Origin of the sequence: Rathayibacter sp. VKM Ac-2927 (genome assembly GCF_022815525.1) — a bacterium.
Classification (GTDB): domain Bacteria; phylum Actinomycetota; class Actinomycetes; order Actinomycetales; family Microbacteriaceae; genus Rathayibacter; species Rathayibacter festucae.
Genome location: NZ_JALGRT010000003.1, coordinates 56,190 through 113,860, shown reverse-complemented (window position 1 = coordinate 113,860; position 57,671 = coordinate 56,190). Strand labels below are relative to the sequence as shown.

Sequence of the window (57,671 nt, the reverse complement as noted above, 5' to 3'; positions counted from 1 at the left end):
CGCAGACCTCTCCGCCGCCGGCGTCAGCATCTGGCTCGACGACCTGTCGCGCTCGCGCATCTCGAGCGGCGGGCTGCAGAAGCTCATCGACGAGAAGAACGTCGTCGGAGTCACGACCAACCCCACGATCTTCGCCGCGGCCCTCGCCAAGGGCGAGTCCTACGACGAGCAGGTCGAGGAGCTCGCCGCCGCCGACACCTCGGTGACCGACGCGGTCTTCGCGATCACCACCGACGACGTCGCCGCCGCCTCCGACGTCTTCCGCCCGATCTACGACGCGACCAACGGCTACGACGGCCGCGTCTCGATCGAGGTCGAGCCGGGCCTCGCGCACGACGCGCAGGGCACCATCGAGCAGGCCAAGGCCCTCTGGGCCAAGGTCGACCGCCCGAACGCGATGATCAAGATCCCCGCGACCGTCGAGGGCCTCGAGGCCATCACCGAGGCCATCGGCTCCGGCATCTCGGTCAACGTCACGCTGATCTTCTCGCTCGCCCGCTACCGCGCCGTCATCAACGCGTACCTCGCCGGCCTCGAGAAGGCCAAGGACGCCGGCATCGACCTGTCGACGATCCACTCCGTCGCCTCGTTCTTCGTGTCGCGCGTCGACACCGAGATCGACAAGCGCCTCGAGGCCGTCGGCACCGACGAGGCCCTCGCGCTGAAGAGCAAGGCCGGCGTCGCCAACGCGCAGCTCGCCTACGAGGTCTTCGTCGAGGCGTTCGCCACCGAGCGCGCGCTGCTCCTGCAGGAGTCCGGCGCCAACCGCCAGCGGCCGCTGTGGGCCTCGACCGGCGTCAAGTCGACCGATCTGCCCGACACCCTCTACGTGACCGAGCTGGTCGCCGCGGGCGTCGTCAACACCATGCCCGAGAAGACCCTCGAGGCGACCTTCGACCACGGCGTCATCGCCGGCGACACGGTGACCGGCTCCTACGCCGACGCCAACGCCGTCCTCGACGCCGTCGCCGCGCAGGGCGTCTCCTACGCCGAGGTCACCGAGCTGCTCGAGAAGGAGGGCGTCGAGAAGTTCGTCGTCTCCTGGAACGAGCTGCTCGACACCGTCACCGCCGCGCTCGAGGGCGCGAAGGCGAAGGCCTGATCATGGCGATCCAGATCCACCTCAGCGGTGACGCCGAGAAGGCCGCCGACCGCGTCGTGCCCGAGCTCGTCGCCGACGAGGTCGCCTCGGGCATCACCGCCCAGGTCCCCACCCTCTGGGGTGCGGCGGCCGAGGAGGAGTCCGCGAAGCGCCTCGGCTGGACCGAGTCGACCACGGTCTCCCGCCCGCTGATCCCCGAGATCCTGGCGCTCCGCGAGGAGTTCCAGGCCAAGGGCATCGATCACATCGTGCTCGGCGGCATGGGCGGCTCCTCGCTCGCGCCCGAGGTCATCACCCGGACCGCCGGCGTCGAGCTCACCGTGCTCGACTCCACCGCGCCCGGGCAGGTCCTCGCCGCCCTGAACGACCGCCTCGCGTCGACCGCGGTCGTCATCTCGTCCAAGTCCGGCTCGACGGTCGAGACCGCCAGCCAGAAGAAGGCCTACGAGAAGGCGTTCACCGAGGCGGGCATCGACCCGCTCGACCGCATCGTCATCGTGACCGACCCCGGCTCGCCGCTCGACTCGTCCTCGCGCGAGGCCGGCTACCGGGTCTTCAACGCCGACCCGAACATCGGCGGCCGCTTCTCGGCGCTCTCCGCGTTCGGCCTCGTGCCGTCCGGACTCGCCGGCGCCGACATCGAGGCCCTCCTCGACGAGGCGGCGGAGGCCTCCCTCGGCCTGGCCGTGGACACCCCGGAGAACCCGGGTCTGCTCCTCGGCGCCGCGATCGCCGCCACCAGCCCCCGTCGCGACAAGCTCGCGATCGTGGCCGACGGCACGCACATCGTGGGCTTCGCCGACTGGGCCGAGCAGCTCATCGCCGAGTCCACCGGCAAGGACGGCACGGGCATCCTCCCCGTCGTCCTCGGCACCCTCGCCCCCGAGCTGTCGGAGGACCTCGCCGACGTGCAGGTCGTCCGCCTGGTCGAGGACGCGAGCGCGCTGCACCTGTTCCCGCGCGACCGGCACGAGGGCGAGATCCTCCTGTCCGGCTCGCTCGGCGCGCAGATGCTGACCTGGGAGTACGCGGTCGCGGTCGCCGGGCGCCTGCTCGGGATCAACCCGTTCGACCAGCCCGATGTCGAGTCGGCGAAGGTCGCGACCCGGGCCCTGCTCGAGAAGCGTCCCGAGCCCGCCGCACCGGCGTTCACCGACGCGGGCATCGAGGTCACCGGCACGTCGGAGGTGACCGAGGGCGTCTCGACCGTCGCGGCCGCCGTCGACCGCCTCCTCGCCCAGCTGGGCGAGGGCGGCTACGTGTCGATCCAGGCCTACGTCGACCGCCTCGCGCTGCCGCAGCTGGAGGGCGTCCGCGACCTCCTCGCCGCGCAGTCGAAGCGTCCGGTGACCTTCGGCTGGGGCCCGCGCTTCCTGCACTCGACCGGTCAGTACCACAAGGGCGGAGCGCCGACCGGCGTCTTCCTCCAGATCGCCGAGCGCGCGAGCACGGATCTCGAGATCCCCGAGAGCCCGTTCACCTTCGGCCAGCTGATCCAGGCCCAGGCCGCGGGCGACGCGAGCGTGCTCGCCGAGCACGGCCGCCCGGTCCTGACGCTGACGCTGACGGACCCCGAGGCCGACCTCGAGGCCCTCTTCGAGGCGCTCAACACCTGATCCGCCGGGCGCGGCGTCCCGTCCTCCTCGCGGAGGCGGGGCGCCGCGCCCGCGGTCGTCCGCGCGGTCCGCCCCGGCCGCGCTCGCAAGCCCTCAGCGGAGCGGGCAGGCGTCACCACTCCCCCTCCGTCACCGATAGCAGTGCGCCGAGGCGCCGGCTCCGCCGGCCCGCGGCACACAGAAGGACACTGCACATGTCTGTGGACATCACTCCCGAGTTCAATCCGCTGCGGTTGAGCTTCGACCGCCGGCTGAACCGGATCGCGGGGCCGAGCGGCCTCGTCATCTTCGGCGTCACCGGCGATCTCTCCCGCAAGAAGCTCATGCCGGCGGTCTACGACCTCGCCAACCGCGGCCTGCTTCCTCCCGGCTTCGCGCTCGTCGGCTTCGCCCGCCGCGACTGGGACGACCAGGACTTCGAGAAGGTCGTGCACGACTCGGTCAAGAAGCACGCCCGCACCGAGTTCCACGAGGAGGTCTGGACGCAGCTCGCGCAGGGCATCCGCTTCGTGCAGGGCGAGTTCGACGACCCCGAGGCCTTCAGCCGCCTGAAGACGACCGTCGACGAGCTCGACCGCGAGCGCGGCACGAACGGCAACTTCGCCTTCTACCTCTCGATCCCGCCGAAGTCCTTCCCCCAGGTCACCGAGCAGCTCCGCAACTCGGGCCTCGCGGAGCAGAAGGACGGCCAGTGGCGCCGCGTCGTCATCGAGAAGCCCTTCGGCAGCGACCTGAAGACCGCCCGCGAGCTCAACGCCGTCGTCGAGTCGGTCTTCCCGCCGGACTCCGTCTTCCGCATCGACCACTACCTCGGCAAGGAGACGGTCCAGAACATCCTGGCGCTGCGCTTCGCCAACATGATGTACGAGCCCCTCTGGAACTCGAACTACGTCGACCACGTGCAGATCACCATGGCCGAGGACATCGGAGTGGGCGGCCGGGCCGGCTACTACGACGGCATCGGCGCCGCGCGCGACGTCATCCAGAACCACCTGCTCCAGCTGCTCGCCCTCACGGCGATGGAGGAGCCGATCTCGTTCGACGCCGCGGACCTCCGCGCCGAGAAGGAGAAGGTCCTCGCGGCCGTCCGCCTGCCGAAGGACCTGTCGACCGTCACCGCCCGCGGGCAGTACTCCGGCGGCTGGCAGGGCGGCGAGAAGGTGCTCGGCTTCCTCGAGGAGGACGGCATGAGCCCCACCTCGACGACCGAGACCTTCGCCGCGATGCGCCTGGACATCGGCACCCGCCGCTGGGCCGGAGTGCCGTTCTACCTGCGCGCGGGCAAGCGCCTGGGCCGCCGCGTCACCGAGATCGCCGTGGTCTTCAAGCGCGCGCCGCAGCAGCTCTTCGCCGAGAGCCAGACCACCTCGCTCGGCCAGAACGCCCTGGTCATCCGCGTCCAGCCCGACGAGGGCGTCACCATGCGCTTCGGCTCGAAGGTCCCCGGCGCGGGGATGCAGGTCCGCGACGTCACGATGGACTTCGGCTACGGCCACGCCTTCACCGAGGCGAGCCCCGAGGCCTACGAGCGCCTCATCCTCGACGTCCTCCTCGGCGAGCCGCCGCTCTTCCCGCGGCACGAGGAGGTCGAGCTGTCCTGGAAGATCCTCGACCCGATCGAGGAGTACTGGGCCACGCAGGGCCAGCCCGAGCAGTACCGCCCCGGAACCTGGGGCCCCGATTCCGCCGACGAGCTCCTCGCTCGCGACGGCCGCACCTGGAGGCGCCCGTGATCGTCGATCTGCCCGACACCACGACGAGCGAGGTCTCGAAGACCCTCGTCAAGATCCGCGAGGAGGGCGGCGCCGTCGCCCTCGGCCGCGTGCTCACCCTCATCATCGCGACCTCGCGAGGCCAGGAGGAGGAGGCGATCGACGCTGCCAACGACGCCTCCCGCGAGCACCCGATGCGCGTCATCGTCGTCTCGAAGGACGACGGGCTGACCACGGTCCCCGTCGACGCCACCCCGCGCGTCGACGCGCAGATCCGCGTGGGCGGCGACGCCGGCGCGAGCGAGGTCGTCGTGCTGCGCCCGTTCGGCGACGCGGCGACCGACGAGGAGAGCCTGGTCACCGGGCTCCTGCTCCCGGATGCCCCCGTGGTCGCCTGGTGGCCGAACAGCGCGCCGGACAGCGCCTCGAAGTCGCCGATCGGCCGCATCGCCACGCGCCGGATCACCGACGCCTCCGCGCAGTCCAACCCGGCCGAGGCTCTGCACCATCTCGCCTCGACCTACGCCCCCGGCGACACCGACTTCGCCTGGACCCGCCTCACTCTCTGGCGCGCCCAGCTCGCCGCGGTGCTCGACCAGCCGCCGTACGAGCCGATCACGGCCGTCGAGGTCTCCGGCGCGCCGGACTCCCCCTCGACGATCCTGCTCGCGGCCTGGCTGCAGCTCGAGCTCGACATCCCCGTCGACCACGAGCTCACCATCAGCGCGACCGGGTCCAGCGGGATCCACGGGGTGCGCCTCTTCCGCGAGTCCGGCGTGATCGAGCTCGAGCGCTCGATCCCGAACGTCGCGACGCTGACGCAGCCGGACCAGCCCGTCCACGACATCTCCCTGCCGCGCCGGAGCCTCCGCGACTGCCTGGCGGAGGAGCTGCGCAGGCTCGACCCGGATGACCTGTACGGTGAAGTCATCTCGCGCGGTGTGGACATGCTCACCGAGAAGAACGACGCTCGCAGCGCGTCCTGACACCGCCGCACTCCCCGGCCACCGCACCCTGCACGCCAGGCGCGGCGGCCGGGGAGACGGCCATCCGCCGATGGCGACCGACCCGAAGGAGACCCCGATGACCACTGACCGCCGTGTGCTCGTCCACCGAGACAAGCAGACCCTCGCAGGCTCGGTCGCCGCGCGCTTCCTGACGAAGACGATCGACATCCTCGACGACCTGGGCACGGCGAACGTGGTCCTCACCGGCGGGACGATGGGGGCGGCGACTCTCAAGGAGATCGGCGGCTCCTCCGCCGCGGGCAACGTCGACTGGACCCGCGTGCACTTCTGGTGGGGCGACGAGCGCTGGGTGCCCCGCGGCCACGAGGACCGCAACGACGTGCAGGCGGGCGATCTCTTCGAGCGCCTCGAGGTGCCGGCCGAGAACGTGCACTCCTACCCCGCGTCCGACGAGGGCCTCGACCTCGACGGCGCGGCCGCCGCCTACGACGCGGAGCTCCGCGCGCACGCCACCGAGGGGCGCGACTACCCGCGCTTCGACATCACCTTCCTCGGTGTCGGGCCCGACGGCCACATCGCCTCCCTCTTCCCGGAGCGCTCGGCCATCCGCCACCCGCAGCCGGGCGTGCTGGCGGTCCGCAACTCCCCCAAGCCGCCGCCCGAGCGCCTCACGCTCACCCTGCCGCTGATCAACCAGTCCGACCGGATCTGGATGGTCCTCGCCGGCGCCGACAAGGCGTCCGCACTCGGGCTGGCCCTCGCGGGCGCGAGCACGAACGAGGTGCCGGCAGCCGGCGCGTTCGGCCGCAAGCGCACCGTGTTCTTCGTCGACCAGGAGGCCGCGGCCGAGGTGCCGGAGTCGCTGATCGCACCGAGCTACTGAGCTCTCCCCCGGCTCGTCCGGGAACGACGAAGGGCCCGCCTCCTCGGGAGGACGGGCCCTTCGTCGTTGCACCGGCCCTGCGGCCGGCGATGCTCAGGAGGGGGTCGCGGTCCCCCGGCGGGCGCGCAGCTGCTGCAGCGCCTCCTCGAGGAGCTGAGCGGCTTCGGCCTCGGTGCGGCGCTCCTTCACGTACGCGAGGTGCGTCTTGTAGGGCTCCGACTTCGCGACCTGCGGCGGGTTCGCCCGGTCGCGTCCCGCGGGGAGACCGGACTGCGGGGAGTCGATCACCTCGGGGATCTCGTCCTCGGGGAGGGCCGCCGAGAAGTGGCGCACCGTCTCGTTGCCGAGGGCGTCCCAATACGAGACCGCGACGCGCTCGGCGTGGTAGCCCCGGTCCTGCTCGCCCATGGGTCCCGCGCCGACGCGCGAACCGCGGATTGCACTGCCGCCTGATGCCATTCCGTTTACCCCTATGCTCCGGTGTCGAACTTGGTGATGAGACCGAGCACCACGATGCAGGCCAGCCAGACGAGGCCGAGGATCACGGTGATGCGGTTCAGGTTGCGCTCTGCGACGCCCGAGGCACCGAGGTTCGAGGTGACTCCACCGCCGAACATGTCGGACAGTCCGCCGCCGCGCCCCTTGTGGAGCAGGATCAGCATGGTGAGCAGGAGGCTCGTGATGCCCAGGACGACCTGGAGCACGACCTGGAGGATGTCCACGCGGTACCTTTCGAAGTTCTGGCGCGTTGCACGCCTCGACGAGTATAACGGCGCCTGCGAACCCCCGGGGAATCGCGTCGCCCTGTGTTCTGTCCGCTGTATACGCAGGGGCCTCGACTTCTGGTGAGGGGCGGAGGGGATGGCCTCGTCGCGGCGCCTTCCCGCGCCCTTCGGGCGCCCGCCAGACCCGAGCCGGTCGCCGCGACGAGGCCATCCCCTCCGCCCGCGCCGGCGCGAGGCTCCCCACCAGCAGGCGAGTGGGGCACGCTCCGCCAGTGCACGGTGAGCAGAATGGCGAGACGCGGAAACACTGAAGGGGTGGGCCCGTGTGGACCCACCCCTTCAGAGACTCAGAGCGTCAGACTCCGACGTGGTTCCGGAACCTTGCGATGGCAGCGAATTCCTCGACCTGGAGGCTGGCGCCTCCGACGAGGGCGCCGTCGACGTCGGGCTCGCGCATGAAGCCGGCGATGTTGCCGGACTTGACGGAGCCGCCGTAGAGGATGCGCGTCTTCGCCGCGGTGTCGGCGCCGAGGATGTCGGCGACGACGTCGCGGAGGGCCTTGCAGACCTGCTGGGCCTGCTCGGGCGTGGCGGCCTGGCCGGAGCCGATGGCCCAGACCGGCTCGTACGCGACGACGAGGTCGGCGTCCGCGGGGAGGCCGGTGAGGGCCTCCTTCAGCTGCGCGACCGGCACCGCGGACGGGCCGTGCTTCTCGAGGTCCTCGGCGGTCTCGCCGACGCAGACGATCGGCGGGACACCGTGCTTGACGGCCGCGGCCGTCTTCGCAGCGATGTCCGCGTCGGTCTCGCCGTGGAGCGTGCGACGCTCCGAGTGGCCAACGATGACGTAGTCGCAGTCGAGCTGCTTGAGGAACTGGCCGGAGATCTCACCGGTGTAGGCCCCGCTGTCGAACTTCGACAGGTCCTGCGCGCCGTACTTGAGCGGCAGCTTGTCGGAGTCGACGAGGATCTGCACGGGACGCAGATCGGTGAACGGCGGGAACACCGCGACCTCGACGCCGTCGAAGTCGTGATCGGCGTCCTTGAGGCTCCACGCGAGCTTCTGGACGAAGGCGATGGCCTGGAGGTGGTCCAGGTTCATCTTCCAGTTGCCGGCGATGAGCGGGGTGCGGGATGTCACTGCCATCCGAGGACCTCCAGTCCGGGGAGGCGCTTCCCCTCGAGGAATTCGAGGCTGGCTCCGCCTCCCGTCGAGATGTGGCCGAACTGCCCGTCCTCGAAGCCGAGGGCGCGCACCGCGGCGGCCGAGTCTCCGCCGCCGACGACGCTGAGTCCGTCGACCTCGGTGAGGGCCTGGGCGACGGCCTTCGTGCCGGCCGCGAACGGCTCGAGCTCGAAGACGCCCATCGGGCCGTTCCAGAACACGGTCTTCGAGGCCGCGACGACCTCGGCGAACCGCTTCGCGGTGTCGGGCCCGATGTCGAGACCGAGGCCGTCCGCCCCGAAGGCGGTGTCCTCGATCGCGTCGGCGGGGGCCGTCACGTACTCGGCGTCGGCTCCGAACTTCGAGGCGACGACGACGTCCGTGGGGACGACGATCTCCACCCCGAGCTCCTTCGCCTTCGCGAGGTAGCCGAGGACGGTGTCGATCTGGTCGGCCTCGAGCAGGCTCTTGCCGACCTCGTGGCCCTGGGCCTTGAGGAAGGTGAAGAGCATGCCGCCGCCGATGAGGATCGAGTCGACCCGCGGCAGCAGGTGGTCGATCACGCCGAGCTTGTCCGAGACCTTCGAGCCGCCGAGGACGACCGTGTAGGGGCGCTCCGGCTTCTCGGTCAGGCGGTCCAGGACCTCGAGCTCGGCGGCGATCAGTGCTCCGGCGGCGCTGGGCAGCAGCTGGGCGAGCTCGTAGACGCTCGCCTGCTTGCGGTGCACGACGCCGAAGCCGTCGGAGACGAACGCGTCGCCGAAGGCGGCGAGCTTCTCGGCGAAGGCACGGCGCTCGTCCGCGTCCTTGCTGGTCTCCCCCGGGTTGAAGCGGAGGTTCTCGAGCACGACGACCTGGCCGTCCTCGAGGGCGTCCACCGCGGCGGAGGCCGCATCGCCGACAGTGTCCTCGGCGAACGAGACGGGGGCGTCCAGGAGCTCGCCGAGGCGCTTCGCGACGGGCGCGAGGCTGTACTTCGAGTCGGGGGCGCCGTCGGGGCGGCCGAGGTGGCTCACGACCACGACTCGGGCGCCCTCGGCGACGAGCCGCTGGAGCGTGGGCACCGACGCGCGCACGCGGCCGTCGTCCGTGATCGTTCCGTCCTTCAGGGGGACGTTCAGATCGCAGCGGACGACGACGCGCGTGCCGGCGAGGGAGCCCAGTGAGTCCAGAGTGCGGAGCGTCACGGTGTCACTCGTCACGGAGTCGTGACTCAGAGCTTGCCGGCGACGAGCTCGGCGACGTCGACGAGGCGGTTGGAGTAGCCCCACTCGTTGTCGTACCAGGAGGCGACCTTGACCTGGTTGCCGATGACCTTGGTCAGGCCGGCGTCGAAGATCGAGGAGTGCGGGTCGGTGACGATGTCGCTGGAGACGATCGGGTCCTCGGTGTACTTGAGGATGCCCTTGAGGTCGCCCTCGGCGGCGGCCTTGTAGGCCGCGTTGATCTCCTCGACCGTGGCCGACTTCGACAGCTCGACCGTGAGGTCGGTGATCGAGCCGGTCGGGACCGGGACGCGCAGCGCGTAGCCGTCGAGCTTGCCGACGAGCTCGGGGATGACGAGGCCGAGGGCCTTCGCGGCACCGGTCGACGTCGGGATGATGTTGACCGCGGCGGCGCGCGCGCGACGGAGGTCGCTGTGCGGGCCGTCCTGCAGGTTCTGGTCGGCGGTGTAGGCGTGGACCGTGGTCATCAGACCGCGCTCGATGCCGAAGTTGTCGAGCAGGACCTTGGCGAGGGGCGCGAGGCAGTTCGTGGTGCACGACGCGTTCGACACGATGTCGTGGACCTGGGGGTCGTAGGTGCCCTCGTTGACGCCGAGGACGATGGTCGCGACGTCGTCGCCGGTGGCGGGAGCCGAGACGATGACCTTCTTGGCGCCGGCGGTGATGTGCTTGCGCGCGTCCTCCGACTTGGTGAAGCGGCCGGTCGACTCGATGACGACGTCGACGCCCAGCTCGCCCCAGGGGAGGTTCGCGGGGTCGCGCTCCTCGAGCACGATGATCGGCTTGCCGTTGACGACGATCTTGTCGCCGTCCAGCTCCACGGTCGCGTCGAGGCGACCGGTGATGGAGTCGTACTTCAGGAGGTGCGCGAGCGCCTTGTTGTCGGTGAGGTCGTTGACCGCGACGATCTCGAGGTCGCTGCCCTTGGCGAGGGCCGCACGGAGGAAGTTACGGCCGATACGGCCGAAGCCGTTGATGCCGATCTTGACGGACACAGATATCTCCTGGAGAGGAAGGGCACCTCGACGGTGCAGTGGAGGGTGTGGATCGCTGCGAGAGCGGCGTCCCGGATCGGGACCCGGGACGCCGGAATCGCTACGACAGTAGCAGGAGGCCGGAAGTGTTCTGGCGGGCCTTCTCGAAGCGCGCGGACACGTCCGCCCAGTTCACGATGTTCCAGAACGCCTTGACGTAGTCGGCCTTCACGTTGACGTAGTCGAGGTAGAAGGCGTGCTCCCACATGTCCAGCAGCAGGACCGGCACGGTCGCGGCGGCGTGGTTGCTCTGGTGGTCGTAGAGCTGCTCGATGAGCAGCTTCTGGCCGAGGGAGTCCCAGGCCAGGATCGACCAGCCGGAGCCCTGGATGCCGAGGGCCGAGGCGGTGAAGTGCGCCTTGAACTTGTCGAACGAGCCGAAGTTCTCGTCGATCGCCGCGGCGAGCTCGCCGGTCGGCTTGTCTCCGCCGTCGGGCGAGAGGTTGTTCCAGAACACGGTGTGGTTCACGTGACCGGCGAGGTTGAACGCCAGGTCCTTCTGGAGCTTGTTGACGTTCGCGAGGTTCTCGCTGTCGCGAGCCTCCTGCAGCGCGGCGAGGGCGGTGTTCGCCCCGGTCACGTACGTCGCGTGGTGCTTGTCGTGGTGGAGCTCCATGATCCGTCCACTGATGTGCGGCTCGAGAGCCGAGTAGTCGTAGGGCAGTTCGGCGAGCGTGTAGTCAGCCATGTGCGATCTCCTGTTCGTGGTCGTCGACCTCAGTGATCCGCCGGGTCTCACGGCCCCTCACCGCTGAGCGGGAGGGTGTGCCGGGGTGTCCTGAGCGACCTTTCCAGTCTAGTGAGAGCCGCCCTCCGCACTCGGAGCGTTTCCTCCGTTCAACCAGGAGACACTCAGCGTTCGTGCGTTCGCGCGTCCGACGGCCCTTCGGCTCGCACGGGGCTCAGAGGTCCTGGAGCTCGGCGGGGAGGTTCGCGTCGGTGCCGGGGATGTCGAGGTCGGTGGCGCGCTTGTCGGCCATCGCGAGCAGGCGGCGGATGCGGCCGGCGACCGCGTCCTTCGTCATCGGCGGGTCGGCGTGGTGGCCGAGCTCGTCGAGGCTGGCGTCGCGGTGGGCGAGCCGGAGCCGGCCGGCGTAGCGGAGGTGCTCGGGGATGTCCTCGCCGAGGATCTCCATCGCGCGCTCGACGCGGGAGCATGCGGCGACGGCGGCCTGCGCGGAGCGGCGGAGGTTCGCGTCGTCGAAGTTGACCAGGCGGTTGGCGGTGGCCCGCACCTCGCGGCGCTGGCGCAGCTCCTCCCAGCTCGCGACCGTGGAGGTCGCGCCCATCAGGGTGAGCATCGCGCTGATGCTCTCGCCGTCGCGGACGACCACGCGGTGCACGCCGCGCACCTCGCGCGACTTGGCCTGGACGCCGAGGCGCCCGGCCGCACCGACGATCGCCATCGCCGCCTCGTTGCCGGGGCAGATCACCTCGAGCGCGGCCGAACGGCCGGGATCGGTGAGCGAGCCCTGCGCGAGGAAGGCGCCGCGCCAGACGGCGGCGAGCTCCTCGCGGGTGCCGGTGGTCAGCCGGTTCGGCAGTCCGCGGACGGGACGGCCGCGCTGATCGAGCAGGCCGGTCTGGCGGGCGAGGGTGTCGCCGCCCTCGACGACCCGGACGAGCCAGCTGGTGGTGCGGCGCGAGCCGCCGGCCGACACGATGCTGCCCTCGCTGCGAACGCCGTAGAGCTCGGCGAGGTCGCGGCGGACGCGGGTGGCCAGGGGGGCGGAGTCGAGCTCGACCTCGACCGCGAGGCGGTTCGAGATGATGTGCAGTCCTCCGGAGAAGCGGAGGATGGTCGCCAGTTCAGCGGCACGGACGGTGTTCTTGCGCGAGACGATCGCGACCAGTTCGCCCTTGACATCTGCAGTGAGGGCCACGGAGTCTTCTTTCCTTACGTCGGGAGCGCGGCGGAGCGCGCGGGGATCATTCTCGGCCGAGGTCGCGGTGCGCCACGTTGACGGCGACACCCGGCAGCTCGGCCAGTCGGGCCGCGACGCGGCCGGCGACGGCGACCGAGCGGTGCTTGCCGCCGGTGCAGCCGATGGCGATGGTCGCGTGGCGCTTGTTCTCGCGCTGGTAGCCGTCGAGCACCGGCCGGAGGGCACGCGAGTAGGAGTCGATGAACTCCTCCGCGCCCTGCTGGGCCAGCACGTAGTCTCTCACCTCTTCGTCGAGACCGGTGTGCGGGCGGAGCTCCGGGATCCAGTACGGGTTGGGCAGGAAGCGCGCATCCGCGACCATGTCGGCGTCGGTCGGCAGGCCGTACTTGAAGCCGAAGCTCATCACGGTGATCTGCAGCCCCGCGCGGCCGGCTTCGGCGAAGCGCGTGGTGATCGTGGTCGCGAGCTGGTGCGGGTTGAGGTCGGAGGTGTCGATCACGATGTCTGCCGACTCGCGCAGCTGCGCCAGGCGGGTCCGCTCGGCGGAGATGCCGTCGAGGAGCGTGCCGCGCCCCTGCAGCGGGTGCGGGCGGCGGACCTGCTCGAAGCGGCGGACGAGAGCGGCGTCGGCGGCCTCGAGGAAGACGACGCGCAGATCGACGCCGACGCGCAGCTCGCGCACGATCTCGCCGAGGTCGGCGAAGAAGTCCCGCCCGCGGACGTCGACGACAGCCGCGACCTTGGGCACGGTGTCCCCCGCGCGCTGGGCGAGGTCCACCAGCGGGCGCAGCATCTGCGGCGGGAGGTTGTCGACCACGTACCAGCCGAGGTCCTCCAGCGCGTTGGCGGCGGTGGATCGTCCGGCTCCGGACATCCCGGTGACGATCAGCACGTTCTGCTGCTCGCTCTCGGTGCTCATGGGGTCTCCGTGCTCGTGTGGGGTGGTCGCGGACCCTCCTTCGGGGAGGGCGGGCCTCCAGCCTAGGGTGTGGCCCTGAGCGGAGCACCCGGCGGAGGGGGGATCTCGATGCGCCCGCTGCGCGGGCTGCTCGATCAGCATGGAGCGGCCGCGTGCCCTCCACGCGAGCACCCCTGCCGGTCGAGCGAGCACTTCATACTGGTCGAGTAGGCCCGCAGGGCCGTATCGAGACCCGCCCACCGCAGGACCGTGGTGCCTCAGGGATGCAGGTGCCCGTGGATCGCGGCGGCGAGCGTCGGCCCGATGCCCTTGACCTCCGCGATCTCGGCGTCGCTCGCCTCGCGCAGCCTGGTGACCGAGCCGAAGTGCTTCAGCAGATCGCGCACCCGCGTCCCGCCCAGCCCCGGGATCTCCGCCAGCTGCGACGAGATGTCGCGCTTGCGCCGCTGACGCTGGTGGGTGATCGCGAAGCGGTGCGCCTCGTCACGGATCCGCTGGAACAGGAAGAGCGCGTCGCTGTTGCGCGGCAGGATCACCGGGAAGTCGGAGTCGGGCAGCCAGATCTCCTCCAGCCGCTTGGCGATCCCGCAGAGCGTGATCCCGGTGACGCCGGACTCGTCCAGCGCGCGCTGGGCCGCGGCGACCTGCGGCTGCCCGCCGTCGACGATCAGCAGGTTCGGCGGGTAGGAGAACTTGCGCCGCTTGGCCTCCCCCGTCTCGGGATCGACCTCGGCGGGCTCGGTCGGCTCCTTGAGGTAGGCGAGGCGCCGGGTGAGCACCTGGTGGAGGGACTCGGTGTCGTCCGTGGACTCCGCGATGCTGAAGCGTCGGTACTGGTCCTTGCGCACCAGGCCGTCCTCGAAGACGACCATCGACGCGACGATGTTCGTGCCGCTGAGGTGCGAGACGTCGTAGCACTCCATCCGCAGCGGGGCCTCGGCCATGCCGAGCGCGTCGCGGATGTCCTCCAGGGCCTGCGTGCGGGCGGTGAAGTCGGCGGAGCGCCGGGTCTTGTAGAGCATCAGCGAGTGCTTGGCGTTCTGCGTCGCGGTCTCGAGGAGGGCCGCCTTGTCGCCCCGCTGCGCGGCGCGCAGACGGACGTTGGCACCGCGGAGGGAGCCCAGCCACTCCTCGAGCGCCTCGGAGTCGTCGGGCAGCTCGGGCACGACGACCTCGCGCGGCGGGATGTCGCCGCCCTCGTAGGCCGCCTGCAGGGCCGTGTCGACGAGCTCGGCGGTGCTCATGTCGAGCTCCTTGTCGACGACCCAGCCGCGCTCACCGCGGATCCGGCCGCCGCGCACGCGGAACTGCTGCACCGAGGCGGCCAGCTCGTCGTGCACGATCGCGTACAGGTCGACGTCGACGTTGTCCTTCAGCACGACCGCGCTCTTGGCGAGCACGGCGTCGAGCGCCGCGGCCTGGTCGCGCAGCTTGCCGGCGCGCTCGTACTGCATCGCCTCGGCGGCCTCGCGCATCTCGCGCTCGAGCTCGCCGATCATCTTGCGGTCGTGGCTGCCCATGAACGCGACGAAGCGGTCGACGATCGCCCGGTGCTCCGCGAAGGTGACCCGGTGCGAGCACGGACCGCCGCAGCGGCCGATCTGCGAGGCGAAGCAGGGCTTCCCGCTCTGCATCGCCCGCTTGTAGTTGGAGTCGTTGCAGGTCCTGATCGGGAACGCCTTGATCATCAGGTCGATCGTCTCGTGGATCGCCCAGATCTTCGGGTACGGGCCGAAGTACCGCGCCCCGCGGATCTTCGAATTGCGGGTCACCATCACCCGCGGCGCCTCGTCGCCGAGGGTCACCGCCATGTACGGGTACGACTTGTCGTCGCGGAACTTGACGTTGAAGGGGGGATCGAACTCGTTGATCCAGGTGAACTCGAGCTGCAGCGCCTCGACGTCGGTGCCGACCACGGTCCACTCGACGCCGGACGCCGAGGTGACCATCCGTCGGGTGCGCTCGTGCAGGCTCGGCAGCGGAGCGAAGTAGTTGCTGAGCCGGGCGCGGAGGTTCTTCGCCTTGCCCACGTAGAGGACCCGGCCCCGAGCGTCCTTGAAGCGGTAGACGCCCGGGAGGGTCGGGATCTCGCCCGGCTTCGGCCGGAAGTCGACGGTCTGCGTCATGCCCGCGCCCCCGCTCCCCCGGCCCTCCGGGGACGACCGGCGAGGCGGAGCCGCGTCACGGCAGGATCTCGGCGAGGAAGGTGCCGGTGTGGCTCTCCTTGACCTTCGCGACGTGCTCGGGGGTGCCGATGGCGACGACCTGGCCGCCGCCCGCGCCGCCCTCGGGACCCATGTCGATCAGCCAGTCGGCCGACTTGATGACGTCGAGGTTGTGCTCGATCGTGATGACGGTGTTGCCCTTGTCGACGAGGCCGTTGAGCACCAGCAGGAGCTTGCGGACGTCCTCGAAGTGCAGACCGGTGGTCGGCTCGTCGAGCACGTAGACGCTGCGCCCGTTCGAGCGGCGCTGCAGCTCGGTGGCGAGCTTCACGCGCTGCGCCTCGCCGCCGGAGAGCGTGGTCGCGCTCTGCCCGAGCCGGACGTAGCCGAGGCCGACCTCGACCAGGGTCTTGAGGAACCGGTGGATCGAGGTGATCGGCTCGAAGAACTCGGCCGCCTCGGCGATCGGCATGTCGAGCACCTCGGCGATGTTCTTGCCCTTGTAGTGCACGGTCAGGGTGTCGCGGTTGTAGCGCGCTCCCCCGCAGACCTCGCACGCGACGTAGACGTCGGGCAGGAAGTTCATCTCGATCTTGATCGTGCCGTCGCCCGAGCAGGCCTCGCAGCGCCCGCCCTTGACGTTGAAGCTGAACCGGCCGGGCAGGTAGCCGCGGGCCTTCGCCTCGGTGGTCTCGGCGAAGAGGTTGCGGATGCGGTCGAACACGCCGGTGTAGGTCGCCGGGTTGGAGCGCGGGGTGCGCCCGATCGGGTTCTGGTCGACGTGCACGACCTTGTCGAGGTTCTCGAGTCCGGTGACGCGGGTGTGCTTGCCCGGCACCTTGCGGGCGCCGTTGAGCTGGTTGGCGAGCACCCGGTAGAGGATGTCGTTCACGAGCGTCGACTTGCCCGAGCCGGAGACTCCGGTGACCGCGACGAAGGTGCCGAGCGGGAACTCGACGTCGACCTTCTGCAGGTTGTTCGCGTTGGCTCCGACGACCTTGATCACACGCTTGCGGTCGATCTTGCGGCGCTTCTTCGGCAGCTCGATCGAGCGGCGGCCGGCGATGTAGTCGCCGGTGAGCGAGTGGGTGTTCTCGAGCAGGGACTCGTAGGAGCCGGAGTGCACGACCCGGCCGCCGTTGACGCCGGCGCCGGGGCCGATGTCGACGATCCAGTCGGCGGTGCGGATGGTGTCCTCGTCGTGCTCGACGACGATCAGGGTGTTGCCGAGGTCGCGCAGCTTGATCAGGGTGTCGATCAGCCGGCGGTTGTCGCGCTGGTGCAGACCGATGCTCGGCTCGTCGAGGACGTAGAGCACGCCGGTGAGACCGGAGCCGATCTGGGTCGCGAGCCGGATGCGCTGGGCCTCGCCGCCGGAGAGCGAGCCGGCCGCACGGGAGAGGTTGAGGTAGTTGAGCCCGACCTCGATCAGGAAGTCGAGGCGCGCGCGGATCTCGCGGAGCACCTGCGCGGCGATGGTGGCCTCGCGCGGGGTGAGCTGCAGCTCGCTCATGAACGACTGGGCGTCGCCGAGGCTGAGGTCGGCGACGTCGGCGATGCTCGCGCCGTGCACGAGCACGGCGAGCACCTCGGGCTTGAGGCGCGAGCCCTTGCAGACGGGGCAGGCGACCTCGCGGAGGAACTCGGCCCAGCGCGAGCGCTGCACGTCGGTCTCGGCCTGCACGTACTGCCGCTCGATGTAGGGCACGACGCCCTCGAAGCCGGAGGTGTAGCTCATCTCCCGGCCGTAGCGGTTCTTCCACTTGACCTTGACCTCGAAGTTGTCGCCGTGCAGCACGGCCTGCTGCACCTCCGAGCTGAGGCGCTTCCAGGGGGTGGTCAGCTTGAAGCCGAGGTCGCGGGAGAGGCCGTCGAGCAGCTTCTCGTAGTACTGGAAGAGGCCCTTGCCCTGGGTGGTCCACGGGATGATGACGCCCTCGGCGATGCTGAGGTCGGGGTCGCCGAGCAGCAGCTCGTCGTCGACCGACATCCGCGTGCCGAGGCCGGAGCACTCGGGGCAGGCGCCGAAAGGGGCGTTGAAGGAGAAGGTGCGCGGCTCGATCTCGGTGAGCGAGATCGGGTGGTTGTTGGGGCAGGACAGCTTCTCGGAGTACGTCGTCCACGCGCCGTCGCCCTCGCCGTCGACGAAGTTGATCTGCACGATGCCGTCGGTGAGGCGCAGCGCCGTCTCGAGCGAGTCGGTCAGGCGGCCGAGGATGTCCGGGCCGGCGACGAGGCGGTCGACGACGACGGAGATGTCGTGCTTGTACTGCTTCTTCAGCACCGGCGGCTCGCTCAGCTGGATGAGCTTGCCGTCGACCATGGCGCGGGAGTAGCCGCCCGCGGTCAGCTCCTTGAAGAGGTCGACGAACTCGCCCTTCTTCTGCGAGACGACCGGGCTGAGGATCTGGTAGCGGGTGCCCTCCTCCAGCTCCATCAGCTGATCGGCGATCTGCTGCACTGTCTGCGCCGAGATCGGCTCGCTGCAGACGGGGCAGTGCGGGATCCCGATGCGGGCCCAGAGCAGGCGCATGTAGTCGAAGATCTCGGTGATCGTGCCGACGGTGGAGCGCGGGTTGCGGTTGGTCGACTTCTGGTCGATCGACACCGCCGGGCTGAGGCCCTCGATGAAGTCGACGTCCGGCCGGTCGACCTGGCCGAGGAACTGCCGCGCGTAGGCGGAGAGCGACTCGACGTAGCGGCGCTGGCCCTCGGCGAAGATCGTGTCGAAGGCGAGCGACGACTTGCCCGACCCGGACAGTCCGGTGAAGACGACCATCGAGTCACGGGGGATCTCGAGGTCGACATCGCGCAGGTTGTGCACTCTGGCCCCGCTCACCACCAGCTTCGACACCGATTCGTCCAGCGAGGAGACGAAGCGGTGGAAGGAGGGTGAGGGGGTGGTGGAAGGGTCCGTAACGGCGTTCAGGATCGACACCTCGAAAGTGTATGCGGAGCCACCGACATCGCCCGGGGCGTTCGCTGGCCGCTGATCCCGCAGCCCGCGACTTGCGCTCGTCGACGCCGCCCGCACCGGTGGGCCGGCCCGCGTGGGCCGGCCCGGATCGGTCAGGACAGGTGCCCGGCCTTCTCCATCTGCCGCAGCTCGCGCTTGAGCTCGGAGACCTCGTCGCGCAGGCGCGCGGCGAGCTCGAACTTCAGCTCGCCGGCGGCCTGCAGCATCTGGCCGTTGAGGTCGGCGATGATCGCCTCGAGGTCGTTGCCGCCGTTCGCGGCGAGACCCTGGCGGCGCAGGTTCGGCGTCGGGCTCTTCTTCTTGGCGTCGCGGCCGGCCAGGAGCTTCGCGGTGTCGGCTCCCTCGCGGGCGAGCGCGTCGGTGATGTCGGCGATCTTCTTGCGCAGCGGCGTCGGGTCGATGCCGTGGTCGAGGTTGTAGGCGACCTGCTTCTCGCGCCGGCGGTCGGTCTCGTCGATCGCGAGCTTCATCGAGTCGGTCATCTTGTCCGCGTACATGTGCACCTCGCCCGAGACGTTGCGCGCGGCGCGGCCGATGGTCTGGATGAGCGAGGTCGACGAGCGGAGGAAGCCCTCCTTGTCGGCGTCGAGGATCGCGACGAGCGACACCTCGGGCAGGTCGAGGCCCTCGCGGAGGAGGTTGATGCCGACGAGGACGTCGTAGACGCCCGCGCGCAGCTCGGAGAGCAGCTCGACCCGTCGCAGCGTGTCGACGTCGGAGTGCAGGTAGCGCACCCGGACTCCGGCCTCGGTGAGGAAGTCCGTGAGCTCCTCCGCCATCCGCTTCGTGAGGGTGGTGACCAGCACGCGCTCGTCGCGCTCGGTGCGGAGCTTGATCTCCTCGAGCAGGTCGTCGATCTGGCCCTTGGTCGGCTTGACGACGATCTCGGGGTCGATCAGGCCGGTCGGGCGGATGATCTGCTCGACGATGCCGTCGGCGATCCCCATCTCGTAGCGGCCGGGGGTCGCCGAGAGGTAGACGGTCTGGCCGACGCGGCCCTTGAACTCCTCCCACTTCAGCGGGCGGTTGTCCATCGCCGAGGGCAGCCGGAAGCCGTGCTCGACCAGGGTGCGCTTGCGCGAGGCGTCGCCCTCGTACATCGCGCCGATCTGCGGCACGGTGACGTGCGACTCGTCGATGACGACGAGGAAGTCGTCGGGGAAGTAGTCGAGCAGGCAATGCGGCGCCTCGCCGGACTCGCGTCCGTCGATGTGGCGCGAGTAGTTCTCGATGCCGGAGCAGAAGCCGATCTGCTGCATCATCTCGAGGTCGAAGGTGGTCCGCATCCGGAGGCGCTGCGCCTCGAGGAGCTTGTTCTGCTTCTCGAGGTCGGCGAGGCGGACCTCGAGCTCCTGCTGGATCGTGTCGATGGCGCGGTGCATGACGTCCTGGCTGGCGACGTAGTGCGAGCCGGGGAAGACGGAGACGGACTCGAGCTTCTTCACGACGTTCCCGGTGAGCGGGTGCAGCGTGTAGAGCGCCTCGATCTCGTCGCCGAACATCTCGATGCGGATCGCGAGCTCCTCGTACATCGGGATGATCTCGATCGTGTCGCCGCGGACCCGGAAGGTGCCGCGGGCGAAGTCCACGTCGTTGCGGGCGTACTGCATCGAGACGAACTTGCGGATCAGGCGGTCGCGGTCGACCCGCTGGCCGACCTGGAGCGCGACCATCGCCTCGAGGTACTGCTCCGGCTGGCCGAGGCCGTAGATGCAGGAGACGGTCGAGACGACGATGACGTCGCGCCGGCTGAGCAGCGAGTTGGTCGTCGAGTGCCGCAGGCGCTCGACCTCGGCGTTGACCGAGCTGTCCTTCTCGATGAAGGTGTCCGTCTGCGGGACGTAGGCCTCGGGCTGGTAGTAGTCGTAGTAGGAGACGAAGTACTCGACCGCGTTGTTGGGGAAGAGCTCGCGGAACTCGTTGGCGAGCTGCGCGGCGAGCGTCTTGTTGTGCGCGAGGACGAGGGTCGGCCGCTGGACGGCCTCGACGAGCCAGGCGGTGGTCGCCGACTTGCCGGTACCGGTGGCGCCGAGCAGGACGACGTCGGTCTCGCCGGCGTTGATCCGGGCGCTCAGATCGGCGATGGCTCCGGGCTGGTCACCGCTCGGCTGGTATTCGCTGATGACCTCGAAGGGGTGCACGGCACGGGTTGGCTCCATGCTCGAAGCGTAACCGCGACCACCGACATCGGGGCGGCCCTGCGCCGACGGCGAACGGGGCTCGCGCCGACCCCGGCCGCAGACTGCCCTGCGGGGGCCGCCGGGTCTCGATACGCCCCTGCGGGGCTGCTCGACCAGCATGGACCTGCCACTTGCATGCTGATCGAGTAGCGCGCGCAGCGCGCGTACCGAGATCCACCGGCGCCGGAAGCCGAGTCTGCAGACAGACCATCAGGAGGGCGCCCGATCAGAGGCGGGAGACGCGCAGGTCGCGCAGGTGGAGGCGGTCGCCCGCGGCCATGCCGTCGGTGCGCACGCGGAGCACCGCGCAGACCGCCCACTCCGGCGCGGGGAGGGAGTAGGCGTCGTCGAGCCGGACGCCGGCGAAGGAGTCGCGGGCCGAGACGTCGGTCCCCGAGTACCAGTCCCGCCCCAGGCCGTCGGCCCGTCGCGCGGTCGAGAAGCCGAGATCGATCGCGACGGATCCGGAGCCCTCGTAGAGCGCGTCCAGCGACGCGAGCACCCGCGCTCCGGCGGCGATCGGCACGAAGAGGTGGACCGCGCCGGAGCCCGACCCGTCCTCGACTGCGAGCGCGCGGAGCCCCGCGACCGGGGAGTCCCCCGGCGCGACGGACGCCCCGCCCTCGGCCGTCCAGTCGTCGGCGAGCACCGAGCGCGAGCCGTGCGGATCGAGCACACCGCGGATCCGCTCGGCCGCGTGGAACCGCAGCGCGGTCGAGGGCAGCGCCGAGGTGTCCGAGATCGTCAGGACGCCGTCGCCGCGCGCCAGGAAGGGCAGCCGCGAGTTGCCGCCCTGGAACTGCCCGCCCCGGACGACGGCCCGCTGGCCCCCTGCCCCGGAGAACTGGATCAGTCCGCGCTCGGCGTCACCGTCGACCTCCTTCCGAGCCCTGACGAGGAAGCGGCAGTCGGTGAGCGAGAGCAGGGCGCCCCAGCCGTCCAGCTCGAACCAGCCGTGGTTGTCGGGGATCTGCATCTCGAAGTGGCAGTGCGAGAAGTGGGCCTGTCCACGCGAGATCGTGACCGCCCGGCCCTGGTTCGTCGAGAAGGTGTCGAACGAGCACTGGTCGACGAAGAACTCCTGGTCGCCGTGGATCTGGAGCGCGCTCTCGGTGTTGCTGGTCAGGTCGCAGCCCTGGAACGCGATGCGCTCGCCCGAATCGACGGCGTCCTCGACCGCCACGACTCCCACGCGGTTCCCCTGGAACGAGCACGAGCGGAACTCGAGCAGATAGGCGTGCGACCCGAGCTCGACCGCCGTGCCGAAGCTGCGCGCGACGACGTTCGCGAACGAGAGGTAGGCGGGCTTCGGCCCGGGTTCGCGCAGGTGGGACGGTGCGCTCACGGCGATGCCCGTGTTCGAGCCGTCGCCGATCAGGTGCAGATCGCTCAGCACGGTCTGGTGCTGGCGGGTGTAGCCGGCGGCGGAGGACTGCAGCACGGGTCCGACGGTCTGCAGGGCGGGGCCGGAGCCGGTGTAGCGGATCTCGCAGTGGCCGTCGATGCTGACCCGGGCGTCCCAGTCGAGCGTCTCGTCGACGACGAAGCTCCCGCCGGGTGCGGTGACGACGGCGTGGTGCTCGGCCGGGTCGACCCCGTCCTCCGGCACGGCGGCGGCGGCCAGCGCCGCCTGCCAGGCAGCGGTGTCGCGAGCGGCACCCGCGGGGAGCGACTCGTCGAGGTGGTCGTGCACGTCGACGATGCGGGACGTCCCGGCGGGACGGCTGATCACTTGGACCGGAGCCGGTCCGGTCCGGCCGGTGAGCGCCCCCGCGGCCGCTCCCGCGCCCGCACCGAGCAGGACGCCCGCCCCGGAGGCGAGCAGGAGGCGCCGGGAGTCGGAGGCGGGCGGGCGTGCTCCGGAAGCGCTCATGCGTCGTACCCCTCGGCTCGGCGATCGTGCTGGGGCCGTCCCCCGTGCTGCGGCCCTCCCACTGTAGGAGCAGGGCCTGACGGTCTCCCGCCGCCGGATGCGCTCAGACTGAGGGGCGGCGCAGCCGCTCCCAGAGCGCGTCGACCTGGCTCAGGGTCTCCTCCAGCGTTCCGGAGGCGTCGATCACGGCGTCCGCGAGGGCCAGGCGGTCCTCGTCGCTCGCCTGCGCGCCGACGCGAGCGCGGGCGTCGGCCTCGGTCATGCCGCGCAGGTCGATGAGGCGCTCGATGCGCGTCTCCTGCGGGGCGTGGACGACGATCACCTCGTCGAACTCCCCCGCGCCGCGCGACTCGGCCAGAAGCGGGACGTCGTAGACGACGATCGCCGCGGGGTCGGCGGCGGCCGCCGAGGCGAACAGCTCCTGCGAGCGGAGCGACACCGCCGGGTGGGTGATCGCGTTGAGGTCCTCGCGGGCGGCGGAGTCGGAGAAGACGATCGCGCCGAGCGCCGCCCGGTCGAGCGAGCCGTCGGCGCGCAGGGTCTCCGGGCCGAACCGCTCGACGATCGCGGCCAGCGCGGGCTCCCCCGGCTCGACCACCTCGCGGGCGAGCCGGTCGGCGTCGACGACGACGGCTCCCAGCTCGGCGAGACGATGGGCGACGGTGGACTTGCCCGAGGCGATGCCTCCGGTGAGGGCTGCGAGATGCACCCGTCAAGCCTAACGAGCGGCGCTGCACACCGGGCGGGGGCGGATCTCGATACGCCCGCTCCGCGGGCTGCTCGATCAGCATGCAGGGAGACCTCGCTCCGGCTGCAACGCCGAACGGCCGGCCCCCGAGGGGACCGGCCGTTCGTCGTGGTGGTGATGCGATCAGTTGTTCGAAGACAGCTTCTCGCGCAGAGCGGCGAGCGACTCGTCGTCGGCGAGGGTTCCGCCGCCGGCAGCCGACTCGGTGTTGGTGAAGCCGCCGCCGACCGAGACGCCCTCGGAGACCGTGGCGGCCTCCTCCTGCGACTTGGCGACCTGGGCCTTGTGGGCCTCCCAGCGAGCCTGAGCAGCGGCGTACTCCTGCTCCCAGGCCTCGCGCTGGGACTCGAAGCCCTCGCGCCACTCGTTGGTCTCCGGGTCGAAGCCGTCGGGGTACTTGTAGTTCCCCTGGTCGTCGTACTCGGTGGCCATGCCGTAGAGCGCCGGGTCGAACTCGGTGCCCTCGGGGTCGACGTTCTCGTTCGCCTGCTTGAGCGAGAGCGAGATGCGACGGCGGTCGAGGTCGATGTCGATGACCTTGACGAAGACCTCTTCACCGACCGACACGACCTGCTCGGCGAGCTCGACGTGCTTGCCCGAGAGCTCGGAGATGTGGACGAGGCCCTCGATGCCGTCCGCGACGCGGACGAAGGCACCGAACGGGACCAGCTTCGTGACCTTGCCCGGGGCGACCTGACCGATCGCGTGGGTGCGGGCGAAGACCTGCCACGGGTCCTCCTGCGTCGCCTTGAGCGAGAGCGACACGCGCTCGCGGTCGAGGTCGACCTCGAGGATCTCGACGGTGACCTCCTGGCCCACCTCGACGACCTCTGAGGCGTGCTCGATGTGCTTCCAGGAGAGCTCGGAGACGTGGACGAGACCGTCGACGCCGCCGAGGTCGACGAACGCACCGAAGTTGACGATCGAGGACACGACGCCCTTGCGGACCTGACCCTTGTGCAGGTTGTTCAGGAACGTGGTGCGGCTCTCGGACTGCGTCTGCTCGAGGAGCGCGCGACGCGACAGGACCACGTTGTTGCGGTTCTTGTCGAGCTCGAGGATCTTCGCCTCGATCTCCTGGCCGAGGTACGGCGTGAGGTCGCGGACGCGGCGCAGCTCGATGAGCGAGGCCGGGAGGAAGCCGCGGAGGCCGATGTCGACGATGAGCCCGCCCTTGACGACCTCGATGACCGAACCGGTGACGACACCGTCGGACTCCTTGATCTTCTCGACGTCGCCCCACGCACGCTCGTACTGCGCGCGCTTCTTGGAGAGGATCAGGCGACCCTCCTTGTCCTCCTTCTGCAGGACGAGGGCTTCGACGCTGTCGCCCACGTTGACGACCTCGGAGGGGTCGACGTCGTGCTTGATGGAGAGCTCACGCGAGGGGATGACGCCCTCGGTCTTGTAACCGACGTCGAGGAGGACCTCGTCGCGGTCGATCTTCACGACGGTGCCTTCGATGAGGTCTCCGTCGTTGAAGAACTTCAGAGTCTTTTCGACCGCGGCAAGAAAGTCTTCAGCAGACCCGATGTCGTTGATCGCGACCTGCTTGGTTGCCTTTTCGGTCGTTGCGGTTGTCATTAAGGGATGCTCCAGGATGGATGGGTATCGGGCGGCGGGCACCGACACGCCCGAGGGCGTGACGCGGTGGTGACCACTGCGGAGGTGGTGGGGATGCCGTGACCGGGAGGAGCTCGAGAGCCCGGACCGTGGTCCCGGATCTCCAGCGCACCGTGGGCACGGCGGCGCCACGAAGGTGACGTCCCAGACTATCGAACCGACCGGGGTGAGAGCAATCTCGAAGGGCCCCGTTCCGCGTGTCCTGGCGGATTCCATCGGTCGGCCTCCGCCCCGCGGAGGTCAGGCCCCGGCGCTGAGGCTCGCGCGGAGGGTGTCGAGCCCGACACCGCCGAGATCGAGGGCGCGACGGTGGAACGACGCGAGCGAGAAGTCCGCCCCGTCGCGCGCGCTCGCCTCGTCCCGCAGCTCCTCCCAGATCCGCTGGCCGATCTTGTAGGAGGGCGCCTGGCCGGGCCAGCCGAGGTAGCGGTTGACCTCGAAGCGGACGAAGGCGTCGTCCATGTTGACGTTCGCGCGCAGGAAGGCGAGGGCGGACTCGGCCGTCCAGACGTCGGACGAGCCGGGCATCCGCTTCTGCAGGTGCACGCCGATGTCGATGACGACGCGGGCGGCGCGCATCCGCTGCCCGTCGAGCATCCCGAGGCGGTCGGCCGGGTGGTCCAGGTAGCCGAAGCGCTCCATCAGCCGCTCGGCGTAGAGGGCCCAGCCCTCGGCGTGCCCGGAGCTGCCGGCGAGCTGGCGGCGCCAGGTGTTGAGGCTCGCGCGGTTGTAGACGGCCTGACCCACCTGCAGGTGGTGACCGGGGACGCCCTCGTGGTAGACGGTCGTCAGCTCGCGCCAGGTGGCGAACTCGGTGACGCCCGGCGGGACGGACCACCACATCCGGCCCGGGCGGGAGAAGTCGTCGCTCGGGCCGGTGTAGTAGATGCCGCCCTCCTGGGTCGGCGCGATGCGGCACTCGAGGCGGCGGAGCTCGTCCGGGATGTCGAAGGCGGTGCCCGCGAGCTCGCTCACGGCCCGGTCGCTGGTCTCCTGCATCCAGCGCTGCAGCGCGTCGACGCCGTGCAGGGTGCGGGCGGGATCGGTGTCGAGGTGCGCGATCGCCTCGGCGACACTCGCGCCGGGCAGGATCTCGCGGGCGATCGCCTCCTGCTCGGCGGTCATCCGCGCGAGCTCCTCGATCCCCCACTCGTAGGTCTCGTCGAGGTCGACCACCGCGCCGAGGAAGCGGCGCGACTGCAGCGCGTAGTGCTCGCGGCCCACCGCGTCCTGCTCCGTCGCGGCCGGGGCGAGCTCGGTGCGGAGGAACCGGGCCAGGCCGCCGTAGGCCGCGGAGGCGCGACGGGCGCCCTCCTCGAGCCGCAGCGAGAGGGATGCGGGCAGCGATCCGGTGGCCGGAGCCGCGTCGGCGGCCAGGGCGGCGAAGAACCCCCGTGGGCCGGCGATCGTCTCGGCCTGCTCGGCGACGAGGCCGACCTGGCGGCGCGCCGGCGTCACTCCCGCGCCGATGCCCGCGCGGAGGGTCTCCGCGTAGCCGGCGAGCGCGGCCGGGACCGCGAGGAGCCGCTCCGCCACGTCCTCCCAGTCGCTCACGGAGTCGGTCGGCATCAGGTCGAAGACGTCGCGCAGCTCCTGCGCGGGCGAGGCGATCACGTTCAGATCGCGCAGCGGCAGCTGCGCCGCGTGCGCCTCGAGCGACAGCCGCAGGTCGGCGCCGAGGTCGGCGACCGTGACGGCGTCGACGGCGTCGACCGGCACGGCGGACTCGAGCTCGGCCAGCGCGGCGGCCGTCGCCGTCCGCGCCCGCTCCACGCCCTCCGGCGACAGGTCGCCGAGGCGGCGGTTCGCCTCGGCGCGGCCGATCGAGGTGCCGAGGGTGGGCTCGAGCTCGACGAGGGTGTCGACCCACCGCTCGGCGACGAGGTCGACGGCGGTGGGCTCGCGGGAGATGTCGGAGGTCATGCCTTCGAGCCTAGCCAGCGGCCCGGAACGTCCCGATCGGGCGGGCGCCGCGCGACGTCAGTGCGCCGCGACGTCCCAGTCGGAGCCGTGGCCGACCTGCACCTCGAGCGGGACGGAGAGATCGACCGCGCCGGCCATCCGCGCGCGGACGACCTCCTCGAGCACGTCCTCCTCGCCGGGAGCCACGTCGAAGATGAGCTCGTCGTGCACCTGCAGCAGCATCCGCGACTCCAGGCCCTTCTCGCCGATGTCGGCCTGGACGCCGATCATCGCGATCTTCATGATGTCGGCGGCGGATCCCTGGATCGGCGAGTTCAGCGCGGCGCGCTCCGCGTTGTCGCGGAGGACGCGATTGCCGCTCTGGAGATCGGGGAAGGGGCGGCGGCGACCGAAGATCGTCTCGGTGTAGCCGGTCTCCCGCGCCTGCTCGACGACCGTGCGGAGGTAGTCGCGGACCGCGCCGAAGCGGACGAAGTAGTCGGTCATCAGCTGCTTCGCCTCGTTGCTGGAGATGCGCAGCTGCTTGGAGAGGCCGAACGCGCTCAGTCCATAGGCGAGCCCGTAGGACATCGCCTTGACCTTGTTGCGCATCGCCGAGGTGACGTCCGACGGCTCGACGCCGAAGATCCGCGCGCCGACGAACCGGTGCAGGTCCTCGCCGCTGTGGAAGGCCTCGATCAGGCCGGCGTCGCCGGAGAGGTGCGCCATGATCCGCATCTCGATCTGCGAGTAGTCGGCGGTGATCAGGGTGCTCGCCTGCTCGCCGTGCACGAACGCGGTGCGGATGCGGCGGCCGACCTCGCTGCGGACCGGGATGTTCTGCAGGTTCGGGTCGTTCGAGGAGATCCGCCCGGTCGCGGTGCCGGTCTGGTCGTAGCTGGTGTGGATCCGGCCGTCGGCGGTGACCGACTTCTCCAGCGTCTCGATGATCTGCTTGAGCTTGGTCGCGTCGCGGTGCTCGAGCAGGAGACCGAGGAACGGGTGCGGGTGCGACTCCTGCAGGTCCGCCAGGGCGGACGCGTCGGTCGTGTAGCCGGTCTTCGTCGCGCGCGTGCGCGGCATCGCCAGCTCCTCGAAGAGCACCTGCTGCAGCTGCTTGGGCGAGCCGAGGTTCATCTCGTGCCCGATCTCGGCGAAGGCGCGGTTCGCGAGGTCCACCGAGGTGGCGGTGAGCTCGCCGCGCAGGCGTGCGAGGACCTCGGCGTCGATCGCGACGCCGGTGAGCTCCATCGTCGCGAGCACCTGCACGATCGGCAGCTCGATGTCGACGAGCACCGAGAGCATGCCCTCGCCGAGCAGCTCGGTCTGCACGCCGACCAGGCGGTGCGCGTACCAGGCCTCGGTCGCGGGACCGATCGGCGGGGCGGTCGGGACGAGCTGGTTCGGGTCGCCCTGGATCATCGCCTCGTCGAGGTACTGCTGGACCTGGGCCGGCAGCGTCGCCGCGTGACCGGTGGGCTGCAGGAGCCACGCCGCGATGCGGGTGTCGAAGGCGAGTCCGGCCACCGGGAGCCCGGCCCGGCGCAGCGCCTTGACCTGCGGCTTGGCGTCGGCGAAGTACTTCGGGGCGTCGCTCGCGAGCCACTCCTCGAGCGCGGTGTAGTCGGGCCGGCCTGCCGCCCAGGGCACGAAGGCCGACTCCGCCTCGACCGACAGGCCGATGCCCTCGAGGCCGCTCTCGCCGAGCTGCACCTGCACGGCGACGGGCACGGTGCCGTTCGCGGAGACCCGGGCGAGCCAGTGCGCGAGCTCCTCGTCGACCAGGTTCCGCACGGCCGGAGCCGCGGTGACGACGGTGTCGCCGGCGAGCGCCTCCGCCGCCCCCTCGACGCCCTCGTCGGCGGCGATCGTGAGCACGCGCTCCTGCAGCGTCCTGAACTCGAGCCGGCTGAAGATCTCGCGGACCGCGTCCGGGTCGATCGGACGGCGGTCGAGGTCGTTCGGGCCGAGCGGCAGCTCGACGTCGGTGATCAGGCGGTTGAGCCGGCGGTTGCGGAGCGCGTTCTCCTTCTGCTCACGCAGCTTCTCGCCGACGACGCCCTTGATCTCGTCGGCGTGGGCGATGATGTCGGCGACGGTGCCGTACTGGTTGACCCACTTGGCGGCCGTCTTCGGGCCGACCTTGTCGACGCCGGGCAGGTTGTCGCTCGTCTCGCCGACGAGCGCCGCGATCTCGGGGTACTGGTGCGGTTCGACTCCGTACTTCTCGAAGACCTTGTCGCGGTCGTAGCGGGTGAGCTGCGAGACGCCCTGGGTCGACGGGTAGAGCAGGGTGACGTCGGGAGTGACCAGCTGGATGGTGTCGCGGTCTCCCGAGACGACCAGCACGCGGAAGCCCGCCTCGGCGCCCTGGCGGGCGAGCGTGGCGAGGATGTCGTCGGCCTCGAAGTCCTCCTTCGAGACGGTGCGGATGTTCATCGCGTGCAGCGCCTCCTCGAGGAGGGGGACCTGGCCCTTGAACTCGGGCGGGGTCTCGCCGCGGGTGCCCTTGTACTCCGGGTACTCGCGGGTGCGGAACGAGTAGCGGGAGATGTCGAAGGCGACGCCGAGATGCGTCGGCTTCTCGTTCTTCAGCAGCAGGATCAGCATCGACAGGAAGCCGTGGATGGCGTTCGTGTGCTGCCCGTCGCGGGTCTGGAAGCTGTCGACCGGGAGGGCGTAGAACGCCCGGAACGCGAGCGAATGACCGTCGATGAGCAGGAGGGTAGGCTGTTCCGGATCTGACACAGGGCAAGACTACACAGCGCCTCCGACACCGGTTCGGGCCCGGTCCCGCCCGTCGGCGGAGGGCCTCCGGGAGGCCCAGCACGAGGAGCACCGTGACCGAATCCGCCCCCGCCGCCGCGACCGCCGCCCCCTGGGTCCGCCCGCCCGCCCTCGACCTCGAGGCGCACATCGGGCGCGGCATGGGCGAGCTCGCCGAGCGGATGGGCATCGTCTGGCACGAGCTCACCCCCGAGCACTCGGTCGCGTCGATGCCCGTCGAGGGCAACCGCCAGCCGGTCGGCATCCTGCACGGCGGCGCGCACGTCGTCCTCGCCGAGTCGATGGGCTCGATCGCCGCGAACGTGCACGCCGGCGCGGGACGCCTCGCGATGGGCATCGAGCTGAACGCGAGCCACAGCCGCTCGATCACCCACGGCCACGTGATCGCCACCTGCGACGCCATCCACCTCGGCTCCACCCTCACCACCCATGAGATCGTCGTCCGCGACGAGCAGGGCCGCCGCCTCAGCACCGTCCGCATCACGAACATCCTCCGCGACGCGCGCTGACCGCTCCGCTCAGTCCGCACCGGGGACGACGGCGACGACGACGGAGCCGAGCACGAGGACCGTGCCCGCCGCCGCGACGAGGGGCTTCGGCGAGTCCACGGCGACCGCCAGGAGCGCCCCCGCGAGAGCGACCGTCACCTCCGCCGAGCACGCGACGACCATCGGTCGCGCCGCCGTGCGCTCCAGCAGCCACGAGTCCTCGACGGCCGGGAAGGCTCGGGGCAGGAGCGCGAGGAGGGAGACGACGACCGGGAGGACCACCAGCGGCGGTGTCCGCCCCAGCTCCGGCAGGCAGGCGCCCAGCATGAGCTCGAGCACGACGGTCGCCGTGACGAGCAGCAGTCCGAGCCTGGACCGGGACGCGCGCCGGATCGACTCCCGTGATCGGTTCGCAGGGTGCAACGATCGACTCCCCCGTCTGAGGACGGGTCCTGCACCCGTGCCTCGTCCGTTCTAGCGGCGGCCCGCCTCGGCCGTACCGCCCTGTCGTCGGACGTGAGCTGAATGGCGCGGGCCGCCCGCGGGCCGGCGGACGACGGGCTCCGCTAGGGCGTGCCCGCGCCGCCGACCCCGGCCGCGCAAGCGCGACAGGCGCCTCGGGCTCGGGGCCCGCGGACGAGGTTCAGCTCAGCGCTCGCGAGGCCGTGAGCGCGAAAGCAGTTCCGAGCACGAGCACGAGCCCGGCGGCGACGAAGGACGGCACGGGCGACCCGACGGCGGCCGACATCGTCCAGCCGATCAGCGCGGTGCCGAGCTCTGCGGCGAACACTGCGCGCGTCGGTCGCCGGGCGGAGCGCTCGAGGAGGCGCGACCCCTCGACGAGCGGAATCATCCGCGGAACGAGAGCCAGGAGAACGAGCAGGAGAGGGAAGGGCACCTCCACTGCGCCTCCCCAGGATCCGGAAGACGGAGCGTCGACGACGAGGAGGACAGCGAGCGCCACTGCGAGGACGAGGATCCCCGCTCTCGATCGGGGCAGGCCCCACGGCGACGAGGAGCGAGTCGAAGTCGGATCCGTCTGCTCATTCCTTGCAGGGCTCGAAGGGCGTGATGCCACTACCGCGCGGAGGGAGTGGCGGATCGGCCGTCGGCACTGTCGCATCGATCACCGACCGTGCGCCGCACCCGACCTGCGTACTTTGTAGCAAGGTCAGGCACGCGGAGAGACAGCTGTCGCTCCGCGCCGGTCCTCGCGCGACGAGGACCGCGAGAGGCGACGAGGACGAGCGCGCTCTCGGTGGAGATGCGGGAAGCCGGCCTTCGTCCGACACGAGACGGACCGACTGCTCGACGTCGCCCGCGGAGCGCGCCGCGGCGGGTCCGCAAGCCCCCGCCGCGGCGGAGCGGGCGACCTAGGCTCGGGGCGTGACCTTCCGCGATCTGCTGCGCTCCCTGCCGTCCATGCCCTCCGAGCTGCCCGACTTCGATGCTGAGGCGGCTCCGGCCGACCCGGTCGAGCTGTTCGGGCAGTGGCTGGAGGCGGCGAAGGACGCCGGCCAGCTCCTCCCCCACGGCGCGACGCTGTCGACCGCCGACGCCGACGGGACCGTCTCGGCGCGGGTGCTCGTGCTGCGCGACATCGACGACGCCGGCTGGGCGTTCTCGACCCACGCCTCCAGCCCCAAGGGGCGCGCGATGGCGGCGAACCCGCACGCTGCCCTGACCTTCTTCTGGCCGGTGCAGGGCCGGCAGGTCCGGGTGGAGGGCCGCGTCGAGCGCGCGTCCGCCGAGGAGTCGAAGAAGGACTTCCAGCGGCGCTCGGAGGCGGCGCGCACGGCGCTGCTGGTCGGCCGGCAGAGCGAGCCGATGAAGCGCGCCGAGGACTTCGACCTGGTGACGCTGCAGACCGGCGTCGCCGTCGCCTGCTCCCCCGCGACGCTCGACCGCGACTGGGCCGTCTACCGCGTCGTGCCCGAGCGGATCGAGTTCTGGCAGGGCTCGACCAGGGCGGAGCAGGACCACAGCCGCCTGCTGTACAGCGCGACGGGCGCTGCGGGGGCGACGAACGCGGGAACGACGGAGGCGGGCGGCTCCCCGTGGGAGCGCACCCGCCTCTGGCCGTGACGGCGCGGCCCTCGGACCGCCGCCGCCCTACTTCTTGGGGCTGAGCTGCTCGATGATCGCCTGGGCGACGTCGTGCATGGTGAGGCGGCGGTCCATCGACGCCTTCTGGATCCAGCGGAACGCCTCGGGCTCGGAGAGGCCCATCTTCTCGTTGAGCAGGCCCTTGGCGCGGTCGACGAGCTTGCGGGTCTCGAAGCGCTCGACCATGTCGGCGACCTCGGCCTCGAGGGTGAGGATCTGGGCGTAGCGGGAGAGGGCGATCTCGATCGCCGGCAGCAGGTCGTTCGGCGTGAACGGCTTGACCACGTAGGCCAGCGCGCCGGCCTCGCTCGCGCGCTCGACCAGCTCCTTCTGGCTGAACGCGGTCAGCAGGACGACCGGAGCGATGTGCGCCTTCGAGAGGCGCTCGGCGGCGGAGATGCCGTCGAGCTGGGGCATCTTCACGTCCATGATCACCAGATCGGGGCGCAGCTCGGTGGCGAGGGCCACGGCCGTCTCGCCGTCGCCCGCCTCACCGACGACCTCGAAGCCGTTGTCGCGGAGGATCTCCACGATGTCCATGCGGATGAGCGATTCGTCCTCTGCGACGACGACCCGACGGGGTGCGGTCTGCGGAGTTTCCTGGTCTGTCACGCCGAAGAGCCTACGGTATTCTCGACAGGCTCGTGATGAGCCGGTGTGGCGGAATGGCAGACGCGGGGCACTCAAAATGCTCTGTCCGAGAGGGCTTGTGGGTTCGAGTCCCACCACCGGTACCGCAGGCGCCCCGCGCGCGTCGCCGCTTCGCTAGCGTCGTCGGATGGACCATTCCTCGGCGGCCTGGCCGCTCTTCTCCCTCGTGCTGCGCACGCCGCGCCTCGAGCTGCACCCGGTCCGCGACGCCGATCTGCCGGCCCTCGCCGCGGCCGCCGTCGCCGGGATCCACGAGCCCGGCCGCTCGCCGTTCCCCGCGGCCTGGGCCGAAGTGCCTGCCGAGCAGCTGCCCGCCGATCTCGCCCGCTACCAGTGGTCGCTCCGTGCAGCGACGCGGCCGGACTCCTGGCGCGTGGCCTTCGCGATCGTCGAGGACGGCGCGGTGATCGGCTGCCAGGACCTGCTCGCCGACGAGTTCGCGGCGCGGCGCACCGTCTCCTCCGGCTCGTGGCTCACGCGCGCGGCGCAGGGGCGCGGTCTCGGCCGGGAGATGCGGGCGGCGGCCCTCCTGCTCGCCTTCGACCACCTCGGTGCGGAGGTGGCGGAGAGCAGCGCGCTGGCGTGGAACACGGCGTCGATCCGGGTGTCGACCGGGCTCGGCTACGAGCCCAACGGCACGCATCGCACGGTCGGCGCCGACGGAGTGGCGGTCGAGGAGATCCGGTTCCGCGTCACGCCCGAGACGCTCCGCCGCCCGGAGTGGGAGCTCGAGGTGTCCGGTCTCGAGGCGGCCCGTGCGCTCCTGATCGCCGAGCCGGCGGCGGACTCCTAGCGAGAGACCGACCGGGCCGAGCCGCTCAGAACTCCGCGAGGCTCCCGCGCAGACCGCCCCCGGGGTACTCCCGCCGCAGGATCCCGCGGCGGCGCAGGATCGGCACCAGCTCGTCGAGCATCCGGTGCAGCGTCACCGGGTGGAAGTCACCGGAGAACGCGAAGCCGTCGTTGTCCGCGTCGTCGCCGAGCTCCTGGACGAAGTCGGCGACCTCCTCCGCGGTGCCCACCACGCCGCTGCGATCGGCGATCAGCCCGAGCCGCGCCTTGGCGGTGAGCAGGGCGCGCAGCGGGGCGTCGGCATCGGCACCGCCGTAGAGGCCGGCGATGCTGCCGCGCGAGACGTGCTCGCCGAAGACCGACGGGTCGACCGGGCGGTCGAGGTCCAGCGCGGTCAGGTCGGTCTCGAGGTCGCTCGACCAGGCGGCCGCCGCGGTGAGCAGCGCCGCGTCGTCGGGGTGCGCGGAGGCGTCGACGAGGCGCTGCGCCTCCTCCCGGCTCGAGACGATGATCGGCTTGAAGACGAACAGGATCGTGAGGTCGTCGGGGTTCCGGCCGTGCGCGGCGGCCGCGGCGCGAGCCCGCTCGCGGTAGGCGCGGACCGTCGCGGTGTCGAGCGAGGCGAGGGCCAGCTGGATCTTGGACTGCGCGCCGGCGAAGTCGATGCCGCGCGGCGAGCCGCCGGGCGAGACGATGACCGGCTCGCCCGGGCCGGCGGCGGCCCCCGCCGAAGACCCGGTGCCGAACGGCAGCGCGTTCAGCGGGCCGTCGAAGGAGTAGTGCGTCCCGCGGTGGTGCAGGGCGTGCAGCCGGTCGCCGTCGGCGAAACGGCCGGTCGCCTCGTCCTGGATCAGCGCGCCGTCGTCCCAGCTGCGCCAGAGCTCGCGCAGCGAGTCGAGCCACTCGTGCGCGCGGTCGTAGGCGCCGTCGTGCGGCAGCGGCTCGAGGCCGAAGTGCCGGCTGCTGCCGACGTCGGTCACCACGTTCAGGCCGAGGCGCCCGCCGCTGAGGTGCTGGAGCGTGGCGAACTGGCGGGCCGCCTGGTACGGGCTGTAGGCCATCGGATTGACGGTCGGCGCGACGCCGAGGTGCTGCGTCGCCTCGAAGAGCGACGGCGCGAGCAGCAGCGGGTCGTGCTTGGGCCCGCCGTAGGCGCGGCGGATGCGGAGGTCGAGGGTGCCGGCGTTCCCGAGCGAGAGCGCGTCCTCGATGATGACCAGGTCGAAGCCGGCCTGCTCGAGCTCGCGAGCGCTGCGCCGGTAGACCTCCGCCGTCGTCCAGGAGTGGTCCCACTCCCAGCCGGGCTGCCCCCAGGCCTGCGGCCCGAAGCCGCGGGAGAGGAACCAGGCGAAGTGCTGCGGCCGGCTCACGACGCCTCCGCCAGCACGAGCGGCCGGACGGCCGCGGCGCGCAGCCCGAGCTCGAGGTCGGCGAGGAGGTCCTCGACGTCCTCGATGCCGATGGAGAGCCGCAGCAGACCGGGGCCGATCCCCGCGGCCTCGAGCTGCTCGGCGGTGCGGCCGACGTGCGTGGTCGAGGCCGGGTGCAGCACGAGCGAGCGGACGTCGCCGAGGTGGGTCATCCGGGTGAAGAGGCCGAGCGCGTCGGAGAAGCGGCGCGCCGCCTCCTCCCCGCCGTGCAGCGTGAAGGAGAAGACCGAGCCCTGCCCGTGCGGCAGCAGGCGGCGGGCGAGCGCGTGCGAGGGGCTGGAGGCGAGTCCGCTGTAGTCGACGCCCGCGACCTCGGGCCGCTCCTCCAGCCAGCGCGCGACGGCGAGGGCGCTGCGCGACTGGTGGCGGACCCGCAGCGACAGCGTCTCGAGGCCCTGCTCGAGCAGGAAGGCGGTGAGCGGCGAGACGGTCGGACCCATCCGGCCGGCGACGACGTGGCGGGCGTAGTCGGCGAAGGCGCGCTCGGGGTCGCCACCGCGCTCGATCGCGGTGGCGAGGTGCGGGTACTGCGGCGTGCGCCAGTCGAAGCGGCCGCCGTCCACGATCACCCCGGCGATCACGGCGCCGTGCCCGGCCAGGAACTTGCTCGCCGAGTGCACGACGATGTCGGCTCCGTGCTCGAGCGGGCGGAGGAGGTACGGGGTCGCGAAGGTGTTGTCGACGACGACGGGGACACCGGCGCGGTGCGCGACCTCGGCGACGAGCCGGACGTCCACCACATCGTTGCGCGGATTCGGGATCGACTCGATCAGGACGGCGCGGGTGCGCGGGGTGATCGCGGCGGCCCAGGCGAGCGGGTCGTCGGCGTCCTCGACGAACGTGGCGCCGACGCCGAGGCGGGCGAGGTTCTCCAGCAGGAGGTTGCGGGTGCCCTCGTAGAGGCTCGCGGCGGCGACCACGTGGTCTCCGGCCGAGGCGAGCGCGAGCAGGGCGACCGAGACGGCCGCCTGACCGCTGCCGACCAGGAGCGCCGCCTCGCCGCCCTCGAGGGCGGCGAGGCGGCGCTCGACGGCGTCGGTGGTCGGGTTGCCGACCCGCGTGTAGGTGTAGCCGTCCGCGCCGGCGAAGCGGTCGCGCGCCTCGTCGAAGGAGTCGAAGCTGAAGCCGGCCGTGAGGTAGATCGGGGTGCGCCGCGCGTGCAGCGCGTCCTCGACCGCTCCGGCGTGCAGCTGCCGGGTCGAGAAGCCCCAGCCGTCCTCGCTCGCGTGCCCGTGCCGTGCCATGATCCGCCTCCCTCGTGCCCGCCCTCCGGCAGTGGGCACCACCGTGGCAGAGGAGGAGGGCGGCGCGTCGGGCGGTTACCCGGCGTTACGACGGAGCCGCCGGATCCGCCGGAGCGTCACCAGAACATCGTCCCCGGCGCGCCCTTGAACGGTCCGACCACGCGGGAGGTGATCCAGCCGCCGTAGAAGTCCCCCGGCTGCGGCTGCACGGTCTCGCCGTCGACGGTGCAGGAGTCCATCCGCCCCGGGTAGAGCGCGACCCTGTCGACGAGCTGCTCGAAGCCCGGCATCGGCTCGGGGTAGATCCAGCCGGCCGCCTCGGCGACCGCTGCGCCGCCGCGGACCGTCAGGTAGGAGGCCGCGCCCTTGAACTCGCAGATGCTGCGACCGGGGGCGGGCTCGAGCGCGCCGTCGGCGAACGCGCTGCGCGGCAGGTAGTAGACGGGCGGGTGGCTGGTCTCGAGGACGCGGAACGCCTCCCGGGTGTCGGCGACGACGACGCCGCCGAGCCGGACCACGACGTGCTCGGCGGTCGGCTCGACCCTGGGCGGTCGCGGGTAGTCCCAGACGGATTCCTGTCCCTCGGCGGGGGGTGTGCGCTTCATCCGGCCCACGCTACGCGGGCGGGCGGCGGCGCCTCTCCCGCTCCCAGGCGATGCGCGGCCGGGCACGTCGGAGGTCCGCGGATCACCGCCGGGACGGCACGGGGTCGCCGCGGTCGCGTAACGTCGACCTTGCGCCGGAATCCCGAGACCGCGCGCAGAAGGATTACACGCGTGCCCGAAGAATGCATCCACGGTCTGGACATCGCTCTCTGCGACGTCTGCTCCCCCGCCAAGCTCCCCGAGCCGCAGGGCCGCACCCGGGCTCCGGTGCGCGTGCCCGGCACGTCCCGCGCGGCCACCGCTCGCGCCGCCGCCCGCGGCACCGCCCGCGAGAAGCCGCTCCCGCAGGTGGACATCACCGCGCAGCGCATCTACCACGTGACCCACCTCGACAACCTCGAGGCGATCGTCGCCGCCGGCGCCGTCCTGGCCGACCAGAACCTCGAAGGCCGCCCCGCGGTCGACGTCAGCGCCGAGACGACCCGCGAGCACCGCCGCGCCGTCCAGGTCAAGGACGGCGTCAGCGTCGCCGGCTACGTCCCGTTCTTCCTCTCCCCCGACGCCGCGCTCTGGGCCGACCTCCGCGGCGACCGAGTGCTCCCGCACTGGTCGCCTCGCGCGCACACCACCACCGCGTCGCAGTTCGTCGTCCTGGTGGGCTCGCTGTCCTCCGCGCCCGTGCTGAGCGACGGCGACGCGTCGCACGTGCTCACCCGCTTCACCGAGGGCGACGCGCTCGTGCGCACCTTCGCGCGGCTCCTCGTCGACGAGCCCGCCCTGCGCAGCGCCGAGGCGCTCGTGCCGGACCGCTTCCCGATCGAGGAGATCGCCGTCGTCGGCGTGCCGTCGGTCACCATGAAGAACAAGGTCAAGGCGATGTTCGAGAACAGCGGGGCCACTCCCCGTGTCGCGGTCTATCCGCCCTGGTTCCACCCGGTCGCCGAAGAGGAGTGACGCGCCGGAGTGACGCTGCGGAGTGACGCGGCGGAGCCGGCCGGAGCGGTCGGCTCCTACGCCCCCTCGAGCAGGTCGAGCCGGTCGGCGAGGTAGCGCTCGAGCGGCATGAGTCCCTGCTCGCCGAGGCCGGGTGCCCAGCGGACCACCACCCGTGCGCCGCGGAGCGACAGCGGCTCCTGACCGGCGGTGAGGCTCTCGGCGTCGATCGCCAGGCGGCGCCAGCCGTGGTTGACGATCTCGCCCTCCTGGAAGGGTCCGTCGAAGGCGGCCTTCCGGATCTCCCGGCGCGCCTCCTGCGACTCCGACTGGTTGTTGGCGTGCAGCGGGGCCACGGAGCGGGTCACTGAGCCGGTCGCGAAGACGTCGCCGTCGTGCCCGAGCAGCAGGACGCCGAGTCGCCAGGCCCGGGTGACCGGGGCCATCACGGGCGCGCGGCGGAAGCCGAGGATCGCGCGCGGCCGGCGGAGCTCGGCGAGGGCCTGATCGGGCACACCGCGGAGCTCGAGCTCGACGACGGTCTGCGCGAGCAGCTCCTGCAGCGCGGCGGCGGCGCTCGTCGCCTCGTCCGATGCCGTCATCGACCGCGCTCCCGTCCGCTCCCCTGCGCGCGACCGCGTCCGGCCGGCTCCACCAGCCTAGGACGGCTGACGGCGGCGGCGAGCCGGGGTGCGGAGACGCCGACGGCGCGCCCGCCCCGGAGGGTGGACGCGCCGTCGGGGCGGATCAGATCGCCGAGGCGAGGACCTCGTCGAGCTTCGCGGAGGCCTCCTCGTCGGTGGCCTTCAGCGCGAGCGAGAGCTCCGAGACCAGGATCTGGCGGGCCTTCAGCAGCATGCGCTTCTCGCCGGCCGAGACTCCGCCGGCCTGCTCGCGGCGCCACAGGTCGCGGACGACCTCGCTGACCCGGTAGACGCTGCCGCTCGCCATCTTCTCCTGGTTCGCCTTGAACCGGCGCGACCAGTTGCTGGCCTCCTCGGCCACGTCGCTGCGGAGCACGTCGTAGACGGCCTGCACGCCGGCGTCGTCGATGATCTCGCGGACCCCCACGAGCTCGGCGTTCTCGACGGGCAGGGTGATCGTGAGCTCGCTGGTGTGCACGTTCATCGTCATGAACGTCTTCTCGACGCCCTTGACCGAGCGCTTCTCGAGCCCAGTGATCGTCACCGCTCCGTGGTGCGGGTAGACCAGGGTCTCGCCGACCTCGAATGTCATCATGTCGTGCCTTTCATCGTGGGGCGTGGTGGGAGGGAGGAGGAGTCCGGGGCCCGCAGCGGCGCGTCGGCCAGCCAGGGCGGGAGGAGCGCGACGAGCTGCTCGACGAGCTCCTCGTCGGTGCCGTCGAGTCCGCCTGCGAGCCAGGCGCCGACCACGGCGAGCACGCCGCCGGCCGCGAAGGTCGCCGTCAGCTCGGGGTCGACGCCGGCCGGGGCGTCGACGCGGGCGAGCACCTCGCGGTGGAGGGCGAGCACGGTGTCGAGGACGGCGTCGTCCGAGGCGACCCGGGCCGAGGCGCGGGCGCGGAGCCGGGCGTGGAAGGCGTGCCGGTCGACCAGCCGGTCGACGAGGCGGACGTAGCCGCGGCGGAGCGCGCGGGCGCCGGTGCGGTCCGCGGGGTCGGGAGCGGCGACGTCCGCGACGACGAGGTCCTCGCGCAGGAGGGCGGAGGCGACAGCGGCCGCGTCCTCGAAGTGCGAGTAGAACGAGCTGCGGCTGATGCCGGCCTCGCGGACGATGTCGCTGACCGCGATGCCCTCGGCACGGCCGCCGTCGGTCTGCATGACGAGCCGCTCGACCGCGTCGAAGACCCGGCGGCGGGTGCGGCGCGTGCGCGGATCGGCCGACGCGGGCCCCGGGGTGACGGGTGCCTCCACTCCGTGCGGAGAGGCGGCTCGAGCGGAAGACATCCCCGGCAGTCTACCACTTCCCGGACAGGTGTTCGGAAAACCCGGCGAACTGGTGTGCCGGTCGACTCCCGCTCGCGAGAAGCGGTTCGGCACGCGGGATCCGGTGGATCCGTCGTGCCCGACGCGTTTCAGCGAGCCGGAGGCGTGCGCGGCTGCTCGCGCCATCACCTGTGGCACGCGGAACCGGCCTCGGCACGCGGAGACCAGCAGGTACGGCGAGCCGAGCGTCATTCCGCGAGCCGAACCTGCCCGCGGCTACTCCCCCACCACCTCCGGCTCGCGAGACCGCCTTCGGCACGCGGGAACGAGCCGATCCGACGTGCCGGACGTGAATCCGCGAGCCGAACGGGTACGCGGCCACTCCCCGCACCACCTCCGGCTCGCGAAACCGGCTTCGGCGCGCGGGAACGCGCCGATCCGACGTGCCGGACGTGATTCTGCGAGCCGACCGGGCAGTCGGCTGCTCCACGCGCCACCTCCGGCTCGTGGAAGCGGGTTCGGCACGCGGGGACGAGCGGATCCGGCGTGCCGGGAGCGATTCCGTGAGCCGGAAGTGCGTGGAATGGGCCGCGGCAGAACGGCGGAGTCCGAGCCCGGGTCAGCTCGCGGCGGTGCGGGTCGCGGCGAGGCGGCCGAGGCGGGTGCGGGCGGCGCGCTCGCTGGGTGAGACGCGGCCGAGGTACAGCTCGAGGGAGCGCATCAGCAGGCGGGTCGCGGTGATCGCAGGCCACCACGGGCGGCGGAGGCCGAGGAGGCGGCGCACCTCGGGCGACAGCGATGCGGTGGCCCCGGCGAAGAGCAGCGGGTAGATCAGCCCGGCCTCCCCGGGGAGCTTCACCGTCCGGAGGAACTCGACCGCCTCGTGCACCCGCTCGTCGGGACGCAGCTCGCCCGCGAACCCGGCCAGCTGCTCGCGCAGCTCGGCGACGCTCTCGGGCGGGTTCTCCACCCCGAGCAGGCGGCCCGACGCGGCCCACTCGCGGACGTAGGCGTCGGCACCGCCCGGGATCGGGCCGCCCCAAAGCTCGTGCGCGCCGAGGAACGCGTCGGTGAAGGCGTCGTGCACCCAGAGCAGCAGCCGCGGATCCTGCGCCGAGTAGTGCCGCTCGACGTCGGTCGCGTCCTGGTAGGTGCCGACGATCCGCTCGTGCACGCCGGTCACCCAGCGGGCGGCTCCGGAGGCGGTGGCGGTGTCGCCGAAGCTGGTGGTGAGCACCCAGCGCACGGTGTTGTCGAGGCGGCCCATCGGGTCCTCGCGGTAGCGGGAGTGGTCGTGCACGCCGGCCATCGCGCCCGCGTGCAGCGTCTGCATCAGCAGGGCGCGGACGCCGGCGACCATCGTCGGCATCGCGCCGTTGACGGCCCAGACGGCGCTGCCGGGGCCGAAGAGGCCCGCGTCGTCGCCCGTCTCGAGGGCGGCGACCCAGTCGGGGCGGGGGCGGGGACGGCGTCGACTCATCCATCGAGTCTGCGCTCGGATCCTGGGTGCGACCGTCTCTTCCCTCACTCCGCCAGGGGTGCTACAGGGCAGGAGGTTCCCGGGCCGCCGGGCTCGTCCGAGGTCCTCGGATCACGCCGGGGGTGCCGGGCCCGCCTCACTCCCCCAGCAGCTCGCGCAGGTCGTCGGCGGTGAGCGCCTGGGCGAACAGCTCGCCCTCGTCGAGGACGGCCGTGCTCAGGCGCGCCTTGCGCTCCTTCAGCCGGACGATCTTCTCCTCGATCGTGTCCTTCGCCACCAGCCGGTAGACGTTGACCCGGCGCTCCTGGCCGATCCGGTGCGCGCGGTCCACCGCCTGGGCCTCGGCGGCGGGGTTCCACCAGGGGTCGAGGATGAAGACGTGGTCGGCCTCGGTCAGCGTGAGCCCGGTCCCGCCCGCCTTCAGGCTGATCAGGAACACCGGCGCGGCTCCGGAGCGGAACTCGTCGATCACCGCACCCCGGTCGCGGGTGGAGCCGTCGAGCTGCACGAACGGGATCCCCCGCCGCCGCAGCCGCTCGGCCGCGCGCTCCAGGTACGAGGTGAAGGTGCTGAAGACGAGCGCCCGGCGCCCCTCCGCCAGCACGTCGTCGAGCTGCTCGATCAGCGCGTCGAGCTTGGCCGAGGGCACGTGCCGGTACGCGGGATCGACCAGCGAGGCGTCCAGGGCGAGCAGGCGGAGCAGCGTGAGCGAGCGGAACACGGTGAAGCGCTGGCGGTCGAGGTCGTCGACCAGCCCGAGGAGCTTCCGCCGCTCGCGCTGCAGATAGCCGTCGTAGAGCACCCGGTGGCTCGGAGCGAGGGTGACCTCGAGGGTCTGCTCCTGCTTCTCGGGCAGCTCGGGCGCCACCGCCTCCTTCGTCCGGCGCAGCAGGAACGGGCGGATCCGGCGCCGCAGCCGGTCGAGACGCCGCCGCGCTCCCTCGGAGTGCGAGACCGTGCGCCCCGCCGACAGGTCCGGCGAGACGATGCCGACCGGCTCGTCCGCGTGCACGATCGGGCGGGAGAACTCCTCCCGGAAGCGCCGGAGCGACGGCAGGAGACCGGGCGCGGTCAGCGCGAGGACCGCCCACAGCTCGTCGAGCGAGTTCTCGAGCGGCGTGCCGGTGAGGGCGAGGGTGATCGGCGCGCCGACGCCGCGGGCGGCCCGGTGCGCCTGCGAGGACGGGTTCTTCACGAACTGCGCCTCGTCGAGGACGAGGGCCGACCACTGCCGCTCGGCCCACTGCTCACCGGCCAGGCGGAGCACCGCGTAGCTGGTGACCACGACGTCGAGATCGGCCGGCAGGGCGGCGAGGCTGTCGCCGCGCCCCTCGCGGGTGCTGGTCACCGCCGCGATCCGGAGGGAGGGGGCGAAGCGCGCCGCCTCCGAGAGCCAGCCGGGCAGCACCGAGGTCGGCGCGACCACGAGGAACGGCGCGGCGCGGACTCCGGCGGCGCGCGCCTCCTCCACCGCCTGCAGCATCATCGCGAGGGTCTGCAGCGTCTTGCCCAGCCCCATGTCGTCGGCGAGGATCCCGCCGAGCCCATGGCGGCGGCGGTGCACGAGCCAGGAATAGCCCTCGCGCTGGTACGAGCGCAGCTCGCCGGTGAGGCCGGCCGGCGGCTCGACGTCGACCGGCGCACCCGCGGCCAGAGCGTTGTCGAGCAGGACCTTCCAGGCATCGGAGGCGGTGCTCGCGTCGGCGAGCTCGTCCAGCTCCTCCCAGAGCGCGGTCTGGTGCCGGCCGATCCGCGGGCCGGTCTCCCACTCCTCCAGCTCGTCGGCGCGCTGCAGCAGCTCGCGGAGCCGGTCGAGGCCGGGATGCGCGAGCGAGAGGTAGGAGTGGTCCACGAGCCGGATCCGGTCGCCGCCGTTCGCGAGCGCGCGGAACAGCGGGCCGAAGGGGACGCTCGCGTCGCCGATCGTGACGACGACGCCGAGGTCGAACCAGTCGGCGCTCTCGGTGTCGGCCGCGGTGAGAGTGAGCGTGAGCGGTCCGTTGAGCAGCCGGTAGTCGGGCTGCTTCCCCTCGCGCTCGATCCGCACGCCGCCGACGTTCTCGAGGAGCGGCAGCTGCTCGACGACGAAGACCGCCGCCGCCGCGCCGCGCAGGACCGCCGGCCGGTCGACGTCGGGGACGACGTCCGACTGCGCGGCGGCCAGGACCGTCCGGGCGCGGCGGAGGATCGAGTCCTCGAGCGCGTCGTCGCCGCCCCCGTCGAGCTCGCGCGCCCGGTCGGGGCTGCGCCGCCAGTGGAAGCCGACGCGGACGACGCGGCGCGGCTCGAACGAGACGGTGCAGACCAGCCGGGGCGGCTTGGGCTCGTCGAGCTCCATCCCGGCGTCCGCGCCCCGCACAGCGACGCGGCCGCGCAGGGTCGGCAGGTGCTCCGCCAGGAACTCGGCGACGTCCTCCGCCGGGATGCCCGTCGGCTCGGGATGGCGGAGCAGCCGCAGCTCCTCGTCGTCGAGCGGCTGCGGGGTCGGCGCGAGCAGCAGCGCGGTCGGGTCGACGGACTCCACCAGGTAGACGCCGTGCCGGGCGATGGGCCTCGCGGCCTCGAGCGGGCGCTCGCCGGCGTCGAGCCGGAGGACGGGGGTGAGCTCCAGGGCGCCCGCCAGCTCGGAGGCGACCAGGGCGACGTGCGCCGAGGCGGAGCGCGCGAGAGCACCCGCGCCGGTGGTCAGCAGCGGAATGCGCAGGCCCTCCGCTTGCTCGAGCAGGCGCCAGAGCAGCGGGCTCTCGTAGTCGTCGAGGTGGATCCAGTCCGGATCCTGGCCGAGGTGCACGGTGCGGGTGGCCCGGTGCAGCGCGGCGAACTCGGCGAACCAGCGCTGATGCGCCGGATCCAGCGAGAGCCGGTGGGTCTGGAAGTTCAGCGACTTCCAGGTGAGGGTCGTCCGGTTCCAGGCGCCGCCGCGGCCGGGCACGACCGGGCGGGTGGCGAGGCGGTGGTCGTCGCGCTCGGCGGGGTCGTAGGTCGCGGCGGTGACGCGCTCGCTCGTCGGCGCGCGCCACGGGTCGTCGGCGCGCCGGACGAGGCGGCGCAGCTCGAACTGCAGGCCGATCGGCGTGAGGGTCGGAGTCGGCTCTCCGGGGTCGCCGCCGCTGAGCTCGCCCACGCGGGCGCGCCAGGAGGCGGCGGACTTCTCGGGAGGCATCGCCCCATGCTGTCACGCCGGTCCGACACCGATCCGCGGTCGATGCGGCGCCGGTCGCCGCGCCGGCCCGGGTCAGCGGCAGAATCGGAGGATGAGCAGCAACGACTCCCCCGAGCCCACCGTCCTCGCGATCGGCAGCGACGAGCTGCGCGTGGCGCTGACGACCGCGGGCGCCGAGATGACGTCCCTCCGCGACACCGAGAACCGCGAGTACCTCTGGCAGGCCGGACCCGAGTGGCGCCGGCATGCTCCCGTGCTCTTCCCGATCATCGGGCGGCTGCCGGGCGACACCCTGCACCACGACGGCCGCGACCACCCGATGGGCCAGCACGGCTTCGCCCGCGACCGCGTCTTCGAGCTGGCCGGCGTCGGCGGCGACGAGGCCGTCTTCCGGCTGCGCAGCGACGACGCGACCCGCGCGGTGTTCCCCTTCGACTGGTCGCTGCTGATCGCCTACGCGGTGACCGGATCGACGCTGCGGATCACGCAGACCGTCGAGAACCGCGGCGCGGAGCCGCTCGGCGCCTCGGTCGGCAACCACCCGGCGTTCGCGCTGCCGCTGCCCGGCGCGACCGGTGAGCACCGGATCCGGTTCGCGCAGCCCGAGCCGGAGGGCTTCCGCCGGGCTCCCGAGAACCTGCTCGTCGCCGAGCGCCACCCGGCACCGCTCGAGGACGGCGTGCTCACGGTGGACGACGCGCACTTCGAGGAGGGCGTGCTGATCTTCGACGAGCCCCGCCGCCGCACGCTGACGCTCGAGGCCGACGGCGCGCGCTCGATCGCGGTCGACAGCGGCGACTTCGACGTCGTCGGCGTCTGGAAGCCGGTCGGCGCGCCGTTCGTCTGCATCGAGCCGTGGCGGAGCGTGCCGACGCCGGAGGGCTGGGACGGCGACATCGTCGAGAAGCCGCGGCAGTTCGTGCTCGCCCCGGGCGAGCAGCGCGCCTTCTCCTACAGCATCACGCTCAGCTGAGGCTCCTCGCGCTGCAGCTGCGCGTCGAGGAGCTCGAAGCGGCGGATGATCAGGCCTTCGCGGGTCGCCCATGGGCAGATCACGAGCGTCTCGACGTGCAGCGCCTCCATGGCCGCCTCGGCGACGAGCGCGCCGGCCAGCAGCTGCGGGGCGCGGAGCGTGGAGACACCGGGCAGCGCCGAGCGGTCGGCCGCGCTGATCGCGGCGAGGCGGGAGGACCAGAGCCGCAGGTCGACGAGGTGCAGCTCGCGGCGGGCGAGCGGGCCCGCGGCGCTGGGAGCGGCGCCGGCGATCCGGGCCAGGGAGCGGAAGGTCTTCGAGGTGCCGGCCACGAGGTCGGGGGTGCCGAGGGCGAGGAAGGCGCGGACGGGTTCGGCGAGCACCTCGCGGGCGTGCCGGCGGGCGGCCTTGACGCTCGTGGCGGAGGCGGGGTCGCCGTCGAGGAGGTCGCGGGTGACGCGGCCGGCTCCGAGCGGCACCGAGACGGCGAGCTCGGGCACCTCGTCGACGCCCATCGACAGCTCGAAGGAGCCGCCGCCGATGTCGAGGTCGAGGATCGAGCCGGCGCCCCAGCCGAACCAGCGGCGCACGGCGAGGAAGGTCGCGGACGCCTCGGCCTCGCCGCCGAGCTCCTGGAGGTGCACGCCGGTCTCGGTGCGGACGCGCTCGAGCACCGCGGCGCCGTTGCCGGCCTCGCGGATCGCGGAGGTGGCGAAGGCGAGCAGGTCCTCCGCGCGGTGGCGGCGGGCGACCTCGTGCGCCTCGGCGACGAAGGAGATCAGCTCGCGCTGCCCCTCCTCCGTGATGTCGCCGGCGGCGTCGAGGTACGCGACCAGCGCGAGGCTGCGCTTGTGCGACCGGTACGGCACGGGACGCGCCCCCGGGTGCGCGTCGACGAGCAGCAGATGGACCGTGTTGGAGCCGATGTCGAGCACGCCGAGTCGCATGCCCCCACGCTAGCGCGGCCCGCAGCCGCCCCCGGACCGGCGGCGACGCCCCCCGAGGATCGCACCGCATAGTCGGGCACGAGCATGCCGATCGAGCAGCCCGCGGAGCGGGCGCATCGAGATCCACCCGCGCCCGAAGACGAGTCTGCAGACCCGCCCTGCCGAAGACGCCGGGTCTCGATACGCCGCTGCGCGGCTACTCGACCAGCATGGAAGACACGCCCCTCTGAAGGGGCCACTGCGCATGCTCGGCCGGGGTCGGCAGCTGCTCATGCGGCGAGGAGCGGCTCGCGCCCCGAAGGGGCCGCGGCCCTTGCACCCGACGCGCGGGCGACCGTGGGTCTCGATACGCCGCTGCGCGGCTACTCGACCAGCATGGACGCGCGGCTGCTCGATCAGCAGGAGCGGGAGCACCCACCCCCGCTCGGGAGCGTGGCGCCCCGAAGGGGTCGCCACCCCTGCAGACCGGCCGCCGCTCCGCAGGGTCACCGGCGATCCGCGTGCCAGCGGATCGTCGTACCCGAAACGCGACCGGCTCCCACCAGCGCACCCCGTCGCGAAGCCGACCGCCGACGGACGACGAGGAACGAGGAGTCCGTCGCAGAAGGGCCCGGTCGCGCTGGCGACCGGGCCCTTCTGCAGAGACTCAGTGGTCCCAGTTCTCCACCGGCTCGGAGGAGCTGGAGGAGCCGACGACGTGCACGCGCATGTCGTTGGTGGTGCCGGCGCGTCCGGGGGGCGATCCGGAGACGACGACGACGGTGTCGCCGGCCTTCGCGAGGTTCTCGCGGAGGAGGACGGCGTCGACCTGGGCGAACATGGCGTCCGTGTGGTTCACGCGGGGCGTGACGTAGGACTGGACGCCCCAGTTGAGCGCCATGCGGCGGCGGACCGAGGGCTCGGGGGTGAAGCCGATGATCGGGATGCCGTGGCGCAGGCGCGTCATGCGGCGGACGGAGTCGCCGGACTCGGTGAAGACGCAGAGGAACTTGGCCTCGACGAACTCGGCGACCTCGGCGGCGGCGAGGGTGACGGAGCCGCCCTGGGTGCGCGGCTTGCTGCCGAGCGGGGGGATCCGCTCGAGGCCGTGCTCCTCGGTCGACTCGACGATGCGAGCCATGGTCTGGACGGTGACGACCGGCCAGGCGCCGACGCTGGTCTCGCCGGAGAGCATGACCGCGTCCGCTCCGTCGAGGATGGCGTTCGCGACGTCGGAGGCCTCGGCGCGGGTGGGGCGCGGGCTCTCGATCATCGACTCGAGCATCTGGGTGGCGACGATGACGGGCTTGGCCCAGCGGCGGGCGAGCTCGACGGCGTGCTTCTGCACGATCGGCACGGCCTCGAGGGGCAGCTCGACGCCGAGGTCGCCGCGGGCGACCATGATGCCGTCGAAGACGTCGATGATCTCCTGCAGGTTGTCGACGGCCTGCGGCTTCTCGATCTTGGCGATGACGGGGGCCTTGCGGCCCTCCTCCGCCATGATCTCGTGCACGCGGACGATGTCGCTGGCGTTGCGCACGAAGGACAGCGCGATGATGTCCGCGCCCAGGCGGATGGCCCAGCGCAGGTCGTCCTCGTCCTTCTGCGACAGCGCGGGCACGTTGACCGCGACGCCGGGCAGGTTGATGCCCTTGTTGTTCGAGATGTTGCCGGGGACGACGCACTCGGTGATGACGCGGGGGCCCTCGACGGCGGTGACGCGGACCGCGACCTTGCCGTCGTCGATCAGGAGCATGTCGCCGGGGTTCACGTCGTCGGGCAGGCCCTTGAACGTGGTGCCCGAGAGCTCCTTGGTGCCGAGGACGTCCTCGGTGGTGATGGTGAAGACGTCGCCCTCGGCGAGGGGGTACGGACCGCCCTCGAACTTGCCGAGGCGGATCTTGGGGCCCTGCAGGTCGACCATGATCGCGACGGCGCGACCGGAGTCCTCGGCGGCCTTCCGCACGAGGCGGTAGATGCCCTCGTGCACGTCGTAGCTGCCGTGGCTGAGGTTCATGCGGGCCACGTCCACGCCGGCGTCGATGATCGCACGAATGGTCTCGTACGACGACGTTGCCGGGCCGAGGGTGGCGACGATTTTCGCTCGTCTCATTGAGGGGGTGCTCCGTTGTTCTGCGCCCGAGGGCGCGTCGATAGCGGGGAGGGTGAGCTGTGAAGCTGGCGCGCGAAGACTATCGCGTCCGTGGGACTAGAGCGTGAAGCCCCGGTCGTTGGGCCCGACGGGCGCGGGCAGCTGGGTGGTGCCTTCGAGGTAGCGGTCGATCTCGGCCGCGACGGAGCGGCCCTCGGCGATGGCCCAGACGATCAGCGACTGGCCGCGGCCGGCGTCCCCGGCGACGAAGACGCCCGGGACGCTGGTCTCGAATCGGTCGCCGCGGACCACGTTGCCGCGGTCCGTGAACGGCACCTCGAGCTGGCCGGCGAGGTGCTCCGACTCGGGGCCGGTGAAGCCCAGGGCCAGGAGGACCAGGTCGGCCGGGATCTCGCGCTCGGTGCCCGCCTTGGGCACGCGGCGTCCGTCGAGGTACTCGGTCTCGGCCACGCGCACGGCGCGGACCTCGCCGACCTCGTTCGCGAGGAACTCGACGGTGGAGGCGAGGTAGACGCGCTCCCCGCCCTCCTCGTGGGCGCTGGCGACCTCGAAGACGGTCGGGTCCATCGGCCAGGGCTGGCTGTCCGGACGCTGCGACGGGGGCTGCGTGCCGATCGCGAGGTTGGTGACCGAGGCCGCCTTCTGGCGGTGCGCGGTGCCGATGCAGTCCGCTCCGGTGTCGCCGCCGCCGAGGACGACCACGTGCTTGCCCTCGGCCGAGATCTGCTCGAACACGCGGTCGCCCGCGATGGCGTGGTTCGACTGCACCAGGTACTCCATCGCGAAGTGCACGCCGGCCAGGTCGCGGCCGGGGATCGGCAGATCGCGCGGGACCATCGCGCCGGTGGCGACCACGACGGCGTCGTAGCGCGCGCGCAGGTCGTCCCAGGTGATGTCCGTGCCGATGTCGACGCCGGCTCGGAAGCGGGTGCCCTCGGCCTTCATCTGGTTCAGGCGCAGCTCGAGGTGCTTCTTCTCCATCTTGAAGTCGGGGATGCCGTAGCGCAAGAGGCCGCCGATGCGGTCGTCGCGCTCGTAGACCGCGACGGTGTGCCCGGCGCGGGTGAGCTGCTGCGCGGCGGCGAGACCGGCGGGGCCGGAGCCGACGACGGCGACCGTCTTGCCGGTCAGGCGCTCCGGCGGGTGCGGCTGCACCCAGTCGTTGCCGAAGGCCTGGTCGATGATCGAGACCTCGATCTGCTTGATCGTGACCGCGGGCTGGTTGATCCCGAGCACGCAGGACGACTCGCAGGGTGCCGGGCACAGGCGGCCGGTGAACTCCGGGAAGTTGTTGGTCGCGTGCAGGCGCTCGATCGCCTGGCGGCCCTCGCCGCGCCACATCAGGTCGTTCCACTCGGGGATCAGGTTCCCGAGCGGGCAGCCCTTGTGGCAGAACGGGATGCCGCAGTCCATGCAGCGGCCGGCCTGCCGGCGCAGCACGGCGTTGTCGCCCTGCTCGTACACCTCTTTCCAGTCCATCAGCCGCACGGACACCGGGCGCCGCTTGGGCAGCTCCCGGTCCTGCACCTTCAGGAATCCCTTGGGATCAGCCACCGGTCACCTCCAGAATCCGTCCCCAGACGACGTCGCCGTCGGGGTCGAGCCCCTCCTCCACAGCGGATGCGCGCGTCGCGAGCACCGCGGCGAAGTCGCGGGGCAGTACCTTGACGAAACGCGAGACGGTTCCGTCGAAATCGTCGAGCATCCCCTGGGCCAGGGTCGACTCGGTCTCGGCCACGTGCCGCTCGAGCAGGTCGCGGAGGATCTCCACGTCGGCGCTGCCGAGCTCGGAGAGCGTCAGCTCCCCGGTGGCGATCGCATCGCGGTTGACGAGCTCGCGGCTCAGATCGTGGATGTAGGCGGTGCCGCCGGACATGCCCGCGCCGAGGTTGCGGCCGGTCGCGCCGAGGATGACGGCGAGCCCGCCGGTCATGTACTCGAGCGCGTGGTCGCCCACGCCCTCGACGACCGCCGTGGCACCGGAGTTGCGGACCAGGAAGCGCTCGCCGACCATCCCGCGGATGAACATCGTGCCCTGGGTCGCGCCGTAGCCGATGACGTTGCCGGCGATGACGTTCGCCGACGCGTCGAAGGTGCTGCGGCGGTCGGGCCGCACCACGATCTGGCCGCCGGAGAGGCCCTTGCCGACGTAGTCGTTGGAGTCGCCCTCGAGGCGCAGCGTGATGCCCGCGGGCAGGAACGCGCCGAGCGACTGCCCGGCCGAGCCGCGCAGGTTCACCGTGATGGAGTCGGCCGGCAGCCCGTTCTCGCCGTAGCGGACGGTCACCTCGTGGCCGAGCATCGTGCCGACGGCGCGCTCGGTGTTCTTGATCTCGCGGTCGATCACCACGGTGCCGCGGTGGTCGAGCACGTTCGCGGCGAGGCGGATCAGCTCGTTGTCGAAGTGCTTCTCCAGCTCGTGCTCCTGCGCGCGGCCGTGGCGGCGCGGCTCCTCGGCGCGGAAGACCGGGCCGACCAGGATCGGCGTCAGGTCGAGCCCGCTCGCCTTCCAGTGCTCGATGGCGCGGTTGACGTCGAGCAGCTCGCGGTGGCCGACGATCTCGTCGATCGAGCGGAAGCCGAGCTGGGCGAGGTACTCGCGCACCTCCTGGGCGATGAACTCGAAGAAGTTGACGACGAACTCGGGCTTGCCGTTGAAGCGCTTGCGCAGCTCGGGGTTCTGCGTCGCGACGCCCACCGGGCAGGTGTCGAGGTGGCAGACGCGCATCATGATGCAGCCCTCGACGATCAGCGGGGCGGTGGCGAAGCCGAACTCCTCGGCGCCGAGCAGGGCGCCGATCACGACGTCGCGGCCGGTCTTCATCTGGCCGTCGACCTGCACCACGACGCGGTCGCGCATGCCGTTGAGCATCAGCGTCTGCTGGGTCTCGGCGAGGCCGAGCTCCCACGGCGTGCCCGCGTGCTTGAGCGAGTTGACGGGGCTCGCGCCGGTGCCGCCGTCGTGGCCCGAGACGAGGATCACGTCGGCGAGGGCCTTCGCCGTGCCGGCCGCGACCGCGCCGATGCCCGACTGGCTGACGAGCTTCGCGTGGATGCGCGCCTTCGGGTTCGCCCGCTTGAGGTCGAAGATCAGCTGCTTGAGGTCCTCGATCGAGTAGATGTCGTGGTGCGGCGGCGGCGAGATCAGGCCGACGCCCGCGGTCGCGTGCCGGGTGCGCGCGATCCACGGGTAGACCTTGGTCGGCGGCAGCTGGCCGCCCTCGCCGGGCTTGGCGCCCTGGGCGAGCTTGATCTGGATGTCGTCGGCGTGGGTCAGGTACATGCTCGTGACGCCGAAGCGGCCCGAGGCGACCTGCTTGATCGCGGAGCGGCGCTCGGGGTCGAGCAGTCGCTCGGTGTCCTCGCCGCCCTCGCCGGTGTTCGACTTGGCGCCGAGGCGGTTCATCGCGATGGCGAGCGTCTCGTGCGCCTCCGGCGAGATGGAGCCGTAGCTCATCGCCCCGGTGGAGAAGCGCTTGACGATGGACTCGACCGACTCGACCTCGTCGATCGGGACGGGCGTGCGGCCCTCCGTGTCGAGGGTGAACATGCCGCGGAGGGTCATCAGCGAGAGCGCCTGATCGTCGACCATCTTCGTGTACTCGCGGAAGACGTCGTAGCGGCGGTTGCGCGTGGAGTGCTGCAGCCGGAAGACGGTGTCCGGGTTGAAGAGGTGCGGCGCGCCGTCGCGGCGCCACTGGTACTCGCCGCCGACCGCGAGGCGCTCGTGCGCGACGACCGCGCCGTCCTCGGGGTACGCGGCGCGGTGGCGCGCGGCGTTCTCCTCGGCCACGACCTCGATCCCGATGCCGCCGAGCTTGGACGCGGTGCCGGTGAAGTACTGGTCGACGAAGACCTGGCTGAGGCCGACGGCCTCGAAGGTCTGCGCGCCGGCGTAGCTCGACACGGTCGAGATGCCCATCTTGGACATGATCTTGAGCACGCCCTTGCCGAGCGCCTTGATCACGTTCTTGACGGCCTTCTCGGGAGAGAGGTCCGAGATCATGCCGCTGCGCACCAGCTGCTCGCAGGTCTCCATCGCGAGGTACGGGTTCACCGCGGAGGCGCCGTAGCCGATCAGCGTCGCGACGTGGTGCACCTCGCGGACGTCGCCGGCCTCGACGACCAGCCCGACGCGCATCCGGTTCTCGGTGCGGATCAGGTGGTGGTGCACGGCGGCGAGCATCAGCAGCGAGGGGATCGGCGCGAGGTCCTTGGTGGAGTCGCGGTCCGAGAGCACGAGGAACTGCGCTCCGGCGGCGATCGCCTCGTCGGCTTCGGCGCACATCGCGTCGAGACGGTCCTGCATGGCGCGGGGACCGGCGTCGACGCGGTAGAGACCGCGGATCGTCGTGGTGATGTGGCTGAGCGGGCGCGGTGCGATGTGCTGGATCTTGGCCAGCTCGTCGTTGTCGATCACCGGGAAGTCGAGGACGACCTGGCGGGCGTGCTCGGCGCCGGCCGAGAGCAGGTTGCGCTCCGGGCCGAGGCCGAGGCGCAGCGAGGTGACGACCTCCTCGCGGATGGAGTCGAGCGGCGGGTTGGTCACCTGCGCGAACGCCTGGGTGAAGTAGTCGAAGAGCAGCCGCGGGCGCTTCGAGAGCACCGCGACGGGCGTGTCGGAGCCCATCGCGCCGAGCGGCTCGGCGCCGGCCTTCGCCATCGGCAGCAGCAGCAGCCGCACCTCCTCCTCGGTGTAGCCGAAGGTGCGCTGGCGGCGGTTGACCGACGCGGGCGTGTGCACGATGTGCTCGCGCTCCGGCAGGTCCTTGAGGTTGATGCGGCCCTTGTCGAGCCACTCGTCGAAGGGACCGGAGTCCGCGAGCTGCGCCTTGATCTCCTCGTCCTCGACGATGCGGCCCTGCTCGGTGTCGACCAGGAACATCCGGCCCGGCTGGAGGCGGCCCTTGCGGACGATCTTCGCGGGGTCGATGTCGAGGACGCCGATCTCGCTGGCGAGCACGACGAGGCCGTCGTCGGTGACGACGTAGCGGCCGGGACGCAGGCCGTTGCGGTCCAGCGTGGCGCCGACGAGGTCGCCGTCGGTGAAGACGATCGCGGCCGGGCCGTCCCACGGCTCCATGAGCATCGAGTGGTACTCGTAGAAGGCGCGGCGCTTCTGGTCGATCGCGGCGGCCTGGTTCTCCCACGCCTCCGGCACCATCATCATGATCGCGTGCGGCAGCGAGCGGCCGGCCAGCGTGAGCAGCTCCACCGTCTCGTCGAACGAGGCGGAGTCGCTCCGGCCGGTCGAGACGATCGGGAACAGCGGCGAGAGGTCGCCGAGCTCGGCGCTCTTCAGCTGCGACTGGCGCGCGCGCATCCAGTTGCGGTTGCCCTGCACCGTGTTGATCTCGCCGTTGTGCGCGATCATCCGGAACGGCTGCGCGAGCGGCCAGGACGGGAAGGTGTTGGTCGAGTAGCGCGAGTGCACCAGCGCGAGCTTCGAGGTGAAGCGCTCGTCCGAGAGGTCGGGGTAGAACGGCTCGAGCTGGAGCGTGGTGACCATGCCCTTGTAGACGAGCGTGCGGCTCGAGAGCGACATGAAGTACACCTCGAGCTCGCGCTCGACGCGCTTGCGCAGGCGGAAGGTGAGGCGGTCGAGGCGGAGCCCGGCCAGCGGCACGCCGGCCGCGTCGGTGAGCTCGCTCGAGACGTAGAGCTGCTCGATCGCCGGCATGGCGGCGCGGGCGAGCGTGCCGATCTCGTCCGGCTGCACCGGGATCGAGCGCCAGCCGAGGACGGTGAGGTTCTCCTCGCGGGCCATCTCGGCGATGGTCGACTTGACCCGCTCGCGCTCGAAGACGTCGACCGGGAGGAAGGCGTTGCCGACAGCGTACTGCCCGGCGGGGGGCAGCTCGACGGCCGCGACGGCCCGCAGGAAGTCGTCGGGGATCTGGGTGATGATCCCCGCGCCGTCGCCGGTGCCGGCGTCGGAGCCGACCGCGCCGCGGTGCTCGAGGTTGCGCAGCGCGTTCAGCGCGGCGTCGATGATGTCGTGCCCGGCCGTCCCGCGCATGGTGGCGACCATGGCGAGACCGCAGGCGTCCTTCTCGGCCGCCGGGTCGTACATCCCCTGCGCGGACGGGGTGCCGAGGAACGGCACGGCGGGGACGCGGGGCGAGGGCTGAACGGGAGCCATGGGGACCGTCCTCACGAGAGTCGTAGCGGATCGGGACGTCGCTGGCCCGCGGTGTGGTGGTGGAGGAGCGGCTCCCCGATCGGGAGGGCCGTGCATTCGGTGGTCGCGGAGCGGAGGTCTGGCGCCGTCGTCGGGGTCGTGCGCTCGCTCCCCCGCGGCAGCGCTTGTGGCTGAGCCGCGGTGGGGCGGACGGACGGAGAGGTGAGCTGGATGCGGGGCCGCGGGGGTGCCGCGGACCGCGTCAGCTGCGGGAGACCGTCGACTTCTCGGCGTCGGTGCCGGAAGAAGGAGTGGTGGCGTCGGAGTCGGACTCGACGTCCTCGAATTCTACCGCAGCCGGGACGGGCGTCCACTCGCGGCCGGGCCGATAGGCCGAGGTCTCGCGACCCGGGTGCTCGCGCCGCTGGATCACGACGAGGACCAGACCGACGACGACGGCGGCCAGCGCCGCCCAGACGTTGGTGCGGATGCCCCAGAAGAACTCGCTCGGGTCGATCCGGATGGACTCGAACCAGACGCGACCGATGCCGTACCAGATCAGGTAGGCGGCGAAGACGGTGCCCCACTGCAGCTTGAGGCGGCGCTCGAGCAGCAGGATGACCGCGATGCCGACGACGTTCCAGAGGATCTCGTAGAGGAAGGTCGGGTGGAAGAGCGTGCCGGCGGGCAGGCCGACGGGGAAAGCCGGGTTGCTGCTCTCGATCTCGAGGCCCCAGGGCAGGGTCGTCGGGAGGCCGAACAGCTCGTGGTTGAACCAGTTGCCGAGGCGGCCGATGGCCTGCGCGGCGAGCATGCCGGGCGCGAGCGCGTCGGCGAAGGTCCAGAAGCGGACACCGGTCCAGCGGCAGCCGATCCAGGCGCCGACGGCACCGCCGATCAGGCCGCCGAAGATCGCGTTGCCGCCGTTCCAGATCCGGATGATCTCCCACGGGTCCGCGCCTGCGTAGAAGTAGTCGCCGGGGTGCGTGAGCACGTGGTAGAGCCGCGCGCCGATGATGCCCAGCGGCACGGCCCAGATGATGATGTCGAGGACGACCCACGGCTCGGCCCCGCGGCGCTTGAGGCGGGCGTTCGTCATGATCGTGGCGACCACGATGCCGACCAGGATGCAGACGGCGTAGGTGTGGATCGAGAACGCTCGATCGAAGAGCGTGAAGTCGTACTGACTCCACGCCTCGGGCGGACTCGGGATGCTCAGCGGTACGGACACCGGTACGTCGACCTTTCGAAGGAGGGATCCCGCGGTCGCGGCGGCGCCGCGCCCCGACGGGCATCCCGAGTGTACTGGGAGGCGTCAGGCGCGCGGACGCGTGCCCTCTGCCAGACCGCGAGCCGTCTCCGCCACCGCGGCGACTCCCCCGGAGGCGAGCGCGCGCACGAGGGCCGAGCCGACGATCGCGCCGTCGGCGTAGGCGAGGATCTCGGCCACCTGGTCGCCGGTCGAGACGCCCACGCCGACGCAGGCGCTGTCCGAGCCGGCGGTGCGCAGGCGCTCGACGAGCGTGCGGGCGGCGCGGTCAACATCCGCGCGCGCTCCGGTGATGCCCATCGTCGAGACCGCGTAGACGAAGCCGCGGCTCGCCTCGACGGTCGCGCGCAGGCGCTCGTCGCTCGAGGAGGGCGCGGCGAGGAAGACCCGGTCGAGGCCGAGGCGCTCGGAGACGGCCATCCACTCGGCTCCCTCGTCGGGGATGAGGTCGGGCGTGATCAGGCCGGAGCCGCCCGCCTCGGCGAGGTCGGTGGCGAAGCGCTCGACGCCGTACTGCAGCACGGGGTTGTAGTACGTCATCACCAGCACCGGCACGTCGACGCGGGCGCGGATCTCGCGGACCGCGTCGAAGCCGTGGCGCAGCCGGAAGCCGCCGGCGAGGGCGGCCTGGGTCGCCTCCTGGATGACGGGGCCGTCCATGACCGGGTCGGAGTAGGGCAGGCCGAGCTCGATCGCGTCCACGCCGTTCTCGGCGAGGGCCACTGCGGCGTCGATGCTCGTCGCGAGGTCCGGGAAGCCGGCGGGCAGGTAGCCGATCAGGGCGCCCGCGGCCTCCTGGTTGCGGCGGCGGACGGTCTCGGCGACGCTCGGGCCGACGACGCTCACGACTGCACCGCGCCCTGGTCGACGAGTCCGAAGTAGCGCGCGGCGGTGGTCATGTCCTTGTCGCCGCGGCCGGAGAGGTTGACCAGGATGGTCGCGTCGGGGCCGAGCTCGCGGCCGAGCTCGAGCGTGCCCGCGAGGGCGTGCGCCGACTCGATCGCGGGGATGATGCCCTCGGTGCGGCTGAGCAGCATCAGGGCGTCCATCGCGGCGGAGTCGGTGACCGCGCGGTAGTCGGCGCGGCCGATGCTGGAGAGCCAGGCGTGCTCGGGGCCGACGCCCGGGTAGTCGAGACCGGCCGAGATCGAGTGCGACTCGACGGTCTGGCCGTCCTCGTCCTGAAGCAGGAAGCTGCGGGCGCCGTGCAGGACGCCGGGGCGGCCCTTGCTGATGGTCGCCGCGTGGCGCGGGGTCTCGATGCCGTCGCCGCCGGCCTCGAAGCCGACCAGCCTGACCTCGGGGTCGTCGAGGAACGCGTGGAAGATGCCCATCGCGTTGGAGCCGCCGCCGACGCAGGCGGTGACCGCGGTGGGCAGGGCGCCGGTGAGCGCGAGGACCTGCTCGCGCGCCTCCTCGCCGATGATCTTCTGGAAGTCGCGCACCATCGCCGGGAAGGGGTGCGGGCCGGCCACGGTGCCGAAGACGTAGTTCGTCGTCTCGACGTTGGTGACCCAGTCGCGCATCGCGTCGTTGATCGCGTCCTTGAGGGTGCGCGAGCCGGTGGTCACCGAGACGACCTCGGCGCCGAGCAGGCGCATCCGGGCGACGTTGAGCGCCTGGCGCTCGGTGTCGACCTCGCCCATGTAGACGACGCAGTCGAGCCCGAAGAGCGCGGCGGCGGTGGCGGTGGCCACGCCGTGCTGGCCGGCGCCGGTCTCGGCGATCACGCGGGTCTTGCCGATGCGCTTGGTCAGCAGCGCCTGGCCGAGCACGTTGTTGATCTTGTGCGAGCCGGTGTGGTTGAGGTCCTCGCGCTTGAGGATGATCCGCGCACCGCCCGCGTGCTCGGCGAAGCGCGGCACCTCGGTGATGATCGAGGGCCGGCCGGTGTAGCTGCGGTGCAGCTCGGTCAGCTCGGCGCGGAACGCCGGGTCGACCTTGGTGCGCTCGTACTCGGCGCTCAGCTCGTCGAGCG

The 57,671-nt window shown here is 71.7% G+C and carries 44 protein-coding genes and 1 tRNA gene (2 of these 45 cut by a window edge); 11 read left to right on the top strand and 34 right to left on the bottom strand.

Annotated elements, in window-relative coordinates; all coding sequences use genetic code 11:
- The 5 genes from tal to pgl all read left to right on the top strand — a co-directional run.
- On the top strand, positions 1–1,102 hold the 3' portion of the coding sequence (gene tal, locus MT353_RS09640) for a transaldolase (RefSeq protein ID WP_123446275.1). 20 nt of this gene lie to the left of the window's left edge; 1,102 of the gene's 1,122 nt are visible here — the last part of the coding sequence; its start codon lies off the left edge, out of view; it ends in the stop codon at positions 1,100–1,102.
- A 2-nt stretch (positions 1,103–1,104) separates the two neighbouring features.
- Complete coding sequence (locus MT353_RS09635) at positions 1,105–2,718, top strand: glucose-6-phosphate isomerase (protein WP_123446274.1); 1,614 nt, start codon at positions 1,105–1,107, stop codon at positions 2,716–2,718.
- 194 nt (positions 2,719–2,912) lie between these two features.
- A complete protein-coding gene (gene zwf, locus MT353_RS09630; protein WP_123704307.1) occupies positions 2,913–4,451 on the top strand; it encodes a glucose-6-phosphate dehydrogenase in 1,539 nt (512 codons plus the stop codon).
- A complete protein-coding gene (locus MT353_RS09625; protein WP_123735792.1) occupies positions 4,448–5,416 on the top strand; it encodes a glucose-6-phosphate dehydrogenase assembly protein OpcA in 969 nt (322 codons plus the stop codon). The genes zwf and MT353_RS09625 overlap by 4 nt, the downstream gene beginning before the upstream one ends.
- Positions 5,417–5,513: 97 nt before the next feature.
- The gene (gene pgl, locus MT353_RS09620; protein ID WP_123735998.1) at positions 5,514–6,281 is read left to right on the top strand and encodes a 6-phosphogluconolactonase; all 768 of its coding nucleotides are present in this window, start codon (positions 5,514–5,516) and stop codon (positions 6,279–6,281) included.
- Between the two features lie 93 nt (positions 6,282–6,374).
- Here pgl and MT353_RS09615 read toward each other — a convergent pair whose 3' ends face one another.
- The 16 genes from MT353_RS09615 to polA form a co-directional block, all read right to left on the bottom strand.
- Entirely contained in the window at positions 6,375–6,740 is a 366-nt protein-coding gene (locus tag MT353_RS09615) for an RNA polymerase-binding protein RbpA (protein WP_123446271.1), read from the bottom strand.
- Between the two features lie 11 nt (positions 6,741–6,751).
- The gene (gene secG, locus MT353_RS09610; RefSeq protein WP_123733087.1) at positions 6,752–7,003 is read right to left on the bottom strand and encodes a preprotein translocase subunit SecG; all 252 of its coding nucleotides are present in this window, start codon (positions 7,001–7,003) and stop codon (positions 6,752–6,754) included.
- A 358-nt stretch (positions 7,004–7,361) separates the two neighbouring features.
- Complete coding sequence (gene tpiA / locus MT353_RS09605) at positions 7,362–8,153, bottom strand: triose-phosphate isomerase (RefSeq protein ID WP_243624278.1); 792 nt, start codon at positions 8,151–8,153, stop codon at positions 7,362–7,364.
- Positions 8,144–9,358 (bottom strand): phosphoglycerate kinase, encoded by a 1,215-nt coding sequence (gene pgk / locus MT353_RS09600; protein WP_243624277.1) that lies wholly within the window; start codon positions 9,356–9,358, stop codon positions 8,144–8,146. Before pgk ends, tpiA begins: the two co-directional genes overlap by 10 nt.
- Before the next feature lie 26 nt (positions 9,359–9,384).
- Entirely contained in the window at positions 9,385–10,392 is a 1,008-nt protein-coding gene (gene gap, locus MT353_RS09595; protein ID WP_123446267.1) for a type I glyceraldehyde-3-phosphate dehydrogenase, read from the bottom strand.
- A gap of 100 nt (positions 10,393–10,492) precedes the next feature.
- Positions 10,493–11,119 (bottom strand): superoxide dismutase, encoded by a 627-nt coding sequence (locus MT353_RS09590; protein WP_123446266.1) that lies wholly within the window; start codon positions 11,117–11,119, stop codon positions 10,493–10,495.
- A gap of 214 nt (positions 11,120–11,333) precedes the next feature.
- Positions 11,334–12,314 carry a DNA-binding protein WhiA gene (whiA, locus tag MT353_RS09585; RefSeq protein ID WP_123446265.1) on the bottom strand — a complete coding sequence of 327 codons (981 nt, stop codon included), beginning with the start codon at positions 12,312–12,314 and terminating at the stop codon, positions 11,334–11,336.
- 46 nt (positions 12,315–12,360) lie between these two features.
- Positions 12,361–13,236 (bottom strand): RNase adapter RapZ, encoded by an 876-nt coding sequence (rapZ, locus tag MT353_RS09580; protein WP_123446264.1) that lies wholly within the window; start codon positions 13,234–13,236, stop codon positions 12,361–12,363.
- Positions 13,237–13,493: 257 nt separating this feature from the next.
- Entirely contained in the window at positions 13,494–15,362 is a 1,869-nt protein-coding gene (gene uvrC, locus MT353_RS09575) for an excinuclease ABC subunit UvrC (RefSeq protein WP_243624276.1), read from the bottom strand.
- Between the two features lie 55 nt (positions 15,363–15,417).
- Positions 15,418–18,267 carry an excinuclease ABC subunit UvrA gene (gene uvrA, locus MT353_RS09570; protein WP_160091347.1) on the bottom strand — a complete coding sequence of 950 codons (2,850 nt, stop codon included), beginning with the start codon at positions 18,265–18,267 and terminating at the stop codon, positions 15,418–15,420.
- A gap of 203 nt (positions 18,268–18,470) precedes the next feature.
- The gene (gene uvrB, locus MT353_RS09565) at positions 18,471–20,537 is read right to left on the bottom strand and encodes an excinuclease ABC subunit UvrB (RefSeq protein WP_123446262.1); all 2,067 of its coding nucleotides are present in this window, start codon (positions 20,535–20,537) and stop codon (positions 18,471–18,473) included.
- Positions 20,538–20,784: 247 nt separating this feature from the next.
- Positions 20,785–22,431, bottom strand: a complete 1,647-nt coding sequence (locus MT353_RS09560) for a hypothetical protein (protein ID WP_243624275.1) — start codon at positions 22,429–22,431, stop codon at positions 20,785–20,787.
- A gap of 103 nt (positions 22,432–22,534) precedes the next feature.
- Entirely contained in the window at positions 22,535–23,140 is a 606-nt protein-coding gene (gene coaE / locus MT353_RS09555; protein ID WP_243624274.1) for a dephospho-CoA kinase, read from the bottom strand.
- 162 nt (positions 23,141–23,302) lie between these two features.
- Entirely contained in the window at positions 23,303–24,763 is a 1,461-nt protein-coding gene (gene rpsA, locus MT353_RS09550; RefSeq protein ID WP_123446259.1) for a 30S ribosomal protein S1, read from the bottom strand.
- 279 nt (positions 24,764–25,042) lie between these two features.
- Positions 25,043–26,725: a DUF885 domain-containing protein gene (locus tag MT353_RS09545; RefSeq protein ID WP_243624273.1), complete on the bottom strand. Its 1,683-nt coding sequence runs from the start codon at positions 26,723–26,725 to the stop codon at positions 25,043–25,045.
- 57 nt (positions 26,726–26,782) lie between these two features.
- Positions 26,783–29,452: a DNA polymerase I gene (gene polA, locus MT353_RS09540; RefSeq protein WP_243624272.1), complete on the bottom strand. Its 2,670-nt coding sequence runs from the start codon at positions 29,450–29,452 to the stop codon at positions 26,783–26,785.
- 92 nt (positions 29,453–29,544) lie between these two features.
- Between polA and MT353_RS09535 the strand changes: the two genes are divergently transcribed.
- The gene (locus MT353_RS09535; protein ID WP_374204658.1) at positions 29,545–30,000 is read left to right on the top strand and encodes a PaaI family thioesterase; all 456 of its coding nucleotides are present in this window, start codon (positions 29,545–29,547) and stop codon (positions 29,998–30,000) included.
- A gap of 9 nt (positions 30,001–30,009) precedes the next feature.
- Here MT353_RS09535 and MT353_RS09530 read toward each other — a convergent pair whose 3' ends face one another.
- The gene (locus tag MT353_RS09530) at positions 30,010–30,318 is read right to left on the bottom strand and encodes a hypothetical protein (protein WP_243624271.1); all 309 of its coding nucleotides are present in this window, start codon (positions 30,316–30,318) and stop codon (positions 30,010–30,012) included.
- Between the two features lie 304 nt (positions 30,319–30,622).
- On the bottom strand, positions 30,623–30,832 hold the full coding sequence (locus MT353_RS09525) for a hypothetical protein (protein ID WP_243624270.1): 210 nt from the start codon (positions 30,830–30,832) through the stop codon (positions 30,623–30,625).
- 533 nt (positions 30,833–31,365) lie between these two features.
- On the opposite strand from MT353_RS09525, the gene MT353_RS09520 reads away from it, so the two are divergent.
- Positions 31,366–32,064 (top strand): pyridoxal 5'-phosphate synthase, encoded by a 699-nt coding sequence (locus tag MT353_RS09520; RefSeq protein WP_243624269.1) that lies wholly within the window; start codon positions 31,366–31,368, stop codon positions 32,062–32,064.
- Between the two features lie 27 nt (positions 32,065–32,091).
- Here MT353_RS09520 and MT353_RS09515 read toward each other — a convergent pair whose 3' ends face one another.
- Positions 32,092–32,697: an ANTAR domain-containing response regulator gene (locus tag MT353_RS09515; RefSeq protein ID WP_123446252.1), complete on the bottom strand. Its 606-nt coding sequence runs from the start codon at positions 32,695–32,697 to the stop codon at positions 32,092–32,094.
- A gap of 39 nt (positions 32,698–32,736) precedes the next feature.
- Here MT353_RS09515 and MT353_RS09510 point away from each other — a divergent pair.
- Both MT353_RS09510 and MT353_RS09505 read left to right on the top strand, forming a co-directional pair.
- A tRNA-Leu gene (locus MT353_RS09510) sits at positions 32,737–32,819 on the top strand.
- 44 nt (positions 32,820–32,863) lie between these two features.
- Positions 32,864–33,529 carry a GNAT family N-acetyltransferase gene (locus tag MT353_RS09505; protein WP_243624268.1) on the top strand — a complete coding sequence of 222 codons (666 nt, stop codon included), beginning with the start codon at positions 32,864–32,866 and terminating at the stop codon, positions 33,527–33,529.
- 25 nt (positions 33,530–33,554) lie between these two features.
- Here MT353_RS09505 and MT353_RS09500 read toward each other — a convergent pair whose 3' ends face one another.
- The 3 genes from MT353_RS09500 to MT353_RS09490 form a co-directional block, all read right to left on the bottom strand.
- Positions 33,555–34,898, bottom strand: a complete 1,344-nt coding sequence (locus tag MT353_RS09500) for an LLM class flavin-dependent oxidoreductase (RefSeq protein ID WP_243624267.1) — start codon at positions 34,896–34,898, stop codon at positions 33,555–33,557.
- Positions 34,895–36,202: an O-acetylhomoserine aminocarboxypropyltransferase/cysteine synthase family protein gene (locus tag MT353_RS09495; RefSeq protein ID WP_243624266.1), complete on the bottom strand. Its 1,308-nt coding sequence runs from the start codon at positions 36,200–36,202 to the stop codon at positions 34,895–34,897. Before MT353_RS09495 ends, MT353_RS09500 begins: the two co-directional genes overlap by 4 nt.
- Positions 36,203–36,318: 116 nt before the next feature.
- Complete coding sequence (locus MT353_RS09490) at positions 36,319–36,807, bottom strand: DUF427 domain-containing protein (RefSeq protein ID WP_243624265.1); 489 nt, start codon at positions 36,805–36,807, stop codon at positions 36,319–36,321.
- 171 nt (positions 36,808–36,978) lie between these two features.
- Between MT353_RS09490 and MT353_RS09485 the strand changes: the two genes are divergently transcribed.
- On the top strand, positions 36,979–37,761 hold the full coding sequence (locus MT353_RS09485) for a DarT ssDNA thymidine ADP-ribosyltransferase family protein (RefSeq protein ID WP_243582466.1): 783 nt from the start codon (positions 36,979–36,981) through the stop codon (positions 37,759–37,761).
- 56 nt (positions 37,762–37,817) lie between these two features.
- Here MT353_RS09485 and MT353_RS09480 read toward each other — a convergent pair whose 3' ends face one another.
- The 5 genes from MT353_RS09480 to MT353_RS09460 form a co-directional block, all read right to left on the bottom strand.
- Complete coding sequence (locus MT353_RS09480) at positions 37,818–38,342, bottom strand: hypothetical protein (RefSeq protein ID WP_243624264.1); 525 nt, start codon at positions 38,340–38,342, stop codon at positions 37,818–37,820.
- A 145-nt stretch (positions 38,343–38,487) separates the two neighbouring features.
- On the bottom strand, positions 38,488–38,976 hold the full coding sequence (locus MT353_RS09475) for a CarD family transcriptional regulator (protein WP_123446565.1): 489 nt from the start codon (positions 38,974–38,976) through the stop codon (positions 38,488–38,490).
- Positions 38,976–39,668 carry a TetR/AcrR family transcriptional regulator gene (locus MT353_RS09470; protein WP_123446246.1) on the bottom strand — a complete coding sequence of 231 codons (693 nt, stop codon included), beginning with the start codon at positions 39,666–39,668 and terminating at the stop codon, positions 38,976–38,978. Before MT353_RS09470 ends, MT353_RS09475 begins: the two co-directional genes overlap by 1 nt.
- A gap of 598 nt (positions 39,669–40,266) precedes the next feature.
- On the bottom strand, positions 40,267–41,127 hold the full coding sequence (locus MT353_RS09465) for an oxygenase MpaB family protein (RefSeq protein ID WP_243616261.1): 861 nt from the start codon (positions 41,125–41,127) through the stop codon (positions 40,267–40,269).
- 136 nt (positions 41,128–41,263) lie between these two features.
- Positions 41,264–44,290: a DEAD/DEAH box helicase gene (locus MT353_RS09460; protein ID WP_243624263.1), complete on the bottom strand. Its 3,027-nt coding sequence runs from the start codon at positions 44,288–44,290 to the stop codon at positions 41,264–41,266.
- Positions 44,291–44,381: 91 nt separating this feature from the next.
- Between MT353_RS09460 and MT353_RS09455 the strand changes: the two genes are divergently transcribed.
- Positions 44,382–45,263, top strand: coding sequence for an aldose 1-epimerase family protein (locus MT353_RS09455; protein ID WP_243624262.1), 882 nt, complete (start codon positions 44,382–44,384; stop codon positions 45,261–45,263).
- Here the strand turns inward: MT353_RS09455 and MT353_RS09450 are convergent.
- The 7 genes from MT353_RS09450 to trpB all read right to left on the bottom strand — a co-directional run.
- Positions 45,242–46,210 carry a Ppx/GppA phosphatase family protein gene (locus MT353_RS09450; protein WP_127886888.1) on the bottom strand — a complete coding sequence of 323 codons (969 nt, stop codon included), beginning with the start codon at positions 46,208–46,210 and terminating at the stop codon, positions 45,242–45,244. The two genes, MT353_RS09455 and MT353_RS09450, sit on opposite strands and share 22 nt — an antisense overlap.
- A 646-nt stretch (positions 46,211–46,856) precedes the next feature.
- Positions 46,857–48,302 carry a pyruvate kinase gene (gene pyk, locus MT353_RS09445; protein ID WP_123446241.1) on the bottom strand — a complete coding sequence of 482 codons (1,446 nt, stop codon included), beginning with the start codon at positions 48,300–48,302 and terminating at the stop codon, positions 46,857–46,859.
- Between the two features lie 96 nt (positions 48,303–48,398).
- The gene (locus MT353_RS09440) at positions 48,399–49,856 is read right to left on the bottom strand and encodes a glutamate synthase subunit beta (protein ID WP_243624261.1); all 1,458 of its coding nucleotides are present in this window, start codon (positions 49,854–49,856) and stop codon (positions 48,399–48,401) included.
- Positions 49,849–54,444: a glutamate synthase large subunit gene (gltB, locus tag MT353_RS09435; protein WP_374204706.1), complete on the bottom strand. Its 4,596-nt coding sequence runs from the start codon at positions 54,442–54,444 to the stop codon at positions 49,849–49,851. Before gltB ends, MT353_RS09440 begins: the two co-directional genes overlap by 8 nt.
- A gap of 241 nt (positions 54,445–54,685) precedes the next feature.
- Positions 54,686–55,654, bottom strand: a complete 969-nt coding sequence (gene lgt, locus MT353_RS09430) for a prolipoprotein diacylglyceryl transferase (protein WP_374204705.1) — start codon at positions 55,652–55,654, stop codon at positions 54,686–54,688.
- Positions 55,655–55,738: 84 nt separating this feature from the next.
- Positions 55,739–56,539, bottom strand: a complete 801-nt coding sequence (gene trpA, locus MT353_RS09425; protein ID WP_243624260.1) for a tryptophan synthase subunit alpha — start codon at positions 56,537–56,539, stop codon at positions 55,739–55,741.
- Positions 56,536–57,671, bottom strand: partial view of a tryptophan synthase subunit beta gene (gene trpB / locus MT353_RS09420; RefSeq protein ID WP_123446237.1) — the 3' portion only. It continues 76 nt past the right edge of the window; only the last 1,136 of its 1,212 coding nucleotides appear in the window; its start codon lies off the right edge, out of view; the stop codon is at positions 56,536–56,538. The genes trpA and trpB overlap by 4 nt, the downstream gene beginning before the upstream one ends.

Coding starts and splice junctions, on each gene's coding strand:
- MT353_RS09635 (WP_123446274.1), top strand. CDS start 1,105: ATGGCGATCCAGATCCACCTCAGCGGTGACGCCGAGAAGGCCGCCGAC.
- zwf (WP_123704307.1), top strand. CDS start 2,913: ATGTCTGTGGACATCACTCCCGAGTTCAATCCGCTGCGGTTGAGCTTC.
- pgl (WP_123735998.1), top strand. CDS start 5,514: ATGACCACTGACCGCCGTGTGCTCGTCCACCGAGACAAGCAGACCCTC.
- MT353_RS09615 (WP_123446271.1), bottom strand. CDS start 6,740: ATGGCATCAGGCGGCAGTGCAATCCGCGGTTCGCGCGTCGGCGCGGGA.
- tpiA (WP_243624278.1), bottom strand. CDS start 8,153: ATGGCAGTGACATCCCGCACCCCGCTCATCGCCGGCAACTGGAAGATG.
- MT353_RS09590 (WP_123446266.1), bottom strand. CDS start 11,119: ATGGCTGACTACACGCTCGCCGAACTGCCCTACGACTACTCGGCTCTC.
- rapZ (WP_123446264.1), bottom strand. CDS start 13,236: ATGAGCACCGAGAGCGAGCAGCAGAACGTGCTGATCGTCACCGGGATG.
- uvrC (WP_243624276.1), bottom strand. CDS start 15,362: ATGACGCAGACCGTCGACTTCCGGCCGAAGCCGGGCGAGATCCCGACC.
- uvrB (WP_123446262.1), bottom strand. CDS start 20,537: ATGGAGCCAACCCGTGCCGTGCACCCCTTCGAGGTCATCAGCGAATAC.
- MT353_RS09560 (WP_243624275.1), bottom strand. CDS start 22,431: ATGAGCGCTTCCGGAGCACGCCCGCCCGCCTCCGACTCCCGGCGCCTC.
- rpsA (WP_123446259.1), bottom strand. CDS start 24,763: ATGACAACCGCAACGACCGAAAAGGCAACCAAGCAGGTCGCGATCAAC.
- MT353_RS09545 (WP_243624273.1), bottom strand. CDS start 26,725: ATGACCTCCGACATCTCCCGCGAGCCCACCGCCGTCGACCTCGTCGCC.
- MT353_RS09525 (WP_243624270.1), bottom strand. CDS start 30,832: ATGATTCCGCTCGTCGAGGGGTCGCGCCTCCTCGAGCGCTCCGCCCGG.
- MT353_RS09505 (WP_243624268.1), top strand. CDS start 32,864: ATGGACCATTCCTCGGCGGCCTGGCCGCTCTTCTCCCTCGTGCTGCGC.
- MT353_RS09495 (WP_243624266.1), bottom strand. CDS start 36,202: ATGGCACGGCACGGGCACGCGAGCGAGGACGGCTGGGGCTTCTCGACC.
- MT353_RS09490 (WP_243624265.1), bottom strand. CDS start 36,807: ATGAAGCGCACACCCCCCGCCGAGGGACAGGAATCCGTCTGGGACTAC.
- MT353_RS09480 (WP_243624264.1), bottom strand. CDS start 38,342: ATGACGGCATCGGACGAGGCGACGAGCGCCGCCGCCGCGCTGCAGGAG.
- MT353_RS09475 (WP_123446565.1), bottom strand. CDS start 38,976: ATGACATTCGAGGTCGGCGAGACCCTGGTCTACCCGCACCACGGAGCG.
- MT353_RS09470 (WP_123446246.1), bottom strand. CDS start 39,668: ATGTCTTCCGCTCGAGCCGCCTCTCCGCACGGAGTGGAGGCACCCGTC.
- MT353_RS09465 (WP_243616261.1), bottom strand. CDS start 41,127: ATGAGTCGACGCCGTCCCCGCCCCCGCCCCGACTGGGTCGCCGCCCTC.
- MT353_RS09460 (WP_243624263.1), bottom strand. CDS start 44,290: ATGCCTCCCGAGAAGTCCGCCGCCTCCTGGCGCGCCCGCGTGGGCGAG.
- MT353_RS09455 (WP_243624262.1), top strand. CDS start 44,382: ATGAGCAGCAACGACTCCCCCGAGCCCACCGTCCTCGCGATCGGCAGC.
- MT353_RS09450 (WP_127886888.1), bottom strand. CDS start 46,210: ATGCGACTCGGCGTGCTCGACATCGGCTCCAACACGGTCCATCTGCTG.
- pyk (WP_123446241.1), bottom strand. CDS start 48,302: ATGAGACGAGCGAAAATCGTCGCCACCCTCGGCCCGGCAACGTCGTCG.
- gltB (WP_374204706.1), bottom strand. CDS start 54,444: ATGGCTCCCGTTCAGCCCTCGCCCCGCGTCCCCGCCGTGCCGTTCCTC.